The following is a 56,917-nucleotide window of genomic DNA, read 5'->3' on the forward strand; positions in this document are numbered from 1 at the left end:
CCGCCACGCAATACGTGGATTCGATCAACCGTTTTCATGCCATCGGCCGCGCCATCGAATCGGCGATGGCGGGCTATGACCTGGTGCTGACGCCCACCTTGGCGCAGTTGCCCGCCAAGCTGGGCGAGCTGGCGCTGGAGGGCGAGTTCTGGGCGTTTCGTGAAAAGGTGTCGCGCTACGCCACGTTTCTTGCCGTGATCAATGCATCGGGCCAGCCGGCGGCCAGCCTGCCGCTGGACTGGACTGAAACAGGGGTGCCCGTGGCCAGCCAGTTGATCGGGCACTTCGGGCGCGAGGACCAGATCCTGCGCCTGGCGGCGGAGCTGGAACGCGCCGCGCCTTGGGGCACGCGGCCAATCCTGCTGCCCTGAACCACGCCACGGTCAGCCGCCATGCCGGCGGCGCCGTTCAAAACCATACAAGGGGAAGAAATGAAACGCGCTTTTCTGTTTTCCACCGCATTGTTCCTGGCCTCGGCTGGCCCGCTTGCGGCCGTGCCCACAACTAGCCAGGCCGAGACCACCGCCAAGTTCGTGATGCATGCGCCGCTGCGCGTGCTGGACCCGATCCTGACGTCGGCCTATGTCACGCGCAACCATGGTTATCTGGTCTACGACACGCTGTTCTCGATGAATGCCCAGGGCCAGGCCAAGCCGCAGATGGTGGATTCCTGGACCGTGTCGGAAGACGGCCTGACCTATGCCTTCAAACTGCGGCCCGGCCTGAAGTTCCATGACGGCGCGCCGGTGACGGCGGACGACGTCGTGGCCTCGTTGCAGCGCTGGGAAAACGGCGACCCCACCATCGGCAACCGCCTGAAGCTGGCCACGGCGGACCTTGCCGCGACCGGCGCCGACACCTTCACGCTGAAGCTTCGCACCCCCTATGGGCTGGTGCTGGAATCGCTGGCCAAGGAAAGCTCGCCGGTGCCGTTCATCATGCCCAAGCGGATTGCGTCCGTGCCGGCCTCGCAGGCGATCAGCGAAACGATCGGGTCGGGGCCGTACAAGTTCGTGCAGGCTGACTTCCAGGCGGGGGTCAAAGCCACGTACGTGAAGTTCACGGACTACGTGCCGCGCAAAGAGCCGGCCAGCGCATTCGCGGGCGGCAAGGTTGCACGGGTGGACCGGCTGGAACTGGTGAACATCCCCGACAGCCAGACGGCCGTCAACGCGCTGCGCAATGGCGAGATCGACTTCCTGGAAGACGTGCCGCCCGATCTGATGCCGCAATTGAAAGACGCCAAGGGCATCACGCTGAAGTCCTACGGCAAGAACTCCAATATGTTCACGCTGCGCATGAACTGGCTGCAAGCGCCGTTCAACAACGTGAAGGTGCGGCGCGCGGCGTTGGCGGCCTTGAACCAGGTGGACTATTTGGACGCGCAGATCGGCGACCCCAAGGTCTATCAAGTGTGCGGTGCGGTGCTGACCTGCGTGTCGCCGTATGCGTCTGAAGAAGGCGCCACGCAGATCAAGGCGCCGGATCTGGCGCATGCGCGCCAGTTGCTGAAAGACAGCGGCTACAAAGGCGAAAAGGTCGTGGTGCTGCACCCTACGGATCTGCCCATCTTCGCCAATATTGCGCCGGTAACCGCGCAGGCGTTGCGCAGCATCGGCATGAATGTCGAAATCCAATCGATGGATTGGGCCACCTTGCTCAGCCGCCGCAGCAAGAAGGACGGCGTGGAGCAGGGCGGCTGGAGCATCTTCCAGTCGAACATGTCCAGCCTGGACCTGACCTCGCCGGTGGGCAACCCCAACCTGGACGGACGCGCGGGTTCCACCTACCCCGGCTGGACGCACGACGACGCGATGGACGCGTTGCGCACCCGCTTCGCCGCCGCCCGTACGGAAGCCGAACGGCGCGACATCGCCAACGCCATCCAGCGCCGCAACTACGAGCAGGTGATGTATGTGCCGCTGGGAGGATATTCGAAGTTCAAGGGCTATGACGCCAAGTTCGCCGATCTGGTGGACGCGCCGATTCCGCTGTTCTGGACCTCGGCCAAGTAGCGGGGAAGGGCCATCATGTTGAATCTGATCCTCAAACGCCTGCTGGCGGCCATTCCCGTGATGTTGGTGGTGGCCACCGTGGTGTTCCTGCTGTTGCGTATGGCCCCGGGCGACCCTGCCCGGGTCATCGCCGGAGACATGGCCAGCGAAGAGGCCGTGGCCGAGGTCCGCGCGCAAATGGGCCTGGACCAGCCGCTGCCCACGCAGTACCTGCTGGCCATGGGCGCGCTGCTCAAGGGCGACCTGGGCGAGTCCATCATTTCGAAAGACTCGGTGGCCACGCTGATCGGCCAGCGCCTGGGGCCGACCTTCGCCCTTGCCCTGTGCGCCATTCTGCTGACGATCTTCGCGGCCATTCCCTTGGGGGTATTTTCAGCCTGGTGGCACAAGCGCCTGATCGACCGCGTTACGTTGGCTGTGACTGTGCTGGCGTTTTCGGTGCCGGCCTTCGTGGTGGGGTATCTGCTGATCCTGGTGTTCTCGGTCAAGCTGAACTGGCTGCCGGTGCAGGGCTACGCGGGCCTGGCTTCCGGCTTCGGCACCTTCCTGTATCACATGGTTTTGCCCACCGTGACGCTGGCCACCGTGTTCGTCGCGCTGATCACCCGCATCACGCGCGGCAGCATGCTGGAAGTGCTGGGCGAAGACTTCGTGCGCACCGCGCGCGCCAAGGGCGTGCCCGAACGCTACGTGCTGTATCGCCACGCGCTGCGCAATGCTGCGGTGCCGATCGTGACGGTGATCGGCCTGGCGCTGACCACGCTGATCAGCGGCGTGGTGGTCACCGAAACCATCTTCAACATCCCGGGCGTCGGGCGCCTGATCGTCGACGCCGTGCTGGCGCGCGACTATCCGGTGGTGCAGGGCACGATCCTGTTCTTCTCGTTTGTGTATGTCTTCATCAACCTGGCGATCGACCTGCTGTATGTGGTGCTCGATCCGCGCATCCGCTACTGAGGCCGGATCCCCATGACTTCAAACGCGATCTCTTTTCCCCGGGCGCGCGCCTGGTGGCCCGCGCTGACGCGCGATCCCATGATGCTGACCGGGCTGGTGCTGCTGGTGCTGCTGATTGGCCTGGCGCTGCTGGCGCCCGTCATCACCTGGCACGATCCGGCCAGCCTGACGCCCCGGCTGCGTCTCAAGCCCGTCAGCGCCGAGTACTGGCTGGGCACTGATTCCCTGGGCCGCGACCTGTTTTCCCGCGTGCTGTACGGCGGCAGGCTGTCGATCACGCTGGCTGCGCTGGTCAGCGTGATCTCGGTATGCGCGGGCTTGCTGCTGGGCTTGCTGGCCGGCTACTTCCGCCAACTGGACGCGGTGGTCATGCGCATCATCGACGGCATCATGGCCATACCCGGCCTGCTGCTGGCCATTGCCATGGTGGCCCTGGGCGGGGCGTCCATCCCCACCATGGTCACGGCCATCGCCATTCCGGAAATTCCACGCGTGGCGCGCCTGGTGCGCAGCGTGGTGCTGTCGGTGCGCGAAGAGCCCTATGTGGAAGCGTCGCTGGGCATGGGCACTGCCACCTGGCGCGTGCTGTGGCGCCACGTGCTGCCCAGCACCATCAACCCGCTGGTGGTGCAGGCCACGTTCATCTGTGCGTCCGCCATCCTGATCGAAGCCGTGCTGGGCTTTCTGGGGCTGGGCTTTCCGCCCGAGATCCCCAGCCTGGGCAGCATCATTTCCGAAGGCCGGCCCTTCTTCCAGCGCGCGCCGTGGATCATTTTGTTCCCCGGCATTTTCCTGGCGCTGCTGATCCTGTCCGTGAACCTGTTCGGCGACGCGCTGCGCGACCGCCTCGACCCGCGCATGGCGCGGCTACGCAAGGGCTGAACGCCATGTCTTCAACTCCCATTCTTGAAATCCGCGACCTGAACGTCAGCCTGCCCGGCGCGGGCGACCGCCGCTACGCCGCCGAAGGCATCAGCCTGACCGTGGGCGCGCGGGAAATCGTCTGCATCGTGGGCGAGTCCGGGTCGGGCAAGTCGGTCACGGCCAGCGCCGTCATGGGCTTGCTGCCCAAGAACGTGCTGCGCCTGGACAGCGGCCAGATCCTGCTGTCGGGCCGCGACATCACGCACGCTTCGAACACCGAGTTGCGCGAGCTGCGCGGCGACCGCATGGCCATGATCTTCCAGGAACCCATGACGGCGCTGAACCCGCTGATGCAAGTGGGCGACCAGGTGGCCGAGATCTTTCAGTTTCATGGCCCGTCGCTGTCGCGGCGCGAGGTGGACGCCCGTGTGTTGGCCTTGCTGACGGACATGCGGCTGCCGTCGCCCGAAACGCTGCGCCATGCGTATCCGCATCAGCTGTCGGGCGGCCAGCGCCAGCGGGTGATGATTGCGATGGCGCTGGCGATGGAGCCCGCGCTGATCATCGCCGACGAGCCCACCACCGCGCTGGACGTGACGTCGCAAGCCCAGGTGCTGCGCTTGCTGCACGGCCTGCGCGAGCAGCACGACACGGGCATTCTGTTCATCACGCATGACTTCGATGTGGTCGCTGAAATTGCCGACCGCGTCATCGTGATGCAACAAGGTCGCATTGTTGAAGCCGGCACGGCGGCCGAGGTGCTGGCAAACCCCAAGCATCCTTACACCCGCAAGCTGATCGATGCCGTTCCCAAAGGGCAGTTTGGCGCGGGCGCGCCGCTGGCCGAGGGCGACCCGGTCATCAGCGTGGAAAACCTGGGCATGCGCTTTGTGACGTCCAGCCTGTTCAAGGCCAAGCGCCGCGAGGTGCTGGCGCTGGACGGGGTGTCGCTGTCCTTGGCGCGCGGCGAAACGCTGGGCATCGTGGGGGAATCCGGCTCGGGCAAGACCACGTTGGGCCGCTGCCTGGCGCATTTTGCGCGGCCCACGTCGGGGCGCATCGTGATGAACGGCGAAGACGTATCGCGCCTGTCGCGCGCGGCGTGGCGGCAATGGTGCAAGCGTATCCAGATGGTGTTCCAGGACCCGTATCGCTCATTCAACCCACGCATGACCATTGAAGCCACGCTGGCCGAAGGGCCGATGAACTACGGCGAAGACCGCGCCCGCGTCCAGGACCGCATGCGCGACATGCTGGAACTGGTCAGCATCGACGCCAGCGCGCTCAAGCGCTATCCGCACGAGTTCTCGGGCGGTCAGCGCCAGCGCATTTCCATTGCGCGGGCCTTGATGATGGAACCCCAGATTCTGATTGCCGATGAAGCCGTGTCGGCGCTGGACGTGTCGGTGCAGGCGCAGATTCTGGACTTGCTGGAGCGCATTCGCGAACAACTGAACCTGAGCATGATCTTCATCACCCACGACCTGCGCGTGGCGGCTCGGCTGTGCCACCGCATCGCGGTGATGCAGCGCGGCCGCGTGATGGAGATCGGCCCGGCCGAACAGATCTTCACGCGTCCCGGCAGCGGCTACACGCAGGAATTGCTGGCCGCCATTCCCGGCAAGGACGGGCTGGGCAGCCGCCCCGTTGCGGGTCTGGCTTTGGCCGGTGCATGACGGAATCCAAGAGATCCAAGACATTCAAGAACACGAAGGTATCCAAGGAAACCTGACGATGACACGCGTTGCCTTATTGAGCCGGTCGGCCAATCTTTCGTATTTCCAACCCTTGCTGCAGGGGCTGGCGCCCGAGCTGGACGTGGCGGTCTGGCCCGACCCGCGCAGCCTGTCCGCCGAAGTGGCGGTGTGCTGGAACCCGCCGGTGGGCGTGTATGACGACATGCCCAACCTGAAGCTGATCCACAGCATTGCCGCCGGCGTCGACAACCTGTTGGACGGGCAGCGCACGCGCGGCCTGCCCGTGTGCCGCGTGGTGGATCCGCAGTTGGCGCAGGGCATGTTGCAGTACGTGCTGTGGTGCGTGCTGACGTTTCACCGCAAGCTGGACGTGGCGCTGGCCAACCAGCGCAGCGCGCAGTGGCAGCGGCCGGTGCAGACGCCCGCGTCGCAATGCCGCGTGGGGCTGATGGGCCTGGGCGAACTGGGCCGCGCCATTGCCTCGGTGCTGCCGGGGCTGGGCTACCCCGTGAACGGCTGGTCGCGCACACCGCGCCAGATCGATGGCGTGCGCGGCTATGCGGGCGAAGCCGAATTCGATGCCTTCCTGGCCCATACCGACGTGCTGATCTGCCTGGTGCCGCTGACACCCGCCACGCGCGGCATACTCAACCGCCGCACCTTCGACGCCTTGCCCGCCGGCGCGGCGGTGGTCAATTGCGGGCGCGGCGAGCATCTGGTGCCCGCCGACTTGATTGATGCCTTGTCGCGCGGGCAGTTGCGCGGCGCGGTGCTGGATGTGTTCGCCCATGAACCGCTGGACCCCGCCGACCCGCTGTGGCGCACGCCCGGCGTGATCGTGACGCCGCACATGGCCACCATGCCGGCGCCCGGCACCGTGGCCGAACAGGTCGTGGCCAACATCCGGCGGCTGGGCCAGGGCGCGGCGCTGGCCAACGCCGTGGACGCCGCGCGTGGCTATTGAGCCGGCGCCTGCATTGCAACTTCACTGCGACGTCACCGCCATTTCACCGCCATTTTCTTGCGATCTGCACACCGCAGGTTCCGACCCGATTCCAACCCGAACTCCCTTCAACGAGACACACCATGTATTTCGACGACCCCGCGTTCACCATTCCCACCGGCACCCCCGCGCCCCTGGACCCGCAGATTGCTGAATTCCTGCGCCGCATGGCGGCCGACGCATCGCAGTACCCGCGCCGCGATACCTTGTCGATCGAGCAGGGCCGCGCCAACGCCGAGAAAGTGCGCCTGCCCTGGGCGCAAGGCGGCCCGGAAATGGCCCGCACCGTGGAACATCAGGTTGCCACCCGCCATGGCGACGTGCGCGTGCGCGTCTACTACCCGGCCGAACGCCGCTTGCCCGGCGCCTTCATCTACATCCACGGCGGCGGCTTCGTGCTGTTCAGCATCGATACCCATGACCGCGTCATGCGCGAATACGCCCAACGCACCGGCGTGGTGGTGATCGGCGTGGACTACACCCGCGCGCCCGAAGCCAAGTTCCCGCAGCCGCTGGAAGAGTGCGTGGACGTGGTGCGCTGGGTGGCGGCGTCCGGCCAGGCGCTGGACATCGACGCCAGCCAACTCTTCCTGGGCGGTGACTCCGCCGGCGCCAACCTGTCCATGGGCACGGCGCTGACCCTGCGCGATGAGAGCCAGCCGCTGCTCAAGGGCCTGGTGCTGAACTACGGCGGCTTTGGCAGCAACCTGTTCCGCAATTCGGTGGTGCGCTACGGCGCGGGCGACTACGGCCTGTCGCTGCACATGATGATCTGGTTCCGGGGCATGCACATCCGCCACGGCAAGGACTTCTTCGATCCGCGCGTGGACATCCTGCGCGCCGACGTGACGGGCCTGCCGCCCGCCTGGCTGGTCGTGACCGAATGCGATCCGCTGCACGACGACAGCATCGAACTGGAACGCAAGCTGCGCGAAGCCGGCGTGGACGTGGCTGCCAAGGTCTATCCCGGTACGGCGCACAGCTTCCTGGAAGCGGTGTCGATCGCGGCTGTGGCGGGCGAGGCCTTCGACGATACGGCGCGCTGGTTGCACGCCAAGGCTGCGTAACCGGAGGCCGCCCGCCATGTACACCCCGCCGGCCTACGCCGAAAACGACACGCGCACACTGCATGCCTTCATGCGGGCGCATAGTTTCGCCACACTGGTAACCGTGGGCGCGGACGGCGCCCAGGCCACGCACCTGCCGTTTCTGCTGCGCGAAGACGGCGGACACGGCACGCTGGTCACGCATTTGGCGCGCGCCAATCCGCAATGGCGCGACCTGGAGGCGGGCGCGCGGGCGCTTGTGCTGTTCCAGGGACCGCATGCCTTCATATCACCTAGCTGGTATGTGAACCAGCAGACGTTTCCCACATGGAACTACACGGCGGTGCACGCGCGCGGCACTCCGCGCTTGATCCAGGAGCCTGAGTCCATCCGCGCCGTGCTGTCCGCCACCGTTGCGCATTACGACACGCCCTTGGGCGGCGGGTGGACGTTTCCCGCCATGCCCGAAACGCTGACCGCTCCGCGCCTGAAGGCCATTGCCGCGCTGGAGATCCCTATTGCCACGCTGGAAGGAAAAATGAAGCTGAATCAGGATAAATCGGTGCAGGACCGCCTGGGGGTGGTACGCGAACTGGAGCGTTTGGGCGACACTGGCGGCTTGGCCATCGCGCGCTTGATCCGTGCCCAGCTTGATCTGGCCGGCCAGGCGGAGGCGTGAACCTTGATCGCAACCGGAGCCTTACCCATGATTCAAGAAGCAAGCGAAGCACAAGTGCGTGAAGAATTGGCGGCGCTGTACCGCCTGATCGCGCATTTCCGCATGACGGACCTGATCGACACCCACATCAGCGCACGGGTGCCAGGCGACAAGCATCATTTCCTGATCAATCGCTACGGCGTGCTGTTTCACGAAATGCGTCCGCAAGATCTGGTGAAGATCGACCTGGACGGCAACCCGGTGGACCCGGGCGACGCCGAAAGCCAGGTGGTCAACGCGGCGGGCTTCACCATCCATTCGGCGGTGCACGCCGCCCGCCACGACCTGGCTTGCGTGGTGCACACGCACACGGCCGACGGCATCGCCGTGGCCTGCCAGCGCGACGGGCTGTTGCCCATTACCCAGCACGCGCTGCGCTTCTACAAGCGGCTGGGCTATCACGACTACCAGGGCATTGCGCTGGACCTGGAAGAACGCGAAAGCCTGGTGGCCAGCCTGGGCCAGCACAAGGCCATGATCCTGCGCAACCACGGCCTGCTGGCCGCGGGGTCGTCGGTGGCCGAGGCCTTCGTCAATATCTATTACCTGGAACGCGCCTGCCAGGCGCAGGTCAAGGCGCAGGCGGCCGGCGTGCCGCTGGTGTTTCCGTCCGAGGCGGTGTGTGAACGCACCGCGGGTCAATACGAACGGCCAAACGCCCCGATCTACACACAACGTGTCTGGACAGCGGCCCGTCGGCTGCTGGAACCCGGCCTGGAGACAGCGGCGGGAGCTTCTTCCATTCCCGCCTGATCGGCGGCGCCGGCGCTGGCCGGCCCCGCCGATCAGGACATGCCGACCTTGCCGCTCAGCGCGCGTGCAGCGGTCATCAGCAGGGGGGAATAGCGCCGCGCGAAGGCTTCGGGCGAGTCCCATTCGGATACCAGCCCCGCAATCTGGATGGCCGCGACCGGGCGGTGGCGGTGGTCCAGGATGGCGGTGGCCAGGTTCAGTTCGCCCAGCAGGCTTTCTTCGATGGCCGTGGCGTAGCCGTCCTGGCGCGCCTGGACGACCAAGGCGCGGATGCGGTCGGGGTCGTTGTTGGTCTTGGGCGTGGTGGGGATGGTGGCGCGCGGCATGTCGATGGACCGCGTGAGGATGTCTTCAACTTCTTCATCAGGCAGGTGCGACATGATGGCGCGGCCGCCCGCGGTTTGCACCATGGGCAGGGCGCGTCCGGCGAGCGTGCTGCTGAAGGTCTGGCGCTTGGTCTGGCGGCGCAGCGCGAAAATGATGTAGAGGTCGTTGAACAGGCTCAGTTCGACCCTTTCGCTGGTTTCGCGCTGCATTTCGGCGATCAGTGGCGTGGCGCGTTCCAGGAGCGGTACGCTGCGCATGTAGTCGAAACTGCGTTGCAGGATTTTCTTGCCGGGCGTGTAGCCCTTGCCGCCCGCGCCGCGTTCCAGGTAGCCCAGCGTCACCAGCGTATGCGTCATGCGCTGAGTGGTGCTGCGGTCAAAGCCGGTGATTTCCATGAGCTCGTTCATGCTGAGCGTGGACGGCCGCTGGGCAAAGGCCTCCAGCAGCTCGAAACCCTTGGCCAGGGATTGCACGAATAGAGGGTCGGGACGGCTCATGATGGATCGCGGAAAGGTCAGCGTCGGGCGGATTTCGAGAATTGTATAAAGATTCGGAAGTATTTCCTAGAGATACCTGGGCCGGCGGTGGGGCGCTGCAACGCTGCTGCTTTCCAACGCGCCGACGAAGCTGTTTTTGCGGTGGCTTGGCTGCTTCATTCACTGCGATTTTGAGAAATTCTTGATATTCAAAGCCAGCAATGACAATGCTTTCAAGGCATAAATGTCTTGAAAGCCGCATGAACAAACAAGAAATTTCTGAAATTCCCATGAAACGGGCGTTTCGGGGCCAATAGGAATACAATGGCCGCACTTTCGGAGGTTTCTATGTCGGTCATATCCGATATCAAAATTCGCCCCCTGGAGCGCGGCGACCTGCACTTTGTGCACAAGATCAACAACAACGACGTCATCATGCGTTATTGGTTCGAAGAGCCTTACGAGGCCTACGACGAACTGGTCGCTCTTTATGATCGCCACTTGCATGATCAAAACGAACGGCGCTTCATCATCGAGCACGATACCGGTCAACCCGCCGGCCTGGTGGAACTGGTTGAAATCGACTACATCCATCGCCGTGCCGAATTCCAGATCATCATTGCCCCCAGCTACCAAGGCCGGGGCTACGCCAAGGCCGCCACCCGCATCGCGGTGGGCTATGCGTTCCGCGTGCTGAACATGCACAAGGTCTACCTGGTGGTGGACAAGGACAACACCGCGGCCGTGCACGTGTACGAACGCTGCGGCTTCCAGATCGAAGGGCTGATGAAGGAAGAATTCTTCTCCAACGGCGCCTATCGCGACGCCTACCGCATGGCCTTGCTGCAGCACGAGCACCTGCGCGACGTCGGCCCCGGCGCCCCGGACGCGCCTGTATTGCGCGACTGGCCGCAAGAAGAACAGACGGGCTAAGGCCCGGGGCGGAACTGCTACGCGGCTCAATCCGCCGCGCGCAGCAGCCGCAGGCCGTTGGCCACCACCAGCAAGCTGGCGCCCACATCGGCAAACACCGCCATCCACAAGGTCGCATTGCCGGTCATGGCAAGCGCCAGGAACACTACCTTGATGCCCAGCGCCAGCACAATGTTCTGGATCAGCACGCGATGGGTGGCGCGCGACAAGCGCAGGAACGTGCCGATCTTGCGCAGGTCGTCGTCCATCAGGGCAACGTCCGCTGTTTCGATCGCCGTGCCGGTGCCGGCCGCGCCCATCGCAAAACCGATGTCGGCGCGCGCCAGCGCAGGTGCGTCGTTGATGCCGTCGCCCACCATGCCCACCTTGCCGTCGCCTCCCACATTGGCCGCCAGCTTGCTTTCAATGGCGGCCAGCTTGTCTTCCGGCAACTGATCCCCCCGCGCTTCGTCAATGCCCACTTGCCGCGCAATGGCTTCGGCGGTGGGCGTGTTGTCGCCCGTCAGCATCAGCGTGCGCACGCCCAAGGCATGCAGGTCGGCGATGGCGGCGGCGCTGGTGGGCTTGACCGTATCGGCCACGGCGGCCAGCGCCAACACGTGGGTGCCGTCGGTCAGCGCGATGGCGCTCTTGCCTTGGCGTTCCAACTCATCCATGCGCGTTTCCAGCTTCGGGCTGGATACGCCCGCATCGCGCATCAGGCGGCGGTTGCCCAACTGGAACGTCACGCCGTCGACGCGCGCGCTGACACCCCGGCCGGGCAGGGCGGTGAAGGCATCGACATCCAGCAAGGTGCTGCCGGCCTCGCGCGCGGCGTTGGCGATGGCCAGCGATACCGGGTGGTCCGAGCGGGCGGCCAGGCTGGCCGCGATCAGCGTGGCGGGATGGCGGGCGGAGTCGGACACGTCCCACGCTTCCAGGTCGGTCTGCACCGGTTTGCCTTGGGTCAGGGTGCCGGTCTTGTCCAGCGCCAGCCACTTCAGGTTGCGGCCTTCTTCCAGATAAACGCCGCCCTTGATCAGGATGCCCCGGCGCGACGCGGCGGTCAGGCCGCTGACGATGCTGACCGGCGTGGAAATGACCAGCGCGCAAGGGCAGGCGATGATCAGCAGCGCCAGGGCGCGGTAGATGGCGTCGAACCAGGGTTGACCCCAGAGCAGCGGCGGAACCGTGGCCACCAGCAGCGCCACCGCCACCACGGCGGGCGTGTAGATGCGCGAGAAGCGGTCAATGAAACGTTGCGTGGGGGCGCGCGCGCCTTGCGCCTGCTCGACTGCATGGATGATACGGGCCAGCGTGGTGTTGCCGGCGGCGGCGGTAACGCGGTATTCGAAGGAACCCGCGGCGTTCACGGTGGCCGCGTAGACGGGGTCGTCCTGCGCTTTTTCCACGGGCAGGCTTTCGCCGGTGATGGGGGATTGGTCCACGGTAGAGCTACCGCTGACGATGATGCCGTCGGCAGCGATGCGTTCACCTGGGCGCACGCGCACCACGTCGCCCACGTTCAATTGCGCGGCCGGCACCGGCAGCCAAGCGCCGTCTGCCTGCCTTACGGTGGCCGTTTCCGGCGCCAGGTCCAGCAGGCCACGCACGGCATTGCGCGCACGGTCCAGGGAGCGTGCTTCGATCAGCTCTGCCACGTTGAACAGGAACATCACCATGGCGGCCTCGGGCCACTGCCCGATCAGCACCGCGCCGGTGACGGCGATGCTCATCAATGCGTTGATGTTCAGGTTGCCGTTGCGCACGGCGATCCAGCCCTTGCGGTAGGTGCTGATGCCGCAAGCCAGGATGGCGGCCAGCGCCAACGCCGCGGTCACGCCCCAATGCCAGCCCGCAAAGTGCGAAAACTCGGACAGCGCGGCCAGCACGCCGGCCCCGCCGATCTGCCACCAGTTCACCGGCGTGGCGGCGGGGGCGGGCGTGCCCGCGCTGCCTTCGGCCAAGGGTTCGGGCGTCATGTCCAGGGACTTGATGGCGGCCATGATGCGGTCCAGCGCCCCTTCGGCGTGCACCACGGTCAGCACGCGCTGCATCAGGTTGAAGTCCAGGGCATGCACGCCGTCCAGGCCGTCCAGTTTTTTGCGGATCAGCGTTTCTTCGGTCGGGCAGTCCATCTGCCCGATACGCAGACGCGCCAGCGCCTGGCCGGGGCCGGCGCTAAGCGTGGACGCATCGGCGGCCGCCGCCGCGTAGGCGGGCGTGCCGTGGTCGTGCCCGCAGCAGGTGGATGCCGCGTGGTTGTGGCTGTGATCGTGATCGTGGCCGTGCCCCTTCGTGTCATGCGCATGCTCATGGCCACCGCAGCCGGCGTGGGCATGCTCTGCGGAGGGACGATCGTGGGATTTGACCGGCGGGAATGACATGGTTCTGGCCTTGTTGAAACGGATGTCGCCATTCCACACCTTGGAGTTACTATAGGGTCAACCCCCAAAAACCACTCATTCGGATGCGATCCCAGGAGGCGTGATGCGAATTGGCGAATTGGCCACGGCGGCCGGCACCACGGTCGAAACCGTGCGCTACTACGAGAAAGAAGGGTTGCTGCCCGCGCCGGACAGGGGCCTGAACAACTACCGCAGCTACGGGCAAGCCCATCTGGAACGGTTGCGCCTGATCCGCAACTGCCGGGCGCTGGACATGACGCAGGACGAAATCCGCGCCATCCTGTCCCTGGCCGACAACCATCACACGGGTTGCGGCCCCATTAACGAACTGTTCGACGAACACATCTCGCACGTGGATGAACGCATCGCCGAACTGATGCAGTTAAAGACCCAACTGACCGAATTGCGGCAGCGCTGTCTCTCGGCGCAGCCCGATGCGGAAAATTGCGGCATCTTGCATGGCCTGTCTGAAATGCAGGTCGAAGAGCGCCAGGAGCGGCACACGCACCTGGGCTGAGCCCCTTGGCGATGCCCTTGCCAGGGGCCGGGGGATACCCGCCCCGGCCAGGGCCATCGCTTAATATGAGAATCTGTCTCTTTTACCTTTGCGCCTGAATCAATGACCGACTCCACCACCGCCACCCCGTTGCACGCGCTGACCACCCGCCGTTCCACCAAATTCCTGCGCGGCCCCGCGCCCAAGCCCCAAGAACTTGAACTGATCCTGCAAGCCGCCATGTCGGCCCCCGACCACGGCGCGCTGCGCCCGTGGCGCTTTGTCGTGATCCAGGGCGAGGCCATCGCCAAGCTGGCGGACGTGGCGCTGGACGCGGTCAAGCGCAGCGGCGACCCTCGCATGACGCCCGAAAAAGAAAAGTCGGTACGCGAATGGATGGCCGGCGTGCCGCTGTTCATCGGCGTGGCGCAGAAAATCGCGCACGACAACACCAAGATCCCCGAGCATGAACAGTTGCTGGCCACCGGCTGCGCCGTCATGAACATCCTGAACGCCACCCACATGCTGGGCTACGCCGCGTTCTGGAGCACCGGCGTCGGCACCTATGTGGAAGACGTGCAGAACGCCCTGGGGCTGGATTCGCTGGACTACCGCTTCCTGGGTTATCTGGCCATCGGCACGCCGGGTTGCGCCGTGCCGCCCGCCAAGCGCCCCGACTTCCGCGAGTTCGTCACGGAGTGGACCGGGCCGGTCTGAACGCATCGCCGCGCACGCGATATGCCACTCTGAATCGCCCTGGGTAAACCGTGGAAAACCCCTAGTGCAACACGGGCCGGCAAGCCGTTTTGGCCCTCTCAACGCCCCTGTCCCCTGTGCTAATCTCGTCGACGGCCACGCATATTTATCCCTATGCGCGGGCCGACGATGGCAGCGCCCGGGGTCACACGCTCTTGGCAATGTCTTGGTAGGAAGAAAACGCGTGACACGATCAAGCGTGGAGACAATACATGAGCCAATATGGGCCGTTGAAGTTGCACGTCCCCGAGCCCACGGGGCGTCCGGGTTGCAAGACCGACTTTTCCTATCTGCATCTCTCGCCGCCCGGCGAGGTGCCCAAACCCCCCATTGATGTTGCCGCGGTTGATACCGGCGCCCTGGCGTACAGCCTGGTCCGCGTGATCGACGACGACGGCCGCGCGGTGGGGCCATGGGCGCCCGAGATCAGCAACGATCAGCTTCGTGCCGGCATGCGGGCCATGCTGAAAACGCGCATCTTCGACGGGCGCATGCTGACCGCGCAGCGCAAGAAGAAGATTTCGTTCTACATGCAAAGCCTGGGCGAGGAAGCCATCGGCTCCGCCCATGCGCTGGCGCTGGAACAGGGCGATATGTGTTTCCCGACCTATCGCCAGCAAAGCCTTCTGCTGTCGCGCGATGTGTCGCTGGTGACGATGATGTGCCAGCTCATGTCCAACGAGCGCGACCCGCTCAAGGGCCGCCAGTTGCCGGTCATGTATTCCGACCGCCCCAACGGCTTCTTCACGATTTCCGGCAACCTGGCCACGCAGTTCATCCAGGCGGTGGGCTGGGCGATGGCCTCGGCCATCAAGGGCGATACGCGCATTGCATCGGCCTGGATCGGCGACGGCGCCACCGCCGAGGCCGACTTCCATACCGCGCTGACCTTCGCGCACGTCTACCGCGCGCCGGTCATCCTGAACGTGGTCAACAACCAGTGGGCCATCTCCACCTTCCAGGCGATTGCCGGCGGTGAAGGCGCTACCTTCGCGGGCCGTGGCGTGGGCTGCGGCATTGCGTCGCTGCGCGTGGATGGCAACGATTTCCTGGCGGTGTATTCCGCCTCGCGCTGGGCCGCCGAGCGCGCCCGCCGCAACCTGGGCCCGACCCTGATCGAATGGGTCACGTACCGAGCCGGTCCGCACTCCACGTCCGATGATCCTTCCAAGTACCGCCCCGGCGATGACTGGGCGCACTTTCCGCTGGGCGACCCGATCGAGCGCTTCAAGAAGCACCTGATCGGCCTGGGTATCTGGTCCGACGCCGAGCACGACGCCGTGCGCGCCGAACTCGACGCCGAGATCGTCGCCGCCCAAAAGGAAGCGGAAAGCTACGGCACCCTGGTGGACGGCCACGTCCCCAGCGCCGCCAGCATCTTTGAAGACGTCTACAAGGACATGCCGGAGCATCTGCGCCGGCAGCGCCAGCAGCTCGGAGTCTGACCATGGCAATTGATAACAACGCTGGTCCGGCCTCGGCGCCGATGACCATGATCCAGGCTTTGCGCTCGGCCATGGATGTGATGCTGGAGCGTGACAACAATGTGGTGGTGTTCGGACAAGACGTCGGCTATTTCGGCGGCGTGTTCCGGTGCACGGAAGGCCTGCAAACCAAGTACGGCAGCTCGCGCGTGTTCGACACGCCGATCTCCGAAGGCGGCATCGTGGGCGTGGCGGTGGGCATGGGCGCCTACGGCCTGCGCCCCGTTTGCGAAATCCAGTTTGCGGATTATTTCTATCCGGCCTCTGACCAGATCGTGTCCGAGGCCGCGCGCTTGCGCTATCGCTCGGTGGGCGAATTCATCGCCCCGATGACGATCCGCATGCCCTGCGGCGGCGGCATCTACGGCGGACAGACGCACAGCCAAAGCCCCGAGGCCATGTTCACGCAGGTCTGCGGGCTGCGCACGGTGATGCCGTCCAACCCCTACGACGCCAAGGGCCTCTTGATTGCGTCCATCGAAAACGATGACCCGGTGATCTTCCTGGAGCCCAAGCGACTCTACAACGGCCCGTTTGACGGCCACCATGATCGCCCCGTCACGCCGTGGACGGGTCGCCCCGGCAGTGTGGTGCCCACCGGTTACTACACGGTGCCGCTGGACTCCGCCGCCATCGTGCGGCCGGGCAATGCGCTGACGGTGCTGACCTACGGCACCACGGTGTATGTGTCCTTGACCGCCGCCGAAGAGACCGGCATTGACGCCGAAGTCATCGACCTGCGCAGCCTGTGGCCGCTGGATCTGGAAACCATCGTGAATTCCGTGAAGAAGACCGGCCGCTGCGTGGTGGTGCACGAAGCCACGCGCACCTGCGGGTACGGCGCGGAACTGATTTCGTTGGTGCAAGAGCATTGCTTCCATCACCTGGAGGCGCCTGTCGAGCGCGTGACCGGTTGGGACACTCCCTACCCGCATGCGCAGGAATGGGCGTACTTCCCCGGCCCGCGCCGGGTTGGCGAAGCGTTTAAACGCGCGATGGAGGTGTGACATGGGGATCCATATCATCAAGATGCCCGACATCGGCGAAGGCATTGCCGAGGTCGAACTGGTGGGCTGGCATGTAAAGGTCGGCGACACGGTTGCCGAAGACCAGCCGCTGGCCGATGTGATGACCGACAAGGCCACGGTGGAAATTCCGTCGCCGGTGGTCGGCAAGGTGATTGCGCTGGGCGGCGACGTGGGCCAGGTCATGGCCGTGGGCGGGGAATTGATCCGCCTGGAAGTGGAAGGCGAGGGCAATGTGCGCCCCGGGTCGGGCGCGCCGCAGAAGGCGGCATCGGAAGCGGGCAAGCCGGCAGGCGGCGACGCGCCCGCGTCCGCGTCCGCCTCCGCGCAAGGCGAAGCGGGCGCGAAGGCGGGCGGCATCGCCGGCCAGATCGCGGCATCGATGTCGCCGACGGCTGCGTCGGCCTCCGCGCCGGCCCAGCAAAAAGGCAATCAACAGGCCGATCAACCACCGAGGCAACAACCCGCGCGGTCCTCATCCGCATCCTCCACCACGCCCGCCGTGCCGCGCCAACCGGGAGACAAGCCCTTGGCCTCGCCCGCCGTGCGCAAGCGCGCCTGGGACCTGGGCATCGAACTGCGCTTTGTTGCCGGCAGCGGTCCGGCCGGCCGGGTCATGCACGAAGACCTGGACGCCTATCTGCAATCGCAAGGCTCGGGCCAGGCCGCGCGCGGCGGGTCGGCATATGTGGAACGTCACGATCAGGACGTGGTACCCGTCATCGGCCTGCGCCGCAAGATCGCGCAGAAAATGGCCGAGTCCAAGCGCCGCATTCCCCACTTCAGCTACGTCGAGGAAATCGACGTGACCGAACTGGAAGACCTGCGCGTGCAACTGAACCAGAAATGGGGCGAGTCGCGGGGCAAGCTGACCTTGCTGCCGCTCCTGGCGCGCGCCATGGTGGTGGCGCTGCGGGATTTTCCGCAGATCAATGCGCGTTATGACGATGAAGGCGGCGTGGTGACGCGCTTTGGCGCCGTACACATCGGCATCGCCACGCAAAGCGAGGGCGGCCTGATGGTGCCGGTGATGCGCCACGCCGAAGCGCGCGATCTCTGGTCCATGGCGGCCGAGATCGGGCGCCTGGCGCAAGCGGTGCGCAGCGGCACGGCCGGGCGCGACGAGCTGTCCGGTTCCACCATCACCATCACCAGCCTGGGTCCCTTGGGCGGCATCGTCACCACGCCGGTGATCAACCACCCCGAGGTCGGCATCGTGGGCGTGAACCGCATCGTTGAGCGGCCGGCGTTCCGCAACGGCGCCGTGGTGGCGCGCAAGCTGATGAACCTGTCGTCGTCGTTTGACCACCGCGTGGTGGACGGCATGGACGCGGCGCGCTTCATCCAGGCGGTGCGCGCGCTGCTGGAACAACCCGCGCTGCTTTTCGTGGAGTAAGCATGAGCCAGATCACAAAGACAACGACCTTGCTGGTGATCGGCGGCGGCCCCGGCGGCTACGTGGCCGCCATCCGCGCCGGGCAATTGGGCGTGCCGACCCTGCTGGTTGAAGGCGCGCAACTGGGCGGCACCTGCCTGAACATCGGCTGCATCCCGTCCAAGGCGCTGATCCACGCCGCTGAGGAATTCGACAAGGCGCGGCACTATGCGGGGGAATCCCCGCTGGGTATTTCAGTGTCCGCTCCCGCCATCGACATCGCGCGGACCGTGTCCTGGAAAGACGGCATTGTCGGCAAGCTGACGGGTGGCGTCGGCGCGCTGTTGAAGAAGAACGGCGTGCAAGTGGTGCAGGGCTGGGCGCATCTGCTGGACGGCAAGACCGCCGAAGTCACCACCGCCGATGGCGGCACGCTGCGCATCCAATGCGAACACCTGTTGCTGGCGGCCGGGTCTGAACCCACGCCGCTGGTGTCGATGCCGTTCGGCGGCATCGTGGAGTCATCCACCGAGGCCTTGTCGCCCACGTCCATCCCCAAGCAGTTGGTGGTGGTGGGCGGCGGCTACATCGGGCTGGAACTGGGCACCGTGTACCGCAAGCTGGGCGCGGAAGTCGCCGTGGTGGAAGCGCAGGACCGCATCCTGCCAACCTACGACGCCGAACTGACCAAGCCCGTGGCCGCCGCGCTGGCGAAGATGGGCGTGGCCCTGCACCTGAACCGCAAAGTCCTGGGCTTGAACGCGGCGGGCAACGCGGTGCGTATCCAGGACGCATCCGGCGCCGAAACGCTGTTGCCGGCCGACCGCGTGCTGATCGCCGTGGGCCGCCGTCCGCGCACGCAGGGCTGGGGGCTGGAAAGCCTGCAACTGGATCGCAAGGGCAACGCGCTGCGCATCGACGACCAATGCCGCACGTCGATGCGCGACGTCTGGGCCATTGGCGACATTGCTGGTGAACCGATGCTGGCGCACCGCGCCATGGCGCAGGGCGAGATGGTGGCGGAACTGGTGGCGGGCAAGCGTCGTCACTTCCAGCCCGCGGCGATTCCCGCTGTGTGCTTTACCGACCCGGAAGTCGTGGTGGCGGGCTTGTCGCCGTCGGACGCGGAAGCAGCCGGGTTGGACTGCCTGGCGGCATCGTTCCCGTTTGCGGCGAACGGCCGTGCCATGACGCTGGAATCCACCGACGGCTTTGTCCGCGTGGTGGCCAGGCGCGACAACCATCTGATCGTGGGGTGGCAGGCGGTGGGGCGCGGGGTGTCGGAGCTATCGACGGCCTTTGGCCAATCACTGGAAATGGGCGCCACGCTGGAAGACGTGGCGGGCACCATCCATGCGCATCCGACCTTGGGCGAAGCGGTGCAGGAAGCGGCGCTCAAGGCGCTGGGCCACGCGCTGCACATTTGATTCGTCGTGTGTAGATTGATGCTGATCGATGATCAGCCGGTGGCGGCAAGTGCCGCTACCGGCTGCCGTCGATATACGGCCGGGCCTGCAAGACGATGATGTGGTCGCCCTGCACGGCCCATTCGATATCCTGATCCACATTGCCCAACCGCAGCTTGATCTGGTTGCCCACGGCGGCCAGCCGCGCGACGAGCGCATCGTTCAGTACTTGTCTTGATCCTTCGATCGGCACTTCGCGCACGCCGCCTGCCGCGTCCGCCACCAACTGCGTGTCCTCGGCGGAACGACTCAGCACCTGCACCGCCTTGGACCAGGTGGAATACATCAGTTGCTCTGCCTGGCGCTTGCCTTCCACCACCTTGATGCCCAGCCCGCGCTTGGCGGAAATGTACGTGACGTAGCGGCGCGACGCATCAAAGGGATCGCGCGTGATCATCACGCCCGAACTGTCCGATGCCGCCGCCTGCTGCACCAGCACCGCCATTACCACGCCATCCTGGCCGATGCCGGCCGCGCGCCGCGCCTCGTAGGCTTCAAAGTTATAGACCGACGCCCACACCGTCTGCACGGCTTGCGCCAAGGCATTGGCCTGCGTCACGTTGGGCACGGTGGTGTAAAGACCCGCGCCGCTGAAGCCGGGCAGGTCTTCGGAATTGGATGAGCTGCGCACGAAGACGCCGCGTCCCTTCAACTGCTGTTGCCAGCGTTCGCGCCAGGCAGCAAGCAGCGCGGCGTCGGGCGGGGCGGTGATGATGTCCTGGCGCAAGGCGGCCAGTTCGGCGCGGCGCACGTTGGCGTCACGGGCGAAGTCGGGCCGTTGTTCCAGCGCGGCGATACGTTGCGGGATGCCCAACTGCTTCATGAATGCCGCGTACTGGGCAAACGGAATGCAGAAGCCGTCCGGCACGCTGGCCAGCGGCGGCAGCGCCGATTTAAGCGCGCCCAGGTTGGCCGCCTTGACCCCGCAGTACCGGCTGTCGCGCGTGGCCATCCCCGTCAGCGGTTTCAGCGCGCGCACCGATAGGTCGGGCTTGGGCAGCGGCAGGGCGGCGGCTTTGGGCAGGTCGTTGGGCTTGCCTTCGGGTTTGGCTTCCGGCTTGGCAATGGGCTGCACCTGATAGCCGTTACTGGTGACCGTCAGTTCCACCCACTGGCCGTCATACTTGCGCAGCGCCGCGACGGCATCGCGCACGTAAGCGTTGGGAATGCGCCAGCCCTTGGCCAGCAGGTTCACATGCGACAGCAACGTGGATGGCCGCTGCGTGACCAGGCCCGCGACGGGCGGGATGGCGACGGGCACTTCGTCCAGCACCAGGATATCGGTGGGCGCCAGATCCGGCGTGTCATCCACCGACTTCACGATACGCAAGCGGCCCTGCGCATGGCCCGTGTTCAGCGGCAAGAACGTCTGTTCGCGCAGCAAGGCCTCTTGCGTCACCAAGGCCAGCCCGGCGGTTTGCGCCGTCTGCTCTTGCGCCGTGGAGTTCGCCTTGAAACGCACGGGCTCGTAGAACGTGGCGCGTAGTTTGTCTTCGGTCAGGCGCAGCAGCGCGGGCGTGACTTGGTCGCCTTCCCAGAATTCGTAGGTGTAGCCAGGCAGATCGCGCTGCCAGCTCAGGGTGCCGAACAAGAGCCGCCGCTTGGGGTCCTTGTACTGCGCGATCAGCGTGGCCCGGTCCGAACCCGGCAGCAGCCGGTGTGCGCGCGCAAAGTTCTCGTGCAGGGAATAGCGCGGCGTATCGACGTAATAGATGCGGTCACCGCGTTGGCGATCAATCACGAACAGCACATGCGGAATCTCAAGCGGCGTGCCGGCGTTGTAGACGCGGGCCAGTTGCTGGAATTCGGCCTGCGTGCCGATCTGGCCTAGATAGGCCGGTCCCCCACGCTTCGCGCCTTCTTGCGATTGCGTCGCGAGTTCGTCCGGGCGCAGGGGGCGGGCGTTCTCGTAGGGCGAAGGTTTGCGGGCGGTTTGCGCCAGGGCCTCGGAGCCACTGCCGGCGACAAGCAGCAGGCCGAACGCGCTCAGGATGATCGGGCAAACACGCAGGCTGCGCGGCAGGCCAACACGGCGTAAGGCAGGCGATAGCGGCATGAAATGGGGGCGGGTCGCAAGGAGTTGCGATGATATCGGAGCGCCCGCCTTGGCCTGTAGGCGAGTGTTTCCAGATGTGGCCAATCATGCGTCGCCCATGCGAGGCTGAAAGGGGCAACGAAAATACCCAATTCCAGTGATACGCGCCCAACGACGATTCCCGTGTAATCCAGTCTCGGCAATCAGCCGCGCCGGCGGCGCGAGCGCCAGCCCCCGTTTTCGCACGCGCGGACGGGGGGCGGTTTCTCGTAGGGCCATTTACGCAGGGGGAGCGAAAGCTGCCCCTGTTTTTTTTGGGGCTAAGGAATTGCGTCGAGGGACGTGAGGGAAGCCGTCGCGTGGTCTGATTTTCACCTGACGGCGGCGAAATTTTTGAAATGGTCTTCTAAGGTGGAGCACTACCCTTTGCGGGGATTCTCGACAATCAGGAGGCCATTGTGCTGACCTATCCCTATACCCTCACTCCCGACACCAACGGTACGTTGTTGGTGTTGTTCCCGGACTTTCCGGAGGCGGCAAGTGTTGGGGATGACGAGCAAGACGCTGCCGTTAACGCCTTGGAGGCGCTTGAGGCCGCGCTGGAGATTTACTTCGACGAGCGCCGACCCATCCCGCTGCCCAGTCTTGACCGGGCAACACGGTACTCCGTGACGTTGCCTGCCGTCGTGACGAGCAAAGTGTTCCTGTCCAACGAGATGATCCGGCAAGGTGTGCGTAAAGCAGAGATGGCCCGTCGCCTGGGGGTTCATATGCCGCAGGTCGATCGTCTGTTGAACTTGCGTCATTCTTCACGGATCGAGCAGGTGGAGGCGGCACTGGAGAAGCTCGGCCGTCGCCTGGACGTATCGATCGCCTAGCGACTACCCCCGGATATTCCGTACCAGGCCCTCTATGGGTTCATTGCATCCGACGCAACAAGGCCCCCTGTCGGGGGCCTTGCTTTACTTGGTTTACCAAGCCAGCCTGAGCCGGAATCAGCCTTCGGCCGTTTCCGCCAGTACGCGCTGGGCTTCTTCGGCCACGCGCTCGGGGGCGGTGCCGCCGACGTGCTTGCGGGCGGCAACCGAGCCTTCCAGCGTCAGCACCTGGTGGACGTCGTCACCGATCTGGGCGTGATAGGCCTTGAGTTCGTCGGTGGACAGGTCAGCCAGGTCGCAGCCACGCTGTTCGCAGTCGCGCACGGCGTGGGCCACCACTTCGTGGGCGTCGCGGAAGGGCACGCCGCGCTTGACCAGGTAGTCGGCCAGGTCGGTGGCGGTGGCGAAGCCTTGCAGGGCGGCGGCGCGCATGTTGTCGGCCTTGACCTTGATGCCGGCAGCCATGTCGGCAAAGATGGTCAGCGTGTCGCGCACGGTGTCCACGGTGTCGAACAGGCCTTCCTTGTCTTCCTGGTTGTCCTTGTTGTAGGCCAGGGGCTGGCCTTTCATCAGGGTCAGCAGGGCGACCAGGTTGCCGTTGACGCGGCCGGTCTTGCCACGGGCAAGTTCGGGCACGTCGGGGTTTTTCTTTTGCGGCATGATCGAGCTGCCGGTGCAGAAGCGGTCGGCCAGGTCGATGAAGCCCACGCGCGGGCTCATCCAGAGCACCAGCTCTTCGGACAGGCGCGACACGTGCGTCATGATCAGTGCGCCGGCGGCGCAGAATTCGATGGCGAAGTCGCGGTCGGACACGGCGTCCAGCGAATTGCGGCACACGCCGTCAAAGCCCAGCGTCTTGGCGACGCGCTCGCGGTCGATGGGGAACGAGGTACCAGCCAGCGCGGCGGCGCCCAGCGGCAGGCGGTTCACGCGGCGGCGGCAGTCGGCCAGGCGCTCGGCGTCGCGGCCGAACATTTCGGCGTAGGCCAGCAGGTGGTGGCCGAAGGTAACGGGTTGGGCAACTTGCAGATGGGTGAAGCCCGGCATGATGGTGCCGGCGTTTTCCAGGGCCACGGCGGCCAGGGCGTGGCGCAGTTGGCGCAGCAAATCTTGCAGGTTGTCGATTTCATCGCGCAGCCACAGGCGGATGTCGGTGGCGACCTGGTCGTTGCGCGAACGGCCGGTGTGCAGGCGCTTGCCCGCGTCGCCCACCAGTTCCACCAGGCGCTTTTCGATGTTCAGGTGCACGTCTTCCAGATCCAGCAGCCATTGGAAGCTGCCAGCGTCGATTTCAGACAGAATCTGGGTCATGCCGCGCTGGATGTCGGCCAGGTCTTGCGCGCCGATGATGCCTTGGGCGGCCAGCATGTCCGCATGCGCGAGCGAGCCCTGGATGTCGTGGCGCGCCAGGCGCTTGTCGAAATCCACGGACGCCGTATAGCGTTTGACGAGTTCGGATACCGGTTCCGAGAACCGGGCGGACCAGGCCTGCGCCTTGTTGGCGAACTGGTTTTGATCGGGGGAGGGAGTGTTTGCCATGATGGGCGGAATTATAGGGCCTGCCGACAAGCCGGCGCACGCGGGGGCCGCCCCGGCCCTGATTTCCCGGGTGCCACAGCGCGCCAACGCCCGACTTGTCGGATAATCCAGCCTTGGTTTCAAGTCGTCGTTTCAAGAACTTAGAGCGAGTCCAAGAGATATGCCCGTGGAATGGGAAGAACTGGTAACCCAGCTCGATGCGCACATGCCGCACGAGGCCTGGGCGCAGACGCTGGTGGGTGTGGGCGTGCTGGTGCTGACCGCGCTGTTCGTGCAGTGGGTGGTGGCGCGCGTGGTGCTGCTGCTGGCGCACCGCGTGCTGGTGCTGAGCGGGCGGGGCGACTGGGACAAGGCGCTGCAACGCCGCCGGGCGTATCAGAACCTGTGGTACGCGGTGCCGTTCGCCGTGGTGTCGATGGGCATCGACCTGGTGCCGCACGCGGAAAAGGCCGTGACCATTGTGGGCCGGTTGGCCCATGCGGGCGCCTGGATCTGCGTGTTCGTGGCGTTCTCCGGCGTGCTGAGCGCCTGGCAGGACACCTATTCCGCCACCACGCGGGCGCAAACGCGCTCCATCAAGGGCTATATCCAGATCGGCAAGCTGATTCTGGCGGCGGTATGCACCGTGCTGGTGCTGTCCATCCTGATCGACCGCTCGCCGTTGTGGATGATTTCCGGCCTGGGCGCCTTGTCGGCGGTGCTGTTGCTGGTATTCAAGGACACGCTGCTGTCGCTCGTGGCCAGCACGCAACTGACCAGCAACGACATGCTGCGCATCGGCGACTGGATCGAAATGCCGCAGTCCAACGCGGATGGTTTCGTGAAGGACATCGCCTTGCACACGGTCAAGGTGCAGAACTGGGATAACACCGTCACCACGGTGCCCACCTACAAGCTGTTCTCGGAAAGCTATCGCAACTACCGCCACATGTTCGAATCCGGCGGCCGGCGCATCAAGCGCACGCTGCGCATCGATGCCACCAGCGTGCGCTTCCTGACCGACGACGAATCCCAGCGCCTGATGCGCTTTCGCCTGCTGCACGACTATCTGCAGGCCAAGACGCAAGACATTGCCCAGGCCAACCAGACCATGGGTGAATTGGCCAGCGTGCCCGCCAACCGCCGCCGGCTGACCAACATCGGCACTTTCCGCGCCTACGGCGTGGCGTTTCTGAAGCAGAACCCGGAAGTGCGCCAGGACATGGCGATGATGGTGCGCATGATGGAGCCCGCGTCCGACGGCATTCCGGTCGAGGTCTATTGCTTTACGGCCGTGACCGCCTGGGTGGAATACGAACGTATCCAGGGCGATATCTTCGACCACCTGCTGGCGGTGCTGCCGGAACTGGGGCTGCGCCTGTACCAGCAGCCGTCGGGGGCTGACTTCGGCGCCATGGGCAGCCATCTGCGCGAAAGCGCCATCCAGGCCGCGTTGGCGGCTGACCGGGACCGGGACCGCCCGGCGCCAGCCTTGCCGGATGGCTCGGGCGGCGTGTCCGAGCGCGGCCTGACCGACGGCAAGATGCCCACCTAGGCCGGGGAGCCCCAGGCGCCGTGAGATAATCCGCCGGTTGGAACTTAGTCTTCATTGACCCCAGGCGATCACCCGATGTCGAACCCGTTCTTCAACCTGTATTCCCACGGCTTCGCCCGGGTGGCGGTCGGCGTACCCGAATGCCGTGTCGCCGATCCGGCCTTCAACGCCACGCAGACCATTGAACTGGCCCAGCAGGCCGCCCAGGGCGGCGCCGTGCTGGTGGCGTTTCCCGAACTGGGCCTGTCTGCCTACACCTGCGACGATCTCTTCCACCAGAAAGCCTTGCTGGACGAATGCGAAGCAGCGCTGGCGCGGGTGGTGGCGGCCACGGCCGAACTGGATATTGCCGTCATCGTGGGCGCGCCGCTGCGCGTGTCGCACCAATTGTTCAACTGCGCCGTGGTGGCCGCCGGCGGGCGTGTGCTGGGCGTGGTGCCCAAGAGCTACCTGCCCAACTACGGCGAGTTCTACGAAGCGCGCCAATTCAGCGCCGCCGATTGCGCGCCTGTCACCGACATCCGCCTGCTGGACCAGACCGTGCCCTTTGGCGCCGAACTGTTGTTCCAGATGGAAAAGCTGCCGCTGTTCCAGTTCCATGTGGAAATCTGCGAAGACGTCTGGGTGCCGATCCCCCCGTCGTCGTTCGCGGCGCTGGCCGGCGCCACCGTGCTGGTGAATTTGTCCGCGTCGAACATCGTCGTGGGCAAGTCGGAATACCGCCACCAGCTTGTCGCGCAGCAGTCGGCCCGCTGCCTGTCCGCCTATATGTACACGTCGGCCGGCCGGGGCGAATCGTCCACCGACCTGGCCTGGGACGGCCAGGCGCTTATCTATGAAAACGGCGAGCTGCTGGGTGAATCCGAACGCTTCTTGAACCATTCGCACCTGCTGTTCTCGGACGTGGACCTGGAACGTCTGTCGCGCGAGCGCATGCGCCAGACCACCTTCGGCCAATCGGTTCGGCGCCACCAGGACGAAGTCCGCAAGTTCCGCCCCGTGGCGGTGCCGGTGAACCCGCCGCTGGCCGACGCCGAGCTGCCGCTTGAGCGGCGCGTAGCGCGGTTTCCCTATGTGCCGGCCGACCCGCAACGCCGCGACGCCCGCTGCAAAGAGGTCTACAGCATCCAGGTGCAGGCCTTGGCCCAGCGCCTGTCGGCCAGCAAGATGTCGAAAGTGGTCATCGGCATTTCCGGCGGGCTGGATTCCACCCACGCGCTGCTGGTCTGCGCGCAGGCCATGGATACGCTGGGGCTGCCCCGGTCCAACATCCTGGCCGTGACGATGCCCGGCTTCGCCACCAGTTCCCGCACGCTGCAACAGGCGCGCCGGCTGATGTCGGTGGTGGGTTGCACCGCGTCCGAAGTCGACATCCGCCCCAGTTGCCTGCAGATGCTGAAAGACCTGGGCCACCCCTATGCGGACGGCCAGCCGGTCTACGACATCACGTTCGAAAACGTGCAGGCCGGCGAACGCACCAACCATCTGTTTCGCATCGCCAACTTCAGCAACGCCATCGTCATCGGCACGGGCGACCTCAGCGAACTTGCACTGGGTTGGTGCACGTATGGCGTGGGCGACCACATGTCGCACTACAGCGTGAACGCCAGCGTGCCCAAGACCCTGATCACGCACCTGGTGCGCTGGGTAGCCGAATCCGGCCGGCTGGGCGAGGACGGTGCGGCCGTGCTGCTGGACGTGCTGGGCACGGATGTCAGCCCTGAATTGGTGCCGGGCAGCGACGAAAAGCCCGTCCAGAAAAGCGAAGACTCCATCGGCCCCTATGAACTGCAGGACTTCAACCTGTACTACACGCTGCGCTACGGCTTTGCCCCGACCAAGGTGGCGTTCCTGGCATTTACCGCCTGGCGCGACCGCGAGGCTGGCGCCTGGCCTGACGCCGGGCACGTGGTGCGCAACCAGTACGACCTGGCCGCCATCAAGCGCAACCTGAAGATATTCCTGGACCGGTTCTTCCGCACGACCCAGTTCAAGCGCACTTGTGTGCCGAACTCGCCCAAGGTGGGGTCGGGCGGTTCGCTGTCGCCGCGCGGCGACTGGCGCGCGCCCAGCGATTCGGAATCGGTGGTGTGGATGCGCGACGCCGAGCGCATTCCCGACGCCGCGCCACCGGGCTGATCGGGGTTGTCCCGCAATGCCGCAATCGCCTCGCTTGCGGCGCGGGCCCCGGTGGTATTCTCTTATCCATTGCGTTTTGCCGGCCGAATCCGCGCGGGCAGGGCGCCGCAACACATCAAAAACCCAGGACGACCAACGTGAAACAAGTCACCGCCATCATCAAACCCTTCAAGCTTGACGAAGTCCGCGAAGCGCTGGCCGAAGTCGGCGTCAGCGGCCTGACCGTGACCGAGGTCAAGGGTTTCGGCCGCCAGAAAGGCCACACCGAACTCTATCGGGGCGCGGAATACGTGGTGGACTTCCTGCCCAAGATCCGCGTTGAAGTCGTGCTGCCCGACAGCCAGGTCGAAGCCGCCATCGAAGCCGTGGTCAAGGCCGCGCGCACCGGCAAGATCGGCGACGGCAAGATCTTCGTGTCCCCGGTCGAACAAGCCATCCGCATCCGCACCGGCGAATCCGACGAAGAAGCACTGTGATCCGCGCCGCCTGTTGAGCGCCATCGCTTGAACATCAAAGGCGCTCGCCCCATCACCGGGGCGGGCGCCTTTGTCTTGCTAGCGGATCAACTGGTTCATTTCAAGAATCGGCATCATCACCGCCAGCACGATCAGCAGCACAAAGCCCCCCATCAGCAGGATCAGCGCCGGTTCCAGCAGCGCCGTCATCGCCATGGCGCGGCGTTCCAGGTCGCGCGACAGGTTCTGCGCGCCCCGGTCCAGCAGTTCAGGCAGCCGTCCGGTTTTTTCACCGCTGGCGATCAGGTGCACCAACAGCGACGGAAAGACCTTCTGCGCGCCCAGCGACGCCGATAGCGCCGCGCCTTCGCGCACGCGCGCCGACGCTTCGTCCACCGCCTGGCGCAGCACGTCGTTGCCCAAGGTGCGGCGCGCGGCGTCCAGCGCGGTCAGCAGCGCCACGCCGCTGCCGCACAGAATGGCCAGCGTGGACGCAAAGCGCGCGGCGTTGACCCCCAGCACGAAGCGGCCCATCAGCGGCAACCGCAACACACGCGCATGCCATGCACGGCGCGCAGCGGGCGCGCGCAGCGTGTAGCGCCACAACACAATGGCCAAGGCCACGGCCACGCCCGTCACCATTCCCCATTCGCGCACATAGTCCGACAAGGCCAGCATCACGCGGGTCAGCATCGGCAGTTGCTGCTTGGCCTGGCTGAACGCGGACACCACCTGCGGCACCACATAGCCCAGCAGGAAGATCACGATGATGACCGACACGCTGGCAACCACCGCCGGGTAGATGAAGGCCGTCATGACCTTGCTGCGCAAGGTGTTGCGTTCTTCGATGTAGTCCGCCAGCTTTTCCATCACTTGCGCCAGATCGCCGGACTCTTCGCCCGCGCCGATCAGGGCGCGATAGATCTCGGGAAAATCGCGTGGCCGAGCGGCCAGCGCGGTGGACAGGCGGTGGCCCGCGCGCACGTCGTCGCGCACGGCGCCAAGCGTTGCCGCGATGTGTTTTTTCTCGGCTTGTTCAAGTGTGGCGGAAAGCGCGGCATCCAAGGGCAGGCGCGCCGCCAGCAAGCTGGCCAGTTGGCGCGTCAGCCACGCCAGGTCGGCATCCGACAAACGGGTGCGCAGGCTGGCGCCCAGGCCTTCAGTGCGCGCGGCGGATGCCGTCGACAAGGGCAGCAGGCCACGGCCGCGCAACTGGTTGCGAGCGCCGCGCTCGGTGTCGGCGTCGATCGTGCCACGCACGATTTTTCCCAGCGCGTCGGTGGCTTCGTATCGAAAGGAAGGCATGGTGAAAGCAGGGGGCGACGCGCATATCAAAAACGCGCAAAAGCCCCGAATTTAAAGGGTTTGCAGGCTGTATGTTGCATGTCAAATATGACCGTAGTGTTGCACTGTCACCCCGTATACTCCGACGCGATTTCACGTTTTTTCACTTCTGCATTCACGTCTGAAGGCACCACTCTCGTCATGCGTCACATCGCGCAATTCAGCCTTGCCGCCTTGCTCATCGCAAGCCAAATCGGACCGGCGATCAGCACGGCCCACGCTCAACAAACGGACAACCGTGTCAGCTTGAATTTTGTCGACACCGACATTCCCGCCGTGTTGCGCGCGCTGTCGTTGTTCACGCATCGCAACTTTCTGGTGGACCCGCGCGTCAAGGGCAAGCTGACGCTGGTGTCCGACCGCCCCGTGGATAGCGGGCAGGCGCTGGCCATGCTGACGGGGGCGCTGCGCTTGCAGGGCTTTGCCATCGTGGACGTGGACGGCGTGACGCGCGTGGTGCCGGAAGCCGACGCCAAGCTGCAAGGCAGCGCGGTGGTGGGCAATACACGGCCGGCTGCAAGTTCCGCGTCGACCAATGCGCCGGCCAGTGCCGCCGCCGGCAATGCCGCGCGCGGGCCGGTGCCCGTGTCGGCCTTCGCGAAAGGCGGCAGCAGCAGCGGCGAAATGCTGACGCGCGTGTTCCCGCTGAAGTACGAGAACGCGGCGAACCTGGTGCCCGTGCTGCGCCCGATGGTGCCGCCCAACAACCCCATCAATGCGTACCCCGGCAACAACACGCTGGTGGTCACGGACTACGCCGACAACCTGGAGCGCATCGCGCAGGTCATCGCCCGTATCGACGTGCCCAGCTCCATCGACACCGACGTGGTGCCGGTGCAGTCGGGCATCGCGACCGACATCGCCATCCTGGCCTCGCAGTTGCTGGACACGCAAAGCAGCGACCCCACGCAGCGCATCGCGGTGGTGGCCGACCCGCGCAGCAACAGCGTGCTGGTGCGTTCGGGCAGCCCGGCGCGCACGCGCCTGGCGCGTGACCTGATCCTGAAACTGGACGCGCAGCAGAACCGCGCCGGCAACTTGCACGTGGTCTACATGCGCAATGCCCAGGCCTCGCGTATTGCCGAAGTGCTTGGCGGCCTGTTGACCGGACAGGCCAACTCCGCGCCTGGCGCGTCGGGCGGCGCAAGCAGCGCCACGGGCGGCCAGCAGACGGGTGCGCGCACCCAGAACACGGCTGCGGGCAGCGCGCAGACGGGGCAGGGCATGGCCAGCTTGTCGGGTTCGTCCAAGAGCGGTTTGTCGGGCGAGCAAGAACGCATTGCGCGAGAAGACAACAGCTCGCAGGCGGTGTCGTATTCCGCGGGCGGGGCCACCATCCAGGCCGATCCGGCCACCAACTCGTTGATCATTTCCGCGCCCGAACCGCTGTACCGCAGCCTGCGTGAAGTGATCGACCAGCTGGACCAGCGTCGCGCGCAGGTGCTGGTGGAAAGCCTGATCGTGGAAGTCAGCGAAGAAAAGGCCGCGGAATTCGGCATCCAGTGGATGACGGGCGCCGGCAACATCAACAGCAACGGCACCAGCTTCATCGGCGGCACCAACCTGGGCGGCAGCGGCATCACCGGTAACGGCCCGACGTCCATCGACGCCATCGGCGGGGGCTTGAGCCTGGGCGTGGTCAAGGGCACGGTGGACGTGCTGGGCAACCAGGTCATCAACCTGGGCGTGCTGGCCCGCGCCATGGAGAACACGGGCGAAGCCAACATCCTGTCCACCCCGAACCTGCTGACGCTGGATAATCAGTCGGCCAGCATCCTGGTGGGCAAGACGGTGCCATTCGTGACGGGCCAATACGTTACGTCGGGCAGCAACGGCAGCTCGAACCCGTTCCAGACGATTGAACGCGAGGACGTGGGCCTGAAGCTGAACATCCGCCCACAGATTTCGGAAGGCGGCGCGGTCAAGCTGGATATCTACCAGGAAGTCAGCAGCATCGACGAAAGCCGTTCCAATTCCACCAGCGGCATCGTGACCAACAAGCGCGCCATCGACACCAGCGTGTTGATCGATGACGGCCAGATCATCGTGCTGGGCGGCCTGCTGGAAGACAACGTGACCTTGACGACGAACAGCGTGCCCGGCCTGGGTTCGCTGCCGGTGATCGGGTCGCTGTTCCGCTACGACACGCGCAAGCGCACCAAGACCAACCTGATGGTGTTCCTGCGGCCTTACGTGGTGCGCGACGCCAACCGCAGCGCCAGCGTCACCATGGACCGCTACGACTACATGCGCCGCGCGCAGGGCGCGACGCAGCCGGGCCATCACTGGGCGCTGCCTGACATGCAGGCGCCGATGCTGCCGCTGCCCGGGTCCGCGCCATCGGTGTCGAACAACGCCTACGACCTGCGCCCGGAGCAGCAGGCCACCACGCTGCGCCGCCCGCCTCCTGTCACGGTGCAGTCGTTCGCGGTGCGCCAGTATCCGGGTAGCCCCCCGACCGGCAACGCCGCCTTGCCGATCCACGTGTCCAGCACCTTGATGCAAAGCGTGGCGGTGGACCCCGAGTCGCTGCTATGAGCGCGCATCCCTTGCCCTACGCCTGGGCGCGCGCGCAGCGTGCCGTGCTGTCGCTGCGCGCGGGCCAGGTGCAGTTGACGGTCAGCCCGCGCACGCCCGATTGGGCGGTGCGCGAGATCCGGCGCTGCCATGGCGACGTGGCGCTGGCGCAGGTGGACGACGAGGCGCTGGAAACCTTGTTGACGGCGGCATACAGCCATTCCGAAGACGCCGCGTCCGTGATGGGTGTGGCGGAAAACGAGATTGACCTGGACCGCCTGCTGCAAGACATGCCCGAGGTGGCTGACCTGCTGGAAGCGCAGGACGACGCGCCCGTGATCCGCATGATCAATGCGCTGTTCGCGCAGGCCGCGCGCGATGGCGCCAGCGACATCCACATCGAGCCTTTCGAAACGCATTCGGTGGTGCGCTACCGCGTCGACGGCACGCTGCGCGATGTGGTGTCGCCGCGCAAGGCTTTGCATGCGGCCTTGATCTCGCGCATCAAGATCATGGCGCATCTGGACATCGCCGAAAAGCGCCTGCCGCAAGATGGCCGCATTGCGTTGCGCGTGGGCGGTCGGCCCATTGACGTGCGCGTGTCGACTCTGCCCACGGGGCATGGTGAACGCGCCGTGCTGCGCCTGCTGGACAAGGAAGCGGGGCGGCTGCAATTGGAGCGCCTGGGCATGTGCCCCGAGGTGCTGACGCAACTGGACCGCCTGATCCGGCAGCCGCACGGCATTGTGCTGGTAACGGGACCCACCGGCAGCGGCAAGACCACCACGCTGTACGCCGCGCTAAGCCGCCTGGACGCGGCCACCAGCAATATCCTGACGGTGGAAGACCCCATCGAATATGACTTGTCCGGCATCAGCCAGACGCAGGTCAACGCGAAGATCGACATGAGCTTTGCGCTGGCCCTGCGCGCCATCTTGCGCCAGGACCCGGACGTCATCATGATCGGAGAAATCCGCGACCTGGAAACCGCGCAGATCGCGGTGCAGGCCTCGCTGACCGGCCACTTGGTGCTGGCCACGCTGCACACCAACGATGCCGTGTCCGCCGTGACGCGGCTGACGGATATGGGCGTGGAGCCCTTTCTGTTGGCCTCGTCGCTATTGGGCGTGCTGGCGCAGCGGCTGGTGCGCAAGCTGTGCCCGGAATGCAAGAAACCGTCGATGCAGGATGGCATGCGCGTGTTCCATCCCGTGGGTTGCCCAGCCTGCAATCACACCGGCTACAGCGGACGGTCGGGCATTCATGAACTGTTCACCGTGGACGACGACGCGCGCCGCCTGATCCATGAAGGCCGCGACGAACGCGAATTGCGCGTGGCCGCCATGGCCGCCGGGATGCGCACGATGCGGCAAGACGGCCAGCGCTGGGTGGAAGGCGGGCAAACCTCGCCCGAGGAAATCGTGCGGGTCACGCGCGACGCTTAGCACAGCGGGCGGGCATCCAGGTACGCAGGTACGCAGGCACGCCGGGACCAAGGCACCCAGGCACCCAGGCACCCAGGCACCCAGGCGCGGCCTACCTCGCGCCAGGCCCGGCTACTTGCCGGCCCGAAACACCACCTTGTCGCCCGAGCGGCGGCCCAGCGTGGACATCAAGCCGTCCAGCGCGGCCCGCTGCGCGGGCGTGGCAGCCTCGGCAAAGGTGGCCTGGCCTTCGAAGCGCGCGCCGCGCGGGCCGGCGGTGCCCTGGCCCGTGACGGCCAGCAGCCCGCTTTCCGTGCTGAGCGTCAGCGTGGCGCCCGCCTTGCCCTGGCCTTGTACCCGCAGCAGATACGTGCCGACCGGCGCGATTGACGTCATCGCGGTGCCGGCGTTACGCCAGCGCAAATCGGCGATCTGGCCGGTGGGCAAACTGCCGCCCAGACGCAAGGCCTGCCACTTGATTTCCAGCATGCCTTCGGGCGCCAGCGTGTTCCAGGGCGCGCCCAGCGCGGGCAGCACGGTGGCCGGCACACTTAGCGATTGCGCCGGCACAGACACGCCGTTCCAGGCCAGGCGCGCGCGCAAGGGGCCTTGCAGCCAGGGGTGCGTGACCTCAAGCGCCATCGGGTCCCAACGCCATTGCCATTGCACGGGCTGCGGCAACACCCGGCGGGACCCTTGCGGGCCCAAGGCCACCCAGGCGCTGCCGTGCCATACCGTGCCGCCGGCGTCCGCCAGCGAAACAAGGGAAGAATCCGATTGCATGGCCAGCAACCAGCGCGCGGGCAGCACGCTGGCGCCGGCCGCCACCGCACAGGCGCAACTGGCCAGCCAGAGCGCGGCCGACCGCTTGTTCAAACGCAGCAACGCCATCAGCGGGCTCCCGGCTGTTCGGGCAGCGTCAGCGTGACGTGGCCGTTGACCAGACCTGGCAGGGGCCGGCCATTGGGATTGGTGGCCCGGGTCAATTCCACCTGCTGCGTGCTCAGGCCCCAGTCTTGTCCGGCGCCGTCCAGCCAGGGCAGCAGGGCGGATGACGGCGCCTGGTTCAAGGTCAATTGCAAGCCCTTGCCGGACTCGGGCGTGCCCAGAGTCCACATCGCCGCCGGTAAACCGGCGCGTTCCAGGCTGGCGCCCACTTCCGCCTGCGTGGGCAGGGACGCCACGGGCGCGGTGGATCGTTGGCGCAGCGCGCGGGCCTGGGTGGTCAGGTCGGCAACGGCGGCAGCCTGCCCGCGCAAGAGGGGCAGCTCCGCTTGCAGCTTGCGCATCGTGTTCAGGGGCGGTTCGATCAGCGTGACAAAGACCACGACCACGCCGAGCAGCGCGCCGGCTCCCGCGACCAGGCGGCGTTCGCGCGGTGCCAGCGCCTGAAAGCGTAGTCGGGCGCGGGCAAGCGTGGGGTCCACGGCTTTGCGCACGCGGGCGTGCGCGGCTTGCCAGCGGGCTTGCAGACGGGTTTGCAGATTGGTGTGCGGAGTCGTCCGCGGATTCGCTTGCGGAGTCGTTTGCAAATTCGTCTGCCGGCTTTCAATCGGGGCGGTCATGGTTGTTTGCGCACGATGCGCCAGGTGTTGTCGGTGTCACCGCGTTCCAGCTTCAGGCCCAAGGCGGCGGCTTGCTGGATCAGCGCGGGGGTTTCGGCGACGCGCTGCGCCTGCTCGCCGGATTCGGCCAGTTGCAGGGTCAGGGCCTCATCCGCGTAGGTCAGGCGCGACACCTTGTCGGCCGCGAACGGCAGCAGTTGCGCGGTGGCGCGCGCCAGAGGCAGAAAGTCCGCCGCGTTGGCCGCGCCGCGATTGGCCTGTAGCGCATCCAACCCTTGCTGGGCCTGGCGCGGCGGGTCCAGCACGACCGGCAGGTCGGGAAACGCGGCCAGCACCTGCTGGCGCATGCCCGCCGTCAGCGCTTGCGCTTCAGCACTGAGCTGCGAGGCGTGGATGTTCAGTCCCGCAATCCAGACCACGGCCGCTGCTGCGCCCCAACGCCACACCGGACGCCAGCGCGAGACCTGGGCCGGCGCCAACTGCGGCATGGCCAGCGACCAGGTGGGCGACGGCGCTTGCCAGCGCGGGTCGGCGGGGTCGCGCAAGGGGTCGGACGACGTGGGTGCCAGAGTCTGCGGTGCGATCAGCGCATGGGCGCGCAGGCCGTGGGCGTTTAGCAGGCCCCAGGCGCGCCGCACTGGTTCTCGGGGTGACCACGCCAGCGCCACGCTGCCATCGGCGGCGCGCGCGCTGAACCCGATCGCCAGCGCGTCCAGGTCGCTTAACACCAAGGGTTCCAACGCGCTGTGCACGGCAGCGGCAAAGCGCGCGCGAGGCACGGCCGGAATGCGTACCGTGGTGGCGATGACGTCGGCGGGGTGCAGCACCGCTTCGCAGGCGGCGTGTGGGTAGGCGTTGCCCAGCGCGCGCACGCTCAGTTCACCCTGCTGGACGCAACGTCCGCGCCGGTCAAACCAGGCATAGGGCAGGGGCGAATCGGCTGTGAATTCGTCCAAGGGGGCAAGCGCGATGCGCAAGGCGTTCTTCAAGGGATTTCTCTTGTCCATATCGTGTCGGGCGCGGCGGGCGGCGCGCTGCGCACCAGGGCTTGCATGGCGACTCGCGCGCGTTCGTAGACGACGGTGCCGCTGGCCATGAACCAGCCGCTGGCGGTGGTGACGGTAGGGGCGGTCGCCTCTACGCCGGTGCCGGCAAGGCGGTTGCTGAAGTCGCCGGCGTTGTTGAACCAGTTGCCGCGATCGCGTTCGCCCGTCATGGCGCGCGCCTGGCTGAGCGACAGCCCCGGCACCAGGGCGGCGATGACCTCGGCGGGTGCGGTATTGACGTTGACGCTGGTGGCTACCGGCAGCACCGTCATCGTGCGGCGCATTTCGTTGCGCACGGCGGGTTCCAGTCCAAGCTGGGCGGCAATTTCGTCCACGCCGCGCGGCAGGGGCGCGCGCGAGTCGGGGGTGGCGGCGGGCTGGCCCTTGGTGCCGGACGGCGCGTCGGCCGCCAGCGCGGGCGGCTGCGACAAGGCAATGATGTCGACGATATGGGCCGCCAGCGTGTCGGGCAACTGCTGCGCGGCCAGCAGGCGGCGCAGCACTTTTTCCTGTTCGGGTTGCGGCACGCCGTTGCGCGCCAGGTTGCTCAGGTTGTACTTGCCCTGTTCGTCTTGCACGCGGCCCGAGAACACGGCGACGCGGTCGTCGCCGGGCCGTTCGATGCGTGTGTCCAGGATGGGCGTTGCCCAGATCTGATCGCCGCGCGTGGTGGATTCGCGCTTGCCGTGGTCGCGGATGACCAGTCGCGCCCAGTCGATGCCGCCTGCCAGCATGACGCGGGCCTGCACGCGCGACATCTCGTTTTCCACTCGTCGCGTGCTGGCGGTCTGGCGCTGGAACAGGCTGGTGGTCAGCGCCGCCACAATGGCCACGATGATCAGTGCGCTGATGACCGCCGCGCCGCGCTCTTCAAGCCTGGGGCGGGGCGTCATGGCAGCTCCAGAATGCGCGTGTAGCGCTGCGGCGCGTTGGCCGCGCCGCGTTCCAGCGTGATCTCGATGCCGGTTGGCGCCGTGCCGAAACTGGCATTGGCGTCCGCCCAGCCCACGCCTGGCACCCAGGCGCGCAGGCTCAACACGCGCACGCCGGGCAGCAGCAGCACGGCGTTGACGGCGGCGGGCAGCGGGCTGCGCGGCGCGGGCGGCCCGCTGGCGCGCCACAGGCCGTCGGCCCGAACCTGCCATTGCACGCGCTGCCACAGGCCATTGCCGTCGGCATCGGGGCGCAGCAGTTCCAGCGTCTGCCCGCCCGTGTTCTGGCGCAGCAGGCGCAGCCCGCTGGTCAGCGAGACGGCGTCTTTGCCGGGCGCATCAAAGCGGGGTCCGGTGTAGGACAGTTCCACGTCGCGGGCCATCTGCCCTAGCGTCCGGACGATGGCGTCGGTGTCTTCGGCCTGCTGTTCGATGCGGTCGCGCGCGCTGGACACACTGGCCAGGCCGCGCCAGGCCATCAGGCTGACCAGCGCCATCAGCGCCAGCGCCACCAGGACCTCGATCAGGGTGAAGCCGGCCTGGCGGGCGCGGGTGGGGGGCTTGGCGGATGGGGATAGCACGCGGCGCATGGTCATCGCAGGCTGGACAGCAGGCCGTCCAATTGCAGCAGCACGGCATCCGGCCGGCCCGATGCGGCGTCATGGACGTTGACCGATACCTGCCGGAAGCTGCGGTTCATGGAATTCGTGAACACCAGTTCGCACTGCAACGCGCGGCCGCCTTGCGGGCAAGGCACGGTCTTCGATCCGGCGCGCGGCAAGCTCTGTTCCAGCCGCAACTGGGTCAAGGCGTTTTGCGCGGCCAGCAATGCCAAGGTCTTGTCCTGCAGGGCGCGGTTGTTGGCCGTCATGACACCGGTCGCGCGCAGCGCAGCCGCCATCGCCACGGCAATGATGGCCAGCGCCACCAGCACTTCAATCAGGGTGAAGCCGCGCTGAGAGCGTTTTGGAGGTTTGCCCACAAGCTTGTTGGCGCAGGGAGGAAAATCAGCGGATGTCATAGCGGCCGGCGGCGTCGCGTTGCAGGGTGACCTGGTCATCGCCCGCGCGCAGGGTCAGCGTGATCGGGTCGGCAACCCATTCTGTGTTGAACACAAGCGGGCGGTCGGGGGCCAGAACCAGATGGACGACGCCCGCGTGCCAGGACTGTGGGCGCAGCATGTCGTCGTGCTCCAGGTGGTCTACCGGCACGGGCACGTTTTCGTCGGCGCTGGGGCCGGGCAGGCGTCCCTGTCGCTCGAACGACCAGCCTTGGTCGTCGGCCAGCCAGCGTATGGGCCGGCCGTCGCTGCGGGCTTCGCTTTGCGCCACGGTGAATGCATCGGCCAGGCGTTCGGCATCGGCGCGCAGGCCGTTGTCGCGCTTGCCGATCGACAGGCTCACCATGCTGGCGGCAATGGCCACGATCACCAGCACCACCAGCACTTCAACCAGCGTGAAGCCGCGCTCAGAGCTCCCAGGAACCGATGTCGGCATCGCCGTTTTCTCCGCCGGGCTTGTTGTCGGCGCCAAACGAGAACACGTCGATGTCGCCCTTGACGCCCGGGCTCAGGAATTGATAGGGGTGGCCCCAGGGGTCGTTGGGCAGCTTGTCCAGGTAGCCGCGCCAGTTCGACGCGCCATCCGGCTTTTCGGCCAGCGCGCGCAGGCCTTGCGCCGTGGTGGGATAGCGGCCGTTGTCCAGCCGGTACAGCTTCAAGGCCTGCATGATGCCGGCAATATCCTGGCGCGCCGCCACCTGCCGCGCCTGGTCCGGGCGGTCCAGCACGCGCGGCACGATCAGCGCCGCCAGAATCCCCATGATCACAATCACCACCATGATCTCGATCAGGGTGAAACCTTGCTGACGGGCAAGCCCGCGCGGTAACTGACGCACTTTACGACTCCGGTCTTTCTAGTAGAAGCCCGGAATTGTGGACATGAAATATGACAGTAATGCTTGCGTTGGCGGGGCCAGGAGGAAAACCGCAAATATTGCGGCTTCCCACAACTGGCGGGCGATTTGGCTTTGTGTCTATACTTTCCGCATGCCTTGTCTTGGGTCCCAGGATTGGGGTCCAACACGCCGATAAAGGAAGCGCATATGCGTTCCACCATTTCTCATAGCGGGCTGGTCGCTTTCATTGTGGAAGGCGCTCGAGCCGACAGCAGTCGTTCCCTGCACCTGCTTCGCGCTATCGACGATACGGTAGCCAGCAACGAAGTGCTGGCCAATACCTTTGAAACCATCTCAAGAAACGCCGCCGATGTGGCGCACGCGATCTGCCGCGCGTCCGCAAGCGAACGGCAGGTGCTGGACCGCGAGGGCGTGTTCCAGGCCGCGTTTGATGACACGCTGGATGTGCTTGCCGAACTGGGGCGCATGCTTGAAGAAAAGCGCCTGGCGGCCTTGGCGGACCATGAGCTTCAAGACGGTGATGGCGTGGTGGAGTCCTTCGATAAGGCAATTATTCAGGTGAAAGATGCCTTTTCCCACTTGCACGACTTGAAGTGGGCCGTCATGGAAAATGATGCAGACGTGGCGGCGGTGGTCGTGGGCGGCCCGCAGGACGACGTCGAAGCGTTTCTTAAATCTTTGGGTCGATAAGTTTGGCGTCCATTCTTATCAGGTCTCTTGCCAGGAAAGAGACGTTCGATCGTGACTTTCGCAGGGCGCCTCTCGAAATCCAGAATGCCGCAAAGAATGCCATTCGCGATTTGGTGCGTTATCCCCAACCTAACAAGCTCAGGCTTCATTCAATTACTGGCTGCTTCGACCCTCGCATACTGAAAATCGACGTGTTGCCCAACAAGTCTTGGCAGATTACGTTCGAAATGGAGGGCTCCGTCGCCATCTTGCGTCGTTTGGGTACGCATCGGCTTATTGATCGAAAGCCATGATGCGCCCCTGGATATGACAGTAATGCTTGCGTCGACGCTTATTCGACCCAGGGCGTTTGCGCCCAGATCTCACGCAGGCGGGCGTCGTCACCCTTCAGGCGTTCCTGCCACTGCGGGCCGTCCACGTAATCCATCTCGGTGAACTGCTGTTTCATCTGGGCCTGGAAGTCCGGATTGGCCGCAACCTTGCCCAACGCCTTGCGCAATTTTTCGGACACATCGGCCGGCAGTCCCTTGGGCGCGACGATTCCGCGTTCCGATGCAAACACCAGGTTCACGCCCAGTTCCTTGAAAGTGGGCACGTCTGGGCCCAAGGGCGAGCGCTTTTCGCTGGCTTGCGCCAGCACCCGCATGTTCTTGCCGTGATAGGGCATGACTTCACCCAGGTTCAGACCGCCGACGACGGTATGACCACCCAGTACCGCAGTGCGCAGGGGACCCGCGCCGTTGTAGGGCACGTGGTTCAGCTTGGTGCCGGTCTGGGCCTGGAACAGGACCAGCGCCAGATGGTCGTCGGTGCCGACGCCGGTGGACCCATAGCTGATCGTGTCGGGCTTTTCCTTGGCGGCGGCGATCAGGGCTTCCAGCGTTTGATAGGGGCTGTTGCTGGCCACGCTGAAGGCGCTGGGGTCGCGCACCAGATTGGCCAGGTAGGTGAAGTCGTCACGGGTGAAGCCTGCCTTGCGCTCGATGGGCAAGGACACCAGCCCAGGCATGTTCGTCATGGCCAGCGTGTAGCCGTCCGGCTTGGCGCGCGCCACGTAGGCCAGGGCAATGGCGCTGGACGCGCCCGGCTTGTTCTGCACCACCACGGTGGTGCCCAACTCCTTTTCCAGAAAGACCGCCAGCGCACGGGCAGTGAGGTCCGTGCCGCCGCCAGGCGCAAAACCCACAATCAATTCGATCGGGTGGTCGGGCCATGCCCAGGCGGGCAACGCGGCGCACAGGCCAGCAACGGAAAGGATCGCGCGCGCGGTGCTCTTGCGTGAAAAAAACATGTTGTCTCCAGGTTTTGTATTTGAAGTTGGACGTGGGAAGTCGAAGCCGGCAAGGCTGGCCGGCTAGGGAACGCGAAGCGAGCCGCTTGCCGGCAGCACCTTGCCGGGGTTCATGAGCCCCTGGGGATCCAGGGCAAGCTTGATGCGCCGCATCAGGTCCAGCTCCAGCGCGCTCTTGTAGCGCTGCAGATCCTCTACGCGGCATTGGCCGATGCCTTGTTCGGCGCTGATGGATCCGCCGGCTTCGTGGACCCTGTCGTGCACCAGCCGCTGGATGTCTGCGTTCGATGCGCCCGTGGGCGGCAGCAGGTTGTAGTGCAGGTTGCCGTCGCCCAGGTGTCCGAACACGCGCAACGCCACGCCGGGAAAGGCGGTGGCAAGCGCCTGGTCGGTGGCCCGCACAAATTCGGGGATGAGCGAGACAGGCAGTGAAATGTCATGTTTGACGCAAGCCTTGGCCCGCGCCAATGCCAAGGTGATGCTTTCGCGCAAATGCCAGAAGGCAGCGCTTTGCGCGCCGGACACCGCGACCACGGCGTCCAGGGCTACGCCTGATTCCAAGGCGCCCGCCAGCACAGCTTCCAGCCGCGTTGCCGCATGCGGCCCGTCGCTGTGGTCTGACACCTCAAGCAAGGCGCACCAGGCGTCTTCGGGCAGATCCGCGAAAGGAAGGCGTTGCTGCGGGAAGGCCCGAGTCACATCGCTCATGCAAGCAAGCGACATGACTTCGAACGCGGTCAGGCCTGCACCAAAACCCGCGCGGGCACGTTGCAGCAACTGCACCGCTTGCGCCAGCCCCGACACAGCGACCAAAGCCGTGCATTGCGCGCGGGGCAGGGGGAAGAGCTTGAGGACGGCTGCGGTAATGATGCCCAGCGTGCCTTCACTGCCAATGTAGAGGTCGCGCAGGTCGTACCCGGTGTTGTCCTTGCGCAGGCCGCGCAACCCGTGCCAGATCTCGCCTTGCGGCGTGACCACCTCCAGGCCCAGCGCCAGTTCGCGGGCGTTGCCGTAGCGCAGCACTTGTGTGCCGCCGGCATTGGTGGACAGGTTGCCGCCGATGGTGCAGCTTCCCTGCGCGCCCAGGGACAACGGAAAAAGCCGGCCAGCGTTGGTCGCCGCCTCCTGCACGGTTTGCAGCACGCAGCCGGCTTCGACCGTGATGGTGTCGTTATCCAGGTCGACGGCGCGCACGCGGTTCATGCGCAGCAGCGAGAGCACCACGGCCGACGCGCTGGTATCGGGTGTGGCGGCGGCCACCTGGCCGGTGTTCCCGCCCTGCGGCACGATCGCCACGCCGGCGGCGGCGCACAGGCGCACCACCTGAGCCACCTCGCTGCTATTGGCGGGGCGCAGCACGGCCAGCGCGCGGCCGGTGAAGGCTTGGCGCCAGTCGGTCAGATAGGGCTCGGCGGCGGCGCCCGTGAGCACGTGCGCATCCCCGATGCAGGCGGCAAGCTCCGCCAGCAATGCGGCATGCGTCATGTCTGCATCTCTCGTGAGGCTACCGGCGTGACCAGGCGGCCGGTCTGCATGAATGCGTTGACGTTGTTCAGCACCAGTTCCGCCATCGCGGCCCGGGTTTCGCGCGTGGCGCTGCCCACGTGCGGCATGAGTGACACCTGATCCAGGCCTGCGAATTCCGTGGCCGGCGTGGGTTCCTGCTCCAGCACATCCAGCCCGGCCCCGCCCAGTTCGCCCGAACGCAGGGCAGCCAGCGCGGCGGCCTGATCCACCACGCTGCCTCGGGCGATATTGACCAGGATGCCTTGCGGCCCCAGCGCGCGGATGACCGGCATATCCACGAGGTGCCGCGTGGCGGCGCCGCCCACGCACGCGACCACCAGAAAATCCGCCCACTCGGCCAACGCCACCAGCGAGGCCTCGTAGCCATAGGGTGCCCCGGGCCGAGGCGCGCGGTTGTGATAACGCACGTCCATGTCGAAGCCGGCAGCCCGTCGGGCAATGGCTTCGCCGATGCGACCCAGCCCAAGAATGCCCAGGCGCTTGCCCGACACCTTGGTCGTTATCGGGAACTGCCCCAGCGCGCGCCACTGACCCGTTTTCACGTATCGGTCGCCGATGGCTGTTCGGCGCGCGGTGGAAAGCAGCAGGGCCCAGGCCAGGTCGGCCACGCAATCGTCCAGCACGTCAGGCGTGACGCTGACGCCGATGCCGCGCGCGGCGGCGGCCCGTAAATCCAGCGTGTCATGACCCACGCCCCAGCTACACACCGCCTGCAAGGCGGGCAGTGCATCGAACATGGCTTGCGTGAATCCATGGCGCACCGAGGTCACGGCGACGCGCGCGTCATGCAGCGCATCGCCAAATGCGGTCAGGCCGCGCGGGTCATGCCAGGTTTGCAGCACCCGGTAGCGGGCCGCCAGGCGTTGGTCGAACTCAGTGCCTAACGAAGCCACCTGCACGACGTCATAGGAGGTGGTCACACGCTGTCTCCGGCGCGTGCGGGGATGTAGTTGGCCGCCGCGGCGGCGTCGGCGAACGACAGGCCGTCGCGGATGCCTTGCTCTACGCGCTCATCCACCGCCAGGGCTTCTTGCGCGGCGGCCAGCACCGCTTCAAGGCGCTCGCGCGGCACCACCACCAGGCCCGTGTCGTCACCAACCACCAGGTCGCCCTCGGCGACCCGCACTTGGCCGATGGTTACCGGCTCGCCCATGGCTTGCAGGCGCAAGCGCGTCTTGCCCGTCAAGGGCGTGATGTGGCGGCTGGCAAGCCACAACCCGGTCGCCTGGATTTCGTCAACGTCGCGGCAAGCGCCGTCGATGACTACGGCCGTGGCCTGGCGCCGGGACGCCGCCAGGGACGCGATGCCGCCAAAGGTGGAAATGCAGGTCCCGCCCGCATCCACCATCAGCACGCGGCCCGGACCCGTGGCGGCAACCAGCCGCCCCACGGCGAAGTCGGCGCGGTCGAAGTCACCCAGCCCGCCCCAAACATGCCGTGCGGTGACGGCAAAGCCGGCAATGCGTCCTTGGCCGCCGCGGCGCGCAATGCCTTGCACCACGCCCGCGATGCCCAGCGCGTCCATGGCGTCTGCCCAGGTGCTGGTCCCGATGGTGGCGCAGCGCGCCAACAGGTCTTGTTCGATGTCGCTCATGTGTTGTGTCTCCGGTCTGATGATCAATGCGGCGGCTCAGTCGATCTGCGCGCCAGAGAGCTTCACGCCCTCGGCCCAGCGTTGTGCTTCGTCATTGATGAAGGCCTGGAACTGCTGGGGCGAACTGTTGTTCACGTCGCCGCCCATGTCTTGCAGCTTCTTGGTCATCTCGGGGGTGGCGACGATCTTGGCGACGTCGTGGTAGATCTTTTCGCGCAGCTCGGCGGGCATGCTGGACGGTGCGAACAAGCCGAACCAGGTGGCGGCGTTAAAGTTCTTCATCCCGGCCTCGGTCATCGTGGGCACCTGCGCAATGGCTTCGACGCGGCGCGGATGCGCCAGGGCAATCGCCTTGAGCTTGCCCGACTGGATATGCGGCAACGCGGCCGACAGGGTGACGAAGGCCATCTGCACCTGACCACCGATCAGGTCGGTGATCATGGGCGCATCGCCCCGGTACGGCACGTGAACCAGATTCAGGCCGGCGCGTGCCTTGAACAGCTCGCCGGTCAGGTGCTGGGGGGTGCCGTTGCCGGTGGAGGCCATGCTCAGGCCCTGGGGCGAGGCCTTGGCGTAGGCGATGAGTTCGTCCAGATTCTTGACCGGCAAGGACGGCGCCGTCACCAGCACCAGCGGAATGGTGGAGGTCAGCGTCAGCGGCGCGAAATCCTTCAGGGGGTCGTAATTGAGTTTCTTGTACAGGCTGGCACTGATCGTGTGCGCCGCTGTCGTCATGTAGAGCGTGTAGCCGTCGCCGGCCGACCGCGCCACCGACTCGGCCGCCACCGTGGTGCCGGCGCCGGGGCGGTTGTTGATGATGACCTGCTGGCCCCAGGCCGACGGCAGTTTTTCGGCAATCAGCCGCGCGATGACGTCGGTGGCGCCGCCCGGCGGATACGGCACCACCAGCGTCACGGGTTTGTCAGGATAGCCTTCGGCAAGCGCCGCGCCAGCGCCCAGGGCCATGCCCCACGCAAGAAAGGCGCCAGCGATGCAATGTCGCTTCTTCATTGTCATGTCTCCTCATGTGCGCATCGGGTCCGCTTTGTCTTGATGCGGACCCTGAATGCGTTTGCTGCTTATTGCCTGACGCTCTGCGGCGCCATGTGGCGGGTTTTGCCCTGGGTTCGCCCGTGGCCGCGGACTCAGCCGGCTTCTTGCGCTTCGCGCCAGGCGAGCAGCCGGGCCACGCCTTCAGCCATGCCGACCTTCGGCTGCCAGCCGATGCGCTGGCCAGCCAGGTCGTGGGGAATATGGAACGCGCCACCCGAGGTCAGGCGCACGGTGCCGGGCGGGTCGGGTTTGATCTCGGGTTGTAGATCGCTCTTGCAGTAGTCGAGCACCAAGCGCACCAGTTCGCCGGTGGTGATGGGCGCGGGACCCGACACGTTCACCGCCACGTCGGTCGCCGTGCTCTGGAACGCCGCGACGTTGGCGCGCGCCACATCGGAGACGTGTACAAAGTGCTTGGTGTCGGTGCCGTCGCCCGGCAGTACGGGCCGCTCGCCTTTGCGCACACGGTCGTAGGTTTCCATGATGTACAGCGAGTTGGCGGCGCGGTAGTGCTGGCGTTCGCCGTAGACGGTGGAGTAGCGCAGCACCACGTAGTCCAGCCCGGACTTCTGGTAGTACTGGCGGCAAAGCTGCTCGCCCATGATCTTGGACGCGCCATACAGGATGGCGGCTGGCGGCGCGCCTTCGGAATGGAAGGGGCCGTTCTCGACCAGCGCGCCGGCGATGCCGGTGCCATAGCCATAGACCGCGTTGGATGAGGCGAAGACGATTTTCCGCACCTTGTTGGCGCGGCAGGCTTCCAGCATGTTCTGCGCGCCGCGGACATTGACGTCCACCGCCTGCCATGGCGTCTGGGAAAAGCCCAGTGTCATGTAGGCGGCCAGGTGCAGTACGCCGTCCACGCCCTCGGTCGCAGCAAGCAGGTCCGGCAGGCGCATCAGGTCGCCGCGAACCACTTTCACGCGGGGGTTGTCCTGCAGGTGGGCAATGGCCTCGGGCGTGCCGAATGCAAAATTGTCCAGCAGTATCACTTCTTTCGCGCCGGCGGCGAGCAAGGCGTCGGCGGTGTGCGAGCCCACCAGGCTGGCGGCGCCAGCGATCAGGATGCGGGAATCGGCCAGAGACAGCGCCGCGCTTTTCTTTTCAGTTGTCATGTTGCTTCAAAGTCCCATGGGTTTTTCATGCATGCCCCAGTACAGGCTCTTGACCTGGCTGTACAGGCGCAGGCCGTGCAGGCCCTTTTCGCGCCCGATGCCGCTGGCCTTGAAGCCGCCGAAGGGTGTGGCAATATGCGATTGCTTGTAGGTGTTGATCCAGATAGAGCCGGCCTCGATCTCGCGGGCCACGCGCCAGGCGCGGGCATAGTCGCCCGTCCACATGCCGGCGGCCAGGCCGAAGGCGGTGTCGTTGGCCTGGTGGACAACGTCGGTCTCGTCGTCAAAGGGCAGCGCCACCAGCACGGGGCCGAAAATCTCTTCCTGGCACACGCGGGCCTGGTTGCCCAGCCCGTCTATGACCGTGGGCAGATAGAACCAGCCATTGGCCAGTTCCACCTGCGTGGGCGGCTCGCCGCCCACCAGCACGCGGCCACCTTCGGCGCGGCCGATATCCACATAACCCGCGACCTTGTCGCGATGCGCGCGAGACACCAGCGGCCCCATCTGCGTGGCCGGGTCGTCCGGCAGCCCGACGCGCACTTGCCGCGTGCGTTCCACCAAGGCTTCCATGAAGCGCGGGTAGATGGATTTCTGCACGAACAGGCGCGAGCCCGCAACGCAGCTCTGGCCCGCCGAACCGAAGATGCCCGAGACCACGCCCGCCACGGCGCGGTCCAGGTCGGCATCGTCGAACACAATGTGGGGTGACTTGCCGCCCAGTTCCAGCCCAACCGGAATCAGGCGCTGGCCCGCGATACCGCCAATGGCGCGTCCGGTGTCAGTGCCGCCGGTGAACGACACCATGCGCACGCCGGGGTGTTTGACCAGCGCCGCGCCCACGTCTTCGCCATGCCCGGGCAGCACGGTCAGCAGGCCTTCTGGCAGCCCGGCTTCGCCGCAGATGCGCGCCAGTTCCAGGGCCAACTGCGGCGTTTCCTCGGAAGGCTTGAGCAACACGGCATTGCCGGCAGCAAGGGCTGGCGCGGCTTTCTGCGCCTCGTTCATGATGGGCGAGTTCCACGGCGTAATCGCGGCAACCACCCCAAAGGGCTCAGCCAGCGCCATGGAAAAGTACTCGCCGCGCGGCGAGGTCATTTCGTTCTGCCAGGTTTCGCATACGGCCGCGTAGTAGCGGAAATGGCCGGCCGCGCTGTCGACCATGTTCAGGCATTCTTTCCAGGGCTTGCCGCTGTCTTGCATCTGCAGCCGCGCCAAGGGTTCGCGCTCGGCGGCAAGGCGCCGGCCGATTTCGTACAAGGTGGCGGCGCGCTGGTCCGGGCGCAGCTTGCGCCAGGGCTTATTGTGGAAAGCGTCCCAGGCAATGGCCACGGCCGCGTCCACGTCCTGCGCCGATGCGCGCGTGACGATGCCGGCTATGCTGCCGTCGGCCGGGTTGATGGAGGTGATGACGGCGTCGCCGTCTTGGCTTTGGCGCCAGTTGGCGCCCAGCCGGAAGGGCTTGCTGCTTGATGCGTCCATAACGTCTTTGAGGGTCAAGGGCTTGGGTAGACGTCATCATCGGTCGGTCAATTATTAGACACAAATAGATATTTATTTAATATTCTTAGCCTATGGCTATCAATATCAAATACCGTCCCCTCAAGGCGTTTCTGCTGGCGGTCGACAGCGGTTCGTTTACGCATGCCGCTAACCAGTTGGGTGTGACGCAGCCCTCGTTCACCGCGCTGATCCAGGACCTGGAAGAAGTCCTGGGGCTGCGCTTGTTCGAGCGCACCACCCGCAACATCAGCCTGACCAGCGCCGGGCAGGATTTTCATTCGCGCGTGCAACGCCCCATCGCCGACCTGGAAGAGGCCTACCGCAGCCTTGCCGATTTGGCCGCGGTGCGGCGCGGCAATGTCGCCTTGGGGGCGCTGCCGTCCACCGCGCTGACGCTGCTGCCGGCGGCGGTCGGCGCGCTGCGCCTGGCGCATCCGGCGTTGAAGGTGCGCGTGGTGGAGGCGCACAACGACGAACTGCTGGCCATGCTGCGCACCAACCAGATTGAATTCGCGGTGGCCGCCCAGGCCGATCCGGCTTCCGACCTGAGCTTCACGCCGTTGGGCGAGGACTGCTTTTGCGCGGTTTATCCGGCGGGGCATCCGCTGGGTGATGTCAAAGGGACGCTGCATTGGCGTGACGTGCTGCGATACGACCTGATCTTGTTATCGCAAGGGTCCAATGCTCGCCAGCAGTTTGACCGCGCCGTGCGCGACGAAGTAGACGCGCCCGCCACCGCGCTGCGTTACGACGTAACCAACATGGGCACGGCGGCCGGCATGGTGCGGCAGGGCTTGGGCGTGAGCGTACTGCCCCGTCTGGCGTTGCCAGAGCTGAACCTGTCCGGCTTGCGCTGCGCGCCATTGGGCGATGCTTCGGCACGCCGCTACATTGGTTTGCTGCACCGGCGTGACCGCTCGCTGTCGCCTGCCGCGCAGGCCTTGGTGGCGCAGTTGGAAAACGTCATGGCAGGGGTCCTGCCCAGCCTGCTGCCCTTGCCACCGCTAGGGAAACCGCGTTGACCTTGCCGGGCTTTCCGTCAGGGAAGCAGAAATTTTCATGGATGTTGCAGCGGGCCGAGAGCAGCATTCTTGTGTGCGAAGGGGCAGGATGCCCCCCGCCTGCTACCATGGCCCATCTACAAGGAGCGGTAATGGCTACAAAAGAGAAGTCTTCGACTGGTTTGGCGGCGTTGGTTGAAAAGGCGCTTCAGCAGAAGAAGCTGGCTGCCGCCACGCAAAAGCCGACGGGATCTTCCCTGTCGAACATGGCGGGACGCAAGCAAATGGGGCGTCCCGCAGGTCGCAAACGCTGATTCATTTCACCTTGGCAATGCCCGCCGGCGCCTCCAGCGCGGCGGGCGTTGCCAATCGGTTCATTCTTCCCCCTTGTTCCACCGTCACGGCGTCTACCGTGATATCACGCAGCACGATGCCTGGCGCCACCTCGGCGCCGGTTCGCCATGCCAAGGGCGGGCCACCGTCCACGCTGAGCACCGCCGCGCCATCCGGGCCGGCCGCGATCAGGCCCAGCACGCTGATCTGCGTGCGCATCACTTCATCCTTGCCAAACCATAACGCCACCGGCGTGTTGTCGGCCGCGCGCGGCAGGGCCGCCGATACGGCGGGCGGCAGCGCGCCTGGACGCGGGGCCAGCAGGATCGACCCCCACACGCCCACGCCTGCCGCCAACGTCAGCACAGCAATAACACGCAGCGCGGCGGGCGCGGAAGGCAGGGAAGGGCGCAAGGAAAGAGGCATGGGTGTACAGCAGCGGATACGGTAGGGGAAACAGGGCAGGGAACGCGCCCGACTATAGCGGGGCAACGTGACAATTACGCGATAGCGCGGCAACGACAGCGCCATGCCGACGCAATGTCGCAATCAATGCCGCCGCGCAACGCAGCAACCCCCGCCTATTCCCCCCGATTCAGCTTCCCTACAGTTTTCTGTCATTCCTCCTACACGGCGCGTCTCTAGCATGCGGACACGCTCAGGTTCAACGCTTGGGCATCCATCCGAACCAACAGGGAAACCGCATGCAAGACATGAATCAAGCCAATCGCCGCCGACTGCTGAAAATGCTGGGGGGCGCCCCGATGCTGCCGATCGGCGGCGTCAGCATGGCGGCGTTGCTGGCCGGCTGTAATTCAAGCGATGACGATGACGACTCGACCGACACGCCGCCTGACACGGGTACGCAGCCGCCCGCCACGGTGACCTTCTCGTCGGCGTCGTTCACGTCCATGCCCGCGCCCACGCTGGCCAACCCGGAACTGATGGCCCGCACCACGGTGAGCTCGGCCATGAACCTGGCTTTCAGCGATGGCTCCAAGCGCACGGTCGAACTGGGCTACGAGCCCTTCTTCATCACGGGCGACAACGTGCCTGACGGCAAGGGCGGCGTGGCCATCGCCGGCGGTTACTTCAACCTGGCCGGCTCGCCCATCATGGACAACTCGGTGCCGGCACAGGCGCGCCAGTTCTTCTCGAACTGTCCGGACGGTACGTCGTTGCTGGCGCTGTCGGCCCCCACCACGGTGCCGGGCGTGGCGGGCAACGCCGTCTATGCGGTGGTGCAGTTCGAATACCAATCGATGGACCAGGCCGGCAATGACATGTATGGCTTGCTGCCGTCGCCCATCGCCGTGCTGACGCTGTCGCAAGACCCCAATACCGGCAAGCTCAGCCTGGTCAAGTACAGCAACGTGGACACCTCGTCGGTGCATGGGCTGTGGATCACCTGCGGCGCCAGCCTGTCGCCGTGGGGCACGCACCTGTCCAGCGAAGAGTACGAGCCGGACGCGACCACGGCGGTTGGCTCGGCTTCGTTCCAGGCGTACAGCAACAACGTCTATGGCGATCCCAACAAGGCCAATCCGTACCACTACGGCCATCTGCCGGAAGTGACCGTGCACCCTGATGGCACCGGCACGATCAAGAAGCACTATTGCATGGGCCGCATCTCGCACGAGCTGGTGCAGGTGATGCCTGACGAGCGCACCACGCTGATGGGCGACGACGCCACCAATGGCGGCCTGTTCATGTTCGTGGCGGACCGCAAGGCGGACTTGTCGGCCGGCACGCTGTACGTGGCGAAATGGACGCAGACCTCGGGTACGGGTCCGGGCGCCGGCACGCTGACCTGGATCAAGCTTGGCCACGCCACCAGCGCCGAAGTCAAGGAACTGGCCGACCAGCTTACCGCCGCCGACATCATGGACGTGCTCACGGCCGACCCCGCCGACGCCTCCTTTACGAAGATCCGCTACAGCGGCCGCGACAACTGGGTCAAGCTGCAACCGGGCCGCCGCCAGGCCGCGGCCTTTCTGGAAACGCACCGCTACGCGGCGATGGTGGGCGGCTCGCTGGCCTTCACCAAGATGGAAGGCACCACCGTCAACATCAAGGACAAGATCCTGTACAGCGCGATGTCGCGTATCGATTCGTCCATGACGGACGGCCTGGTCGCGGGCTTCAAGGTGGAAGCCAATTCCGCCGGCGCGGTGTATCAACTGCACTTGCAAGCGGGCCAGGTCGATACCGACGGCGGCGCGATCGACAGCGAATGGGTGCCGGTGGACATGGCCGCCGTGACCGAGCTGATCGGCAAGCCGCTGGCCACGCCGGATGCGCTGGGCAACACGCACAACGCCGATTTTGTGTCCAACCCCGATAACCTGAAGTTCTCGGAAAAGCTGCGCACCCTGTTCGTGGGTGAAGACAGCGGCGGCCACGTCAACAACTTCCTGTGGGCCTACAACGTCGATACCAAGGCCTTGTCGCGCCTGCTGTCGTGCCCGGTGGCGGCGGAGTCCACCGGTTTGCAGGCGGTGGATGAAATCAATGGCTGGACCTACATCATGAGCAACTTCCAGCACCCGGGCGACTGGGGCAGCGTGCATGCCGTGGTGCGGCCCACGCTGGAACCGCTGATCAAGGCCAATTACAAGGACGGCTTTGGCGCGGCGGTGGGTTACCTGACGGGCGTGAAGATCGGCGCGTAAGCAGGCGCTTGTTGCGTCGGCTTGATGGCTGACGTTGCGGCATAGGGGACCGGTACGCCGGTCCCCTATGCATTGCGCGCATCGCAGTACCAACGGGCATCAGTACTTGCGGGAATCATTTCTCAGGTGTAACGCCGGCCATCCCATTGCCGGCTGGCTCCTACACTCGGCGGCGTCAGGCTCGCCTGATGCGTCTGAGGTGTCTTCCGGCATGCGCGCTGGCGCGCGGTCGCGCGAGGGCAGTGCGTGCATGGCCGGTTCGTTGTTGGGGGTTTGAACCTGGGAGCGTTCACATGAAAAATCCTGACCATACTGATCGTCGCCGGCTGCTCAAGCTGCTGGGCAGCGCGCCGATGTTGCCGCTGGGCGGCGCGGCGCTGGCTGGCTTGCTGTCCTCGCGTCATGCGGTGGCTACCGTCACGACGCGGGCGGCCGACTCTGCGTCCACCGCGGCCACCTCCGCCGAATTCCTGTCCGCCGAATTCATCTCCATGCCCGCGCCGGGCTTGTCGGATCCGGCGGGCATGGCGCGCACCACGGTGGAATCGGCGATGGAACTGGTGTTTGCCAACGGCACGCGGCGGCGCGTGCAACTGGGCTACGAAGCGTTCTTCATGACGGGCGACCAAGTGCCCGATGGCAAGGGCGGCACCGTGCTGGCGGGCGGCTACGTCGACATCAACGGCAAGCCCATCCTGGATACCTCCGTGCCCAAGCGCACCCGGCCGTTTTTTTCAGACTGTCCGGATGGCATGTCGCTGTTGACCCTGGCCCGGCCCGTGGGCGAGGCCGACGGAGCAACCGGCCCGCCGGAGGCCACCGTGCATGCGGTGGTGCAGTTTGAATACCTGTCGCGCAACCAGGCGGGCGTCGACATGTGGAGGCACCTGCCATCGCCGATTGCCGTGCTGACGCTGGCGCAAGACCTGCAGACCGGGACGTTGCGCCTGGTTCGTTACTGCAATGTGGACACCGCGCCGGTGCATGGCCTGTGGGTCACCTGCGGGGCCAGCCTGTCGCCGTGGAACACGCATTTGTCCAGCGAGGAATACGAGCCCGATGCCACCACGGCGCGCGACGCGCCTTGGTTCCGGGCGTTCAGCCGCCACCTGTATGGCGACGCGCGCCGCGCCAACCCGTATCACTACGGCCATCTGCCCGAAGTGACCGTGCACGCCGACGGCACGGGCAGCATCAAGAAGCACTATTGCATGGGCCGCATCTCGCACGAACTGGTGCAGATCATGCCCGACCAGCGCACCGCCTTGATGGGGGACGACGCCACCAACGGCGGCCTGTTCATGTTCGTGGCCGACCGCAAGGCGGACCTGTCGTCGGGCACGCTCTACGTGGCCCGCTGGATGCAGACGTCGGGCGTCGGGCCGGGCGCGGCGGCGCTGCGCTGGATACGGCTGGGCCACGCCACCAGCGCCGAGGTCAAGGAGATGGCTGACGAACTTGTCGCCGCCGACATCATGGACGTGCGCACGGTCGACCCCGTGGATACGCGCTACACCCACATCCGCTTTGACGGCAAAGACAACTGGGTGCGGCTGAAGCCGGGCCGCCGCCAGGCCGCGGCCTTTCTGGAAACGCACCGCTACGCTTCGCTTGCGGGCGGCACGCTGGCCTTCACCAAGATGGAAGGCACCACGGTGAACGCGCGCGACAAGATTGCGTACACCGCCATGGCGCACATCGAAACGTCCATGGTCGACGGCACGTCGCCGCACCTGCGCGTGGAAGGCCCGGACGCGGGTGCGGTCTATCAATTGCATCTGCAAGGGGGGCAAGCGGACACCGACGGCGTCGCCATCGACAGCGACTGGGTGCCGGTGGACATGGCCGCCGTGCCCGAACTGGTGGGCGCGTTGCTGGCCACGCCCGACGCGCTGGGCAACCGCCACCGAAGCGACTGCATATCCAACCCCGACAACCTGAAGTTCTCGGAAAAGCTGCGCACCTTGTTCATCGGCGAAGACAGCATGGGGCGCGTGAACAGCTTCCTGTGGGCGTTCAACGTGGATACGCGCGTGTTGTCGCGCCTGTTGTCTTGTCCGGTCGCCGCCGAATCCACCGGCCTGCACGCGGTGGATGACATCAATGGCTGGACCTACATCACCAGCAACTTCCAGCACACGGCGGACTGGAACGAGGTGCATGACGTGGTGCGGCCCGTGCTGGAACCCTTGGTCAAGGCCAACTACAAGGACGGCGCGGGTGCGTCGGTGGGCTACCTGACGGGGGTGACGCTGAACCTCTGACGACCCGCGCGGGGTGGGGCGGGCGCCATCCCCACCCCAAAGAATCCTGATCCGACGATCAAACTTTCTGGCCTTCCCTTCATGGACCTTTCACGTTCGCCCGCCACTATGTGCGCAGCGAAAACCCTGTTCATGAAACGAGAAGAGAAGCATGAAAGCAATGGATTGGAGAAGATGGTGCGCCATGTTGCTGGCCACCAGCGCGTTGGCGGGCTGTGGGGGCGATGACGACGATGACGGCGCCGAGACCATGCCGCCGACGCAACCCCCCGTGACCGAACCGGCGCCGGCGACGGCCGACAAAGTGTTGTTCATCGGTGTTGATGGCCTGACCTATGACGCCCTGCGTCGCGGCGTGGCCGACCAGACGCTGCCCAACATCGGCCAATTGACGGCCACGCGCGCCTGGACGGGCGGCGTAACGGGTGACGTCACCCAGCAGCCCACGCTGGCCGCGCCAAGCTGGGCCACCTTGTTGACCGGCCAGTGGGCGGACGCGCACGGCGTGCGCTCCAACGCGGCGGGCCAGGCCATGAAAACGGCCAGCCTGTTCCAGCGCATCAAGACGGCGCATCCCGATGCGCGCACGGCGGGCGCCTTCAATTCGCCCTTGCTGGCCGGTCTGGTCGGCAGCGATCGCGACGCCGGTTACCTGCAGGCCCTGACCGATTGCGCGGGCGTTGACGACTGCGTCGCCTCGCAAGCGCGTGACCGCATAACGGAAGGCTATGACGTGGTCGTTGCGCAATTCGGCGCACCCGAGCGCGCCGCGTCCGATAGCGGTTTTGGCGCCAACTACAACGCCGTGATCCGCCAGACCGACGCGGCGATAGGCGTGTTGGCCAAGCAGATTGCCGACCGCCGCGCGGAACATCCCAACGAGAACTGGATGATGGTGGTGACGTCCAGCCACGGCCTGGGCAAGACGGGCGTGGCCGATGGACTGCCGCAAGCGGCGAACAAGACCATCTTCCTGGCCTCGAACCAGCCGACGCTGCTGGGCGGCAGCGCGGACGACGCGTCGTTTGACGGCGTTTGGGACAACAACTGGTACGCGCTGCCCAGCGCCGCCGACATTGCGCCCACCCTGTTGGCGCACCTGGACGCGCTGCCTGCCGAGGGGCAATACGACATGGCAGGCACGCCCTTGTCCGAACCCCTGGCGCTGCGCCGCCTGGCGGCCCGCACGTCCATGGACAACAAGACCGTGACGCTGTCCTGGGTGCGCGTGGGCGAACCCGTGGGCGACATCATCGTCAGCCGCGACGGTGTCGAGGTGGCGCGCCTGCCTGGCACCGACACGGGCTACGCCGATACCGGTTTCACCTTCGATACCGAAGGCGTGCATACGCTGAACTACAGCGTGGCCACGGGCCGCGCCACCAGCGCCACCCGCGCCACGGTGGTGTATGCCAAGCCGGTCGAGCTACTGGCGTCGCTGCGCACGGGCCTGACGATGCTGTTCCCCTTCGAAGGCGATGTGACCGACGTGGCGGCGGGCGGCGGCGCCATCACCCCGTATGACGGCGTGCAGGCACCGGCCTACGCCGATGCCGGCGTGTTCGGCAAGATGTTCAAGAACGAGCGCGGCACGGCCGCCCTGGGCGCCTTCAAGCTGGACTATCCGGCCGGCATGCTGGACAGCCTGTCCGTCTTCACGATCGGCTTCTGGTATCAGTCGGACGGCACGGCGAATGACCGCTCGATCATTGGCAACAAGGACTACAACTCCGGCGGCAATCCCGGCATCACCATCGCCCAGTGGGCCGGCCCCGAGCTGCGCTTCAACGTGGCGGGCGGCGGTTATCGCGCCGACATCAACGGGCTGAAGTTCACGGCGAACAAGCCCGTCTACATCGCCATGACCATCAACAAGCCCGCCAAGACCATGACGGCCTTCGTTTACGACAGCGAAATTGGTTTCCTGCGCCGCAACACGACCACCGGGTCGGTCGACCTGGGGCTGGTGGCCGGTGTGTTCGGTCCGCACATTGGCCTGAACGAAGACGGCCGAGGCACCTACGGCATCTGCTGCGCGGGCACCAAGGGTGCGTACACCATGAATTTTGACGATCTGGCCTTCTGGTCGCGCGCATTGACCGAGGACGAAGTGAAGTCCCTCGCGCTGTCCGGCAAGTCCGTTTCCGACCTGTTTCCCTGATGTTTCTAGGATAGAAAAGCCATGAGCCATTCCCTGATCTTGCGCGGCCTGCTGCGCGCCGGCGCGGTGCTGATGCTGACCGCCACCCTGGCCGCCTGCGGCGGTGATGACGGCGACGACAGCACGACGCCGCCCGACAACGGCGGCGGCACGGAAACGCCCGCGCCCCCCACGCCCACCAAGCCCGAACTGCGTTGCGCACCCTAAAGCGCGCTCCCTACCGAGTCATAGGAAACCCATCCGTGAAGTCCGAAAAAGACCCGATCCACGCCGGCAAGCGCCGCTTCCTGCGCAACGCCGCCGCGTCCACCGCCGGCCTGACCGCGCTGTCGATGTTCCCGCCCGCCATCCGCCGCGCGCTGGCCATCCCCGCCAACAACCGCACCGGCACGATCAACGACGTTGAACACGTCGTGATCCTGATGCAGGAGAATCGTTCGTTCGACATGTACTTCGGCACGTACAAGGGCGTGCGCGGCTTTGGCGATCGCATCACCATTCCGCTGCCGCAGAACCGTTCGGTGTGGGAACAGACCAACGGCACCCGCGTGGTCATGCCGTATCACCTGGACAGCACGCAGGGCAACGCCCAGCGCGTGGCCGGCACGCC

At 65.8% G+C, this 56,917-nt stretch carries 51 protein-coding genes (2 of these 51 running past the window's edge); 30 read left to right on the forward strand and 21 right to left on the reverse strand.

Annotation, left to right across the window (positions count from 1 at the left end; all coding sequences use genetic code 11):
* From P8T11_RS01820 to P8T11_RS01860, 9 genes are all read left to right on the forward strand, one after another.
* Positions 1–371, forward strand: the 3' portion of a protein-coding gene (locus P8T11_RS01820) for an amidase (RefSeq protein WP_268078606.1). Its footprint begins 1,063 nt before the window's first position; only the last 371 of its 1,434 coding nucleotides appear in the window; the start codon falls outside the window, past its left edge; the stop codon is at positions 369–371.
* A gap of 60 nt (positions 372–431) precedes the next feature.
* The gene (locus P8T11_RS01825; RefSeq protein ID WP_268078605.1) at positions 432–2,015 is read left to right on the forward strand and encodes an ABC transporter substrate-binding protein; all 1,584 of its coding nucleotides are present in this window, start codon (positions 432–434) and stop codon (positions 2,013–2,015) included.
* A gap of 15 nt (positions 2,016–2,030) precedes the next feature.
* A complete protein-coding gene (locus tag P8T11_RS01830) occupies positions 2,031–2,972 on the forward strand; it encodes an ABC transporter permease (protein ID WP_050449721.1) in 942 nt (313 codons plus the stop codon).
* Between the two features lie 12 nt (positions 2,973–2,984).
* Positions 2,985–3,854 (forward strand): ABC transporter permease, encoded by an 870-nt coding sequence (locus P8T11_RS01835; protein ID WP_268078604.1) that lies wholly within the window; start codon positions 2,985–2,987, stop codon positions 3,852–3,854.
* A 5-nt stretch (positions 3,855–3,859) separates the two neighbouring features.
* Positions 3,860–5,512, forward strand: a complete 1,653-nt coding sequence (locus P8T11_RS01840; protein ID WP_268078603.1) for an ABC transporter ATP-binding protein — start codon at positions 3,860–3,862, stop codon at positions 5,510–5,512.
* Between the two features lie 58 nt (positions 5,513–5,570).
* Positions 5,571–6,497, forward strand: coding sequence for a 2-hydroxyacid dehydrogenase (locus P8T11_RS01845; RefSeq protein WP_268078602.1), 927 nt, complete (start codon positions 5,571–5,573; stop codon positions 6,495–6,497).
* 122 nt (positions 6,498–6,619) lie between these two features.
* Positions 6,620–7,603, forward strand: a complete 984-nt coding sequence (locus tag P8T11_RS01850) for an alpha/beta hydrolase fold domain-containing protein (RefSeq protein ID WP_277549486.1) — start codon at positions 6,620–6,622, stop codon at positions 7,601–7,603.
* 16 nt (positions 7,604–7,619) lie between these two features.
* The gene (locus P8T11_RS01855) at positions 7,620–8,261 is read left to right on the forward strand and encodes an FMN-binding negative transcriptional regulator (protein ID WP_268078600.1); all 642 of its coding nucleotides are present in this window, start codon (positions 7,620–7,622) and stop codon (positions 8,259–8,261) included.
* A 27-nt stretch (positions 8,262–8,288) separates the two neighbouring features.
* Complete coding sequence (locus tag P8T11_RS01860) at positions 8,289–9,053, forward strand: class II aldolase/adducin family protein (protein WP_268078599.1); 765 nt, start codon at positions 8,289–8,291, stop codon at positions 9,051–9,053.
* 32 nt (positions 9,054–9,085) lie between these two features.
* Here the strand turns inward: P8T11_RS01860 and P8T11_RS01865 are convergent, their stop codons facing one another.
* Positions 9,086–9,877: an IclR family transcriptional regulator gene (locus tag P8T11_RS01865; protein ID WP_268078598.1), complete on the reverse strand. Its 792-nt coding sequence runs from the start codon at positions 9,875–9,877 to the stop codon at positions 9,086–9,088.
* Between the two features lie 327 nt (positions 9,878–10,204).
* Between P8T11_RS01865 and speG the strand changes: the two genes are divergently transcribed.
* A complete protein-coding gene (gene speG / locus P8T11_RS01870; protein ID WP_006218930.1) occupies positions 10,205–10,789 on the forward strand; it encodes a spermidine N1-acetyltransferase in 585 nt (194 codons plus the stop codon).
* Positions 10,790–10,815: 26 nt separating this feature from the next.
* On the opposite strand, the gene P8T11_RS01875 is transcribed toward speG, so the two are convergent.
* The gene (locus tag P8T11_RS01875) at positions 10,816–13,155 is read right to left on the reverse strand and encodes a heavy metal translocating P-type ATPase (protein WP_268078597.1); all 2,340 of its coding nucleotides are present in this window, start codon (positions 13,153–13,155) and stop codon (positions 10,816–10,818) included.
* A 103-nt stretch (positions 13,156–13,258) separates the two neighbouring features.
* Here P8T11_RS01875 and cadR point away from each other — a divergent pair, with 103 nt between their 5' ends.
* The 6 genes from cadR to lpdA all read left to right on the forward strand — a co-directional run bounded on the left by cadR (position 13,259) and on the right by lpdA (position 19,739).
* Positions 13,259–13,693, forward strand: coding sequence for a Cd(II)/Pb(II)-responsive transcriptional regulator (cadR, locus tag P8T11_RS01880; protein WP_268078596.1), 435 nt, complete (start codon positions 13,259–13,261; stop codon positions 13,691–13,693).
* Between the two features lie 102 nt (positions 13,694–13,795).
* Positions 13,796–14,389, forward strand: coding sequence for a nitroreductase family protein (locus P8T11_RS01885; RefSeq protein ID WP_268078595.1), 594 nt, complete (start codon positions 13,796–13,798; stop codon positions 14,387–14,389).
* 251 nt (positions 14,390–14,640) lie between these two features.
* Positions 14,641–15,873 (forward strand): 3-methyl-2-oxobutanoate dehydrogenase (2-methylpropanoyl-transferring) subunit alpha, encoded by a 1,233-nt coding sequence (locus P8T11_RS01890; RefSeq protein ID WP_268078594.1) that lies wholly within the window; start codon positions 14,641–14,643, stop codon positions 15,871–15,873.
* Positions 15,874–15,875: 2 nt separating this feature from the next.
* Entirely contained in the window at positions 15,876–16,919 is a 1,044-nt protein-coding gene (locus P8T11_RS01895) for an alpha-ketoacid dehydrogenase subunit beta (RefSeq protein ID WP_183015013.1), read from the forward strand.
* A 1-nt stretch (position 16,920) separates the two neighbouring features.
* On the forward strand, positions 16,921–18,333 hold the full coding sequence (locus P8T11_RS01900) for a dihydrolipoamide acetyltransferase family protein (protein WP_268078593.1): 1,413 nt from the start codon (positions 16,921–16,923) through the stop codon (positions 18,331–18,333).
* Between the two features lie 2 nt (positions 18,334–18,335).
* A complete protein-coding gene (gene lpdA / locus P8T11_RS01905) occupies positions 18,336–19,739 on the forward strand; it encodes a dihydrolipoyl dehydrogenase (RefSeq protein WP_268078592.1) in 1,404 nt (467 codons plus the stop codon).
* 55 nt (positions 19,740–19,794) lie between these two features.
* Here the strand turns inward: lpdA and P8T11_RS01910 are convergent, their stop codons facing one another.
* Positions 19,795–21,834 carry a PEP/pyruvate-binding domain-containing protein gene (locus tag P8T11_RS01910; RefSeq protein WP_268078591.1) on the reverse strand — a complete coding sequence of 680 codons (2,040 nt, stop codon included), beginning with the start codon at positions 21,832–21,834 and terminating at the stop codon, positions 19,795–19,797.
* Between the two features lie 437 nt (positions 21,835–22,271).
* Between P8T11_RS01910 and P8T11_RS01915 the strand changes: the two genes are divergently transcribed.
* On the forward strand, positions 22,272–22,691 hold the full coding sequence (locus P8T11_RS01915) for a type II toxin-antitoxin system HicB family antitoxin (protein ID WP_268078590.1): 420 nt from the start codon (positions 22,272–22,274) through the stop codon (positions 22,689–22,691).
* 117 nt (positions 22,692–22,808) lie between these two features.
* On the opposite strand, the gene argH is transcribed toward P8T11_RS01915, so the two are convergent.
* Positions 22,809–24,230: an argininosuccinate lyase gene (argH, locus tag P8T11_RS01920; RefSeq protein ID WP_100855308.1), complete on the reverse strand. Its 1,422-nt coding sequence runs from the start codon at positions 24,228–24,230 to the stop codon at positions 22,809–22,811.
* Between the two features lie 160 nt (positions 24,231–24,390).
* On the opposite strand from argH, the gene P8T11_RS01925 reads away from it, so the two are divergent.
* The 3 genes from P8T11_RS01925 to P8T11_RS01935 all read left to right on the forward strand — a co-directional run bounded on the left by P8T11_RS01925 (position 24,391) and on the right by P8T11_RS01935 (position 28,379).
* Positions 24,391–25,764, forward strand: a complete 1,374-nt coding sequence (locus tag P8T11_RS01925) for a mechanosensitive ion channel family protein (protein ID WP_268078589.1) — start codon at positions 24,391–24,393, stop codon at positions 25,762–25,764.
* A 75-nt stretch (positions 25,765–25,839) separates the two neighbouring features.
* A complete protein-coding gene (locus P8T11_RS01930) occupies positions 25,840–27,903 on the forward strand; it encodes an NAD(+) synthase (RefSeq protein ID WP_268078588.1) in 2,064 nt (687 codons plus the stop codon).
* 137 nt (positions 27,904–28,040) lie between these two features.
* Complete coding sequence (locus tag P8T11_RS01935; protein WP_050449738.1) at positions 28,041–28,379, forward strand: P-II family nitrogen regulator; 339 nt, start codon at positions 28,041–28,043, stop codon at positions 28,377–28,379.
* A 78-nt stretch (positions 28,380–28,457) separates the two neighbouring features.
* Here the strand turns inward: P8T11_RS01935 and gspF are convergent, their stop codons facing one another.
* Positions 28,458–29,663 (reverse strand): type II secretion system inner membrane protein GspF, encoded by a 1,206-nt coding sequence (gene gspF, locus P8T11_RS01940; protein WP_259248835.1) that lies wholly within the window; start codon positions 29,661–29,663, stop codon positions 28,458–28,460.
* Between the two features lie 180 nt (positions 29,664–29,843).
* On the opposite strand from gspF, the gene gspD reads away from it, so the two are divergent.
* Both gspD and gspE read left to right on the forward strand, forming a co-directional pair.
* Positions 29,844–32,240, forward strand: coding sequence for a type II secretion system secretin GspD (gene gspD, locus P8T11_RS01945; protein ID WP_268078587.1), 2,397 nt, complete (start codon positions 29,844–29,846; stop codon positions 32,238–32,240).
* Complete coding sequence (gene gspE / locus P8T11_RS01950) at positions 32,237–33,664, forward strand: type II secretion system ATPase GspE (RefSeq protein ID WP_268078586.1); 1,428 nt, start codon at positions 32,237–32,239, stop codon at positions 33,662–33,664. Before gspD ends, gspE begins: the two co-directional genes overlap by 4 nt.
* Positions 33,665–33,775: 111 nt before the next feature.
* Here the strand turns inward: gspE and P8T11_RS01955 are convergent, their stop codons facing one another.
* The 8 genes from P8T11_RS01955 to gspG are packed head-to-tail and all read right to left on the reverse strand — an operon-like array spanning position 33,776 to position 39,082.
* Positions 33,776–34,534 carry a type II secretion system protein N gene (locus P8T11_RS01955; protein ID WP_268078585.1) on the reverse strand — a complete coding sequence of 253 codons (759 nt, stop codon included), beginning with the start codon at positions 34,532–34,534 and terminating at the stop codon, positions 33,776–33,778.
* On the reverse strand, positions 34,534–35,208 hold the full coding sequence (gene gspM / locus P8T11_RS01960) for a type II secretion system protein GspM (protein WP_268078584.1): 675 nt from the start codon (positions 35,206–35,208) through the stop codon (positions 34,534–34,536). The genes P8T11_RS01955 and gspM overlap by 1 nt, the downstream gene beginning before the upstream one ends.
* Positions 35,205–36,197, reverse strand: a complete 993-nt coding sequence (gene gspL / locus P8T11_RS01965; RefSeq protein ID WP_277549481.1) for a type II secretion system protein GspL — start codon at positions 36,195–36,197, stop codon at positions 35,205–35,207. Before gspL ends, gspM begins: the two co-directional genes overlap by 4 nt.
* Complete coding sequence (gene gspK / locus P8T11_RS01970; protein ID WP_268078582.1) at positions 36,194–37,147, reverse strand: type II secretion system minor pseudopilin GspK; 954 nt, start codon at positions 37,145–37,147, stop codon at positions 36,194–36,196. Before gspK ends, gspL begins: the two co-directional genes overlap by 4 nt.
* Positions 37,144–37,782, reverse strand: coding sequence for a PulJ/GspJ family protein (locus tag P8T11_RS01975; protein ID WP_268078581.1), 639 nt, complete (start codon positions 37,780–37,782; stop codon positions 37,144–37,146). The genes gspK and P8T11_RS01975 overlap by 4 nt, the downstream gene beginning before the upstream one ends.
* Positions 37,779–38,207 carry a type II secretion system minor pseudopilin GspI gene (gene gspI / locus P8T11_RS01980; protein WP_268078580.1) on the reverse strand — a complete coding sequence of 143 codons (429 nt, stop codon included), beginning with the start codon at positions 38,205–38,207 and terminating at the stop codon, positions 37,779–37,781. The genes P8T11_RS01975 and gspI overlap by 4 nt, the downstream gene beginning before the upstream one ends.
* Positions 38,194–38,682 (reverse strand): type II secretion system minor pseudopilin GspH, encoded by a 489-nt coding sequence (gspH, locus tag P8T11_RS01985; protein WP_268078579.1) that lies wholly within the window; start codon positions 38,680–38,682, stop codon positions 38,194–38,196. Before gspH ends, gspI begins: the two co-directional genes overlap by 14 nt.
* Complete coding sequence (gene gspG, locus P8T11_RS01990; protein WP_050449346.1) at positions 38,654–39,082, reverse strand: type II secretion system major pseudopilin GspG; 429 nt, start codon at positions 39,080–39,082, stop codon at positions 38,654–38,656. The genes gspH and gspG overlap by 29 nt, the downstream gene beginning before the upstream one ends.
* Before the next feature lie 207 nt (positions 39,083–39,289).
* On the opposite strand from gspG, the gene P8T11_RS01995 reads away from it, so the two are divergent.
* Entirely contained in the window at positions 39,290–39,793 is a 504-nt protein-coding gene (locus P8T11_RS01995) for a hypothetical protein (RefSeq protein ID WP_268078578.1), read from the forward strand.
* Positions 39,794–40,124: 331 nt separating this feature from the next.
* Here the strand turns inward: P8T11_RS01995 and P8T11_RS02000 are convergent, their stop codons facing one another.
* From P8T11_RS02000 to P8T11_RS02030, 7 genes are all read right to left on the reverse strand, one after another.
* Positions 40,125–41,084 carry a tripartite tricarboxylate transporter substrate binding protein gene (locus P8T11_RS02000; protein ID WP_268078577.1) on the reverse strand — a complete coding sequence of 320 codons (960 nt, stop codon included), beginning with the start codon at positions 41,082–41,084 and terminating at the stop codon, positions 40,125–40,127.
* A gap of 63 nt (positions 41,085–41,147) precedes the next feature.
* Positions 41,148–42,569: an FAD-binding oxidoreductase gene (locus tag P8T11_RS02005; protein ID WP_268078576.1), complete on the reverse strand. Its 1,422-nt coding sequence runs from the start codon at positions 42,567–42,569 to the stop codon at positions 41,148–41,150.
* Complete coding sequence (locus tag P8T11_RS02010; protein WP_268078575.1) at positions 42,566–43,531, reverse strand: 2-hydroxyacid dehydrogenase; 966 nt, start codon at positions 43,529–43,531, stop codon at positions 42,566–42,568. The genes P8T11_RS02005 and P8T11_RS02010 overlap by 4 nt, the downstream gene beginning before the upstream one ends.
* Complete coding sequence (locus P8T11_RS02015) at positions 43,528–44,205, reverse strand: RraA family protein (RefSeq protein WP_268078574.1); 678 nt, start codon at positions 44,203–44,205, stop codon at positions 43,528–43,530. The genes P8T11_RS02010 and P8T11_RS02015 overlap by 4 nt, the downstream gene beginning before the upstream one ends.
* Positions 44,206–44,241: 36 nt before the next feature.
* A complete protein-coding gene (locus tag P8T11_RS02020) occupies positions 44,242–45,216 on the reverse strand; it encodes a tripartite tricarboxylate transporter substrate binding protein (protein WP_268078573.1) in 975 nt (324 codons plus the stop codon).
* A gap of 134 nt (positions 45,217–45,350) precedes the next feature.
* The gene (locus P8T11_RS02025; RefSeq protein WP_268078572.1) at positions 45,351–46,373 is read right to left on the reverse strand and encodes an NAD-dependent epimerase/dehydratase family protein; all 1,023 of its coding nucleotides are present in this window, start codon (positions 46,371–46,373) and stop codon (positions 45,351–45,353) included.
* A gap of 6 nt (positions 46,374–46,379) precedes the next feature.
* Complete coding sequence (locus tag P8T11_RS02030; protein ID WP_268078571.1) at positions 46,380–47,855, reverse strand: aldehyde dehydrogenase; 1,476 nt, start codon at positions 47,853–47,855, stop codon at positions 46,380–46,382.
* Between the two features lie 92 nt (positions 47,856–47,947).
* On the opposite strand from P8T11_RS02030, the gene P8T11_RS02035 reads away from it, so the two are divergent.
* Both P8T11_RS02035 and P8T11_RS02040 read left to right on the forward strand, forming a co-directional pair.
* Complete coding sequence (locus P8T11_RS02035) at positions 47,948–48,898, forward strand: LysR family transcriptional regulator (protein ID WP_268078570.1); 951 nt, start codon at positions 47,948–47,950, stop codon at positions 48,896–48,898.
* Positions 48,899–49,005: 107 nt separating this feature from the next.
* Positions 49,006–49,191 (forward strand): hypothetical protein, encoded by a 186-nt coding sequence (locus P8T11_RS02040; RefSeq protein ID WP_268078569.1) that lies wholly within the window; start codon positions 49,006–49,008, stop codon positions 49,189–49,191.
* 1 nt (position 49,192) lies between these two features.
* Here P8T11_RS02040 and P8T11_RS02045 read toward each other — a convergent pair whose 3' ends face one another.
* Positions 49,193–49,636 (reverse strand): general secretion pathway protein GspC, encoded by a 444-nt coding sequence (locus P8T11_RS02045; RefSeq protein ID WP_268078568.1) that lies wholly within the window; start codon positions 49,634–49,636, stop codon positions 49,193–49,195.
* Positions 49,637–49,914: 278 nt separating this feature from the next.
* Between P8T11_RS02045 and P8T11_RS02050 the strand changes: the two genes are divergently transcribed.
* From P8T11_RS02050 to P8T11_RS02070, 5 genes are all read left to right on the forward strand, one after another.
* Complete coding sequence (locus P8T11_RS02050) at positions 49,915–51,882, forward strand: PhoX family protein (RefSeq protein ID WP_277549469.1); 1,968 nt, start codon at positions 49,915–49,917, stop codon at positions 51,880–51,882.
* A gap of 293 nt (positions 51,883–52,175) precedes the next feature.
* Positions 52,176–54,146, forward strand: a complete 1,971-nt coding sequence (locus tag P8T11_RS02055) for a PhoX family protein (RefSeq protein WP_268078567.1) — start codon at positions 52,176–52,178, stop codon at positions 54,144–54,146.
* A 184-nt stretch (positions 54,147–54,330) separates the two neighbouring features.
* Positions 54,331–56,307: an alkaline phosphatase family protein gene (locus P8T11_RS02060; protein WP_278072163.1), complete on the forward strand. Its 1,977-nt coding sequence runs from the start codon at positions 54,331–54,333 to the stop codon at positions 56,305–56,307.
* Between the two features lie 21 nt (positions 56,308–56,328).
* Positions 56,329–56,514 carry a hypothetical protein gene (locus P8T11_RS02065; protein WP_277549467.1) on the forward strand — a complete coding sequence of 62 codons (186 nt, stop codon included), beginning with the start codon at positions 56,329–56,331 and terminating at the stop codon, positions 56,512–56,514.
* Between the two features lie 35 nt (positions 56,515–56,549).
* On the forward strand, positions 56,550–56,917 hold the 5' portion of the coding sequence (locus tag P8T11_RS02070) for a phosphocholine-specific phospholipase C (protein WP_268078565.1). 1,804 nt of this gene lie beyond the right edge of the window; 368 of the gene's 2,172 nt are visible here — the first part of the coding sequence; it begins with the start codon at positions 56,550–56,552; its stop codon lies beyond the right edge, outside the window.

This window comes from Achromobacter spanius (assembly GCF_029637605.1).
GTDB lineage: Bacteria > Pseudomonadota > Gammaproteobacteria > Burkholderiales > Burkholderiaceae_B > Achromobacter > Achromobacter spanius_E.

Excerpts from the sequence above, each read along its gene's own strand:
- P8T11_RS01825 (WP_268078605.1), top strand. The coding sequence starts at position 432 with ATGAAACGCGCTTTTCTGTTTTCCACCGCATTGTTCCTGGCCTCGGCT.
- P8T11_RS01830 (WP_050449721.1), top strand. The coding sequence starts at position 2,031 with ATGTTGAATCTGATCCTCAAACGCCTGCTGGCGGCCATTCCCGTGATG.
- P8T11_RS01835 (WP_268078604.1), top strand. The coding sequence starts at position 2,985 with ATGACTTCAAACGCGATCTCTTTTCCCCGGGCGCGCGCCTGGTGGCCC.
- P8T11_RS01840 (WP_268078603.1), top strand. The coding sequence starts at position 3,860 with ATGTCTTCAACTCCCATTCTTGAAATCCGCGACCTGAACGTCAGCCTG.
- P8T11_RS01845 (WP_268078602.1), top strand. The coding sequence starts at position 5,571 with ATGACACGCGTTGCCTTATTGAGCCGGTCGGCCAATCTTTCGTATTTC.
- P8T11_RS01850 (WP_277549486.1), top strand. The coding sequence starts at position 6,620 with ATGTATTTCGACGACCCCGCGTTCACCATTCCCACCGGCACCCCCGCG.
- P8T11_RS01855 (WP_268078600.1), top strand. The coding sequence starts at position 7,620 with ATGTACACCCCGCCGGCCTACGCCGAAAACGACACGCGCACACTGCAT.
- P8T11_RS01860 (WP_268078599.1), top strand. The coding sequence starts at position 8,289 with ATGATTCAAGAAGCAAGCGAAGCACAAGTGCGTGAAGAATTGGCGGCG.
- P8T11_RS01865 (WP_268078598.1), bottom strand. The coding sequence starts at position 9,877 with ATGAGCCGTCCCGACCCTCTATTCGTGCAATCCCTGGCCAAGGGTTTC.
- speG (WP_006218930.1), top strand. The coding sequence starts at position 10,205 with ATGTCGGTCATATCCGATATCAAAATTCGCCCCCTGGAGCGCGGCGAC.
- P8T11_RS01875 (WP_268078597.1), bottom strand. The coding sequence starts at position 13,155 with ATGTCATTCCCGCCGGTCAAATCCCACGATCGTCCCTCCGCAGAGCAT.
- cadR (WP_268078596.1), top strand. The coding sequence starts at position 13,259 with ATGCGAATTGGCGAATTGGCCACGGCGGCCGGCACCACGGTCGAAACC.
- P8T11_RS01885 (WP_268078595.1), top strand. The coding sequence starts at position 13,796 with ATGACCGACTCCACCACCGCCACCCCGTTGCACGCGCTGACCACCCGC.
- P8T11_RS01890 (WP_268078594.1), top strand. The coding sequence starts at position 14,641 with ATGAGCCAATATGGGCCGTTGAAGTTGCACGTCCCCGAGCCCACGGGG.
- P8T11_RS01895 (WP_183015013.1), top strand. The coding sequence starts at position 15,876 with ATGGCAATTGATAACAACGCTGGTCCGGCCTCGGCGCCGATGACCATG.
- P8T11_RS01900 (WP_268078593.1), top strand. The coding sequence starts at position 16,921 with ATGGGGATCCATATCATCAAGATGCCCGACATCGGCGAAGGCATTGCC.
- lpdA (WP_268078592.1), top strand. The coding sequence starts at position 18,336 with ATGAGCCAGATCACAAAGACAACGACCTTGCTGGTGATCGGCGGCGGC.
- P8T11_RS01910 (WP_268078591.1), bottom strand. The coding sequence starts at position 21,834 with ATGCCGCTATCGCCTGCCTTACGCCGTGTTGGCCTGCCGCGCAGCCTG.
- argH (WP_100855308.1), bottom strand. The coding sequence starts at position 24,230 with ATGGCAAACACTCCCTCCCCCGATCAAAACCAGTTCGCCAACAAGGCG.
- P8T11_RS01925 (WP_268078589.1), top strand. The coding sequence starts at position 24,391 with ATGCCCGTGGAATGGGAAGAACTGGTAACCCAGCTCGATGCGCACATG.
- P8T11_RS01930 (WP_268078588.1), top strand. The coding sequence starts at position 25,840 with ATGTCGAACCCGTTCTTCAACCTGTATTCCCACGGCTTCGCCCGGGTG.
- gspF (WP_259248835.1), bottom strand. The coding sequence starts at position 29,663 with ATGCCTTCCTTTCGATACGAAGCCACCGACGCGCTGGGAAAAATCGTG.
- gspD (WP_268078587.1), top strand. The coding sequence starts at position 29,844 with ATGCGTCACATCGCGCAATTCAGCCTTGCCGCCTTGCTCATCGCAAGC.
- gspE (WP_268078586.1), top strand. The coding sequence starts at position 32,237 with ATGAGCGCGCATCCCTTGCCCTACGCCTGGGCGCGCGCGCAGCGTGCC.
- P8T11_RS01955 (WP_268078585.1), bottom strand. The coding sequence starts at position 34,534 with ATGGCGTTGCTGCGTTTGAACAAGCGGTCGGCCGCGCTCTGGCTGGCC.
- gspM (WP_268078584.1), bottom strand. The coding sequence starts at position 35,208 with ATGACCGCCCCGATTGAAAGCCGGCAGACGAATTTGCAAACGACTCCG.
- gspK (WP_268078582.1), bottom strand. The coding sequence starts at position 37,147 with ATGACGCCCCGCCCCAGGCTTGAAGAGCGCGGCGCGGCGGTCATCAGC.
- P8T11_RS01975 (WP_268078581.1), bottom strand. The coding sequence starts at position 37,782 with ATGACCATGCGCCGCGTGCTATCCCCATCCGCCAAGCCCCCCACCCGC.
- gspI (WP_268078580.1), bottom strand. The coding sequence starts at position 38,207 with ATGACATCCGCTGATTTTCCTCCCTGCGCCAACAAGCTTGTGGGCAAA.
- gspH (WP_268078579.1), bottom strand. The coding sequence starts at position 38,682 with ATGCCGACATCGGTTCCTGGGAGCTCTGAGCGCGGCTTCACGCTGGTT.
- P8T11_RS01995 (WP_268078578.1), top strand. The coding sequence starts at position 39,290 with ATGCGTTCCACCATTTCTCATAGCGGGCTGGTCGCTTTCATTGTGGAA.
- P8T11_RS02000 (WP_268078577.1), bottom strand. The coding sequence starts at position 41,084 with ATGTTTTTTTCACGCAAGAGCACCGCGCGCGCGATCCTTTCCGTTGCT.
- P8T11_RS02005 (WP_268078576.1), bottom strand. The coding sequence starts at position 42,569 with ATGACGCATGCCGCATTGCTGGCGGAGCTTGCCGCCTGCATCGGGGAT.
- P8T11_RS02015 (WP_268078574.1), bottom strand. The coding sequence starts at position 44,205 with ATGAGCGACATCGAACAAGACCTGTTGGCGCGCTGCGCCACCATCGGG.
- P8T11_RS02020 (WP_268078573.1), bottom strand. The coding sequence starts at position 45,216 with ATGAAGAAGCGACATTGCATCGCTGGCGCCTTTCTTGCGTGGGGCATG.
- P8T11_RS02025 (WP_268078572.1), bottom strand. The coding sequence starts at position 46,373 with ATGACAACTGAAAAGAAAAGCGCGGCGCTGTCTCTGGCCGATTCCCGC.
- P8T11_RS02030 (WP_268078571.1), bottom strand. The coding sequence starts at position 47,855 with ATGGACGCATCAAGCAGCAAGCCCTTCCGGCTGGGCGCCAACTGGCGC.
- P8T11_RS02035 (WP_268078570.1), top strand. The coding sequence starts at position 47,948 with ATGGCTATCAATATCAAATACCGTCCCCTCAAGGCGTTTCTGCTGGCG.
- P8T11_RS02040 (WP_268078569.1), top strand. The coding sequence starts at position 49,006 with ATGGCCCATCTACAAGGAGCGGTAATGGCTACAAAAGAGAAGTCTTCG.
- P8T11_RS02045 (WP_268078568.1), bottom strand. The coding sequence starts at position 49,636 with ATGCCTCTTTCCTTGCGCCCTTCCCTGCCTTCCGCGCCCGCCGCGCTG.
- P8T11_RS02050 (WP_277549469.1), top strand. The coding sequence starts at position 49,915 with ATGCAAGACATGAATCAAGCCAATCGCCGCCGACTGCTGAAAATGCTG.
- P8T11_RS02055 (WP_268078567.1), top strand. The coding sequence starts at position 52,176 with ATGAAAAATCCTGACCATACTGATCGTCGCCGGCTGCTCAAGCTGCTG.
- P8T11_RS02060 (WP_278072163.1), top strand. The coding sequence starts at position 54,331 with ATGTTGCTGGCCACCAGCGCGTTGGCGGGCTGTGGGGGCGATGACGAC.
- P8T11_RS02065 (WP_277549467.1), top strand. The coding sequence starts at position 56,329 with ATGAGCCATTCCCTGATCTTGCGCGGCCTGCTGCGCGCCGGCGCGGTG.